35 protein-coding genes and 1 pseudogene are annotated in these 43,436 nt (G+C 42.4%); 22 read left to right on the forward strand and 14 right to left on the reverse strand.

Annotated elements, in window-relative coordinates:
• The first annotated feature begins 980 nt into the window (after nt 1-980).
• The 4 genes from EIP89_RS11755 to EIP89_RS10060 all read left to right on the forward strand — a co-directional run bounded on the left by EIP89_RS11755 (nt 981) and on the right by EIP89_RS10060 (nt 3,856).
• Entirely contained in the window at nt 981-1,172 is a 192-nt protein-coding gene (locus tag EIP89_RS11755; RefSeq protein WP_371851067.1) for a DEAD/DEAH box helicase family protein, read from the forward strand.
• A gap of 389 nt (nt 1,173-1,561) precedes the next feature.
• Entirely contained in the window at nt 1,562-1,747 is a 186-nt protein-coding gene (locus EIP89_RS10050) for a hypothetical protein (protein ID WP_124398552.1), read from the forward strand.
• 1,374 nt (nt 1,748-3,121) lie between these two features.
• A complete protein-coding gene (locus tag EIP89_RS10055; protein ID WP_124398553.1) occupies nt 3,122-3,442 on the forward strand; it encodes a hypothetical protein in 321 nt (106 codons plus the stop codon).
• A gap of 42 nt (nt 3,443-3,484) precedes the next feature.
• On the forward strand, nt 3,485-3,856 hold the full coding sequence (locus tag EIP89_RS10060) for a GxxExxY protein (protein ID WP_124398554.1): 372 nt from the start codon (nt 3,485-3,487) through the stop codon (nt 3,854-3,856).
• A 513-nt stretch (nt 3,857-4,369) separates the two neighbouring features.
• Here the strand turns inward: EIP89_RS10060 and EIP89_RS10065 are convergent.
• Nucleotides 4,370-5,056, reverse strand: a complete 687-nt coding sequence (locus tag EIP89_RS10065) for a M15 family metallopeptidase (protein WP_124398555.1) — start codon at nt 5,054-5,056, stop codon at nt 4,370-4,372.
• A gap of 86 nt (nt 5,057-5,142) precedes the next feature.
• Nucleotides 5,143-5,319, reverse strand: coding sequence for a Lacal_2735 family protein (locus EIP89_RS10070; RefSeq protein WP_124398556.1), 177 nt, complete (start codon nt 5,317-5,319; stop codon nt 5,143-5,145).
• 178 nt (nt 5,320-5,497) lie between these two features.
• On the opposite strand from EIP89_RS10070, the gene EIP89_RS10075 reads away from it, so the two are divergent.
• Genes EIP89_RS10075 through EIP89_RS10090 form a run of 4 tightly spaced genes read left to right on the forward strand, consistent with a single transcriptional unit; the run spans nt 5,498 to nt 11,278 of the window.
• Nucleotides 5,498-6,784 carry a methylmalonyl-CoA mutase family protein gene (locus EIP89_RS10075; RefSeq protein WP_124398557.1) on the forward strand — a complete coding sequence of 429 codons (1,287 nt, stop codon included), beginning with the start codon at nt 5,498-5,500 and terminating at the stop codon, nt 6,782-6,784.
• An 8-nt stretch (nt 6,785-6,792) separates the two neighbouring features.
• On the forward strand, nt 6,793-8,934 hold the full coding sequence (gene scpA / locus EIP89_RS10080; RefSeq protein ID WP_371851068.1) for a methylmalonyl-CoA mutase: 2,142 nt from the start codon (nt 6,793-6,795) through the stop codon (nt 8,932-8,934).
• A complete protein-coding gene (gene prmC / locus EIP89_RS10085) occupies nt 8,931-9,794 on the forward strand; it encodes a peptide chain release factor N(5)-glutamine methyltransferase (RefSeq protein ID WP_124398559.1) in 864 nt (287 codons plus the stop codon). The genes scpA and prmC overlap by 4 nt, the downstream gene beginning before the upstream one ends.
• A complete protein-coding gene (locus tag EIP89_RS10090) occupies nt 9,791-11,278 on the forward strand; it encodes a hypothetical protein (protein WP_124398560.1) in 1,488 nt (495 codons plus the stop codon). Before prmC ends, EIP89_RS10090 begins: the two co-directional genes overlap by 4 nt.
• Nucleotides 11,279-11,286: 8 nt before the next feature.
• Here the strand turns inward: EIP89_RS10090 and EIP89_RS10095 are convergent, their stop codons facing one another.
• The 8 genes from EIP89_RS10095 to EIP89_RS10130 form a co-directional block, all read right to left on the reverse strand.
• Complete coding sequence (locus EIP89_RS10095; protein ID WP_124398561.1) at nt 11,287-12,036, reverse strand: pyridoxine 5'-phosphate synthase; 750 nt, start codon at nt 12,034-12,036, stop codon at nt 11,287-11,289.
• Nucleotides 12,033-13,061 (reverse strand): quinone-dependent dihydroorotate dehydrogenase, encoded by a 1,029-nt coding sequence (locus tag EIP89_RS10100; protein ID WP_124398562.1) that lies wholly within the window; start codon nt 13,059-13,061, stop codon nt 12,033-12,035. The genes EIP89_RS10095 and EIP89_RS10100 overlap by 4 nt, the downstream gene beginning before the upstream one ends.
• Before the next feature lie 261 nt (nt 13,062-13,322).
• Nucleotides 13,323-13,526, reverse strand: a complete 204-nt coding sequence (locus EIP89_RS10105) for a hypothetical protein (RefSeq protein WP_124398563.1) — start codon at nt 13,524-13,526, stop codon at nt 13,323-13,325.
• A 94-nt stretch (nt 13,527-13,620) separates the two neighbouring features.
• On the reverse strand, nt 13,621-14,280 hold the full coding sequence (locus EIP89_RS10110) for a YggS family pyridoxal phosphate-dependent enzyme (protein WP_124398564.1): 660 nt from the start codon (nt 14,278-14,280) through the stop codon (nt 13,621-13,623).
• A complete protein-coding gene (locus EIP89_RS10115; RefSeq protein WP_124398565.1) occupies nt 14,277-15,632 on the reverse strand; it encodes an FAD-dependent oxidoreductase in 1,356 nt (451 codons plus the stop codon). Before EIP89_RS10115 ends, EIP89_RS10110 begins: the two co-directional genes overlap by 4 nt.
• Entirely contained in the window at nt 15,629-16,897 is a 1,269-nt protein-coding gene (kynU, locus tag EIP89_RS10120) for a kynureninase (protein WP_124398566.1), read from the reverse strand. The genes EIP89_RS10115 and kynU overlap by 4 nt, the downstream gene beginning before the upstream one ends.
• A gap of 81 nt (nt 16,898-16,978) precedes the next feature.
• Complete coding sequence (locus EIP89_RS10125) at nt 16,979-17,863, reverse strand: glucosaminidase domain-containing protein (protein WP_124398567.1); 885 nt, start codon at nt 17,861-17,863, stop codon at nt 16,979-16,981.
• On the reverse strand, nt 17,796-18,755 hold the full coding sequence (locus EIP89_RS10130; RefSeq protein ID WP_160160583.1) for a 1-aminocyclopropane-1-carboxylate deaminase/D-cysteine desulfhydrase: 960 nt from the start codon (nt 18,753-18,755) through the stop codon (nt 17,796-17,798). The genes EIP89_RS10125 and EIP89_RS10130 overlap by 68 nt, the downstream gene beginning before the upstream one ends.
• A gap of 51 nt (nt 18,756-18,806) precedes the next feature.
• On the opposite strand from EIP89_RS10130, the gene meaB reads away from it, so the two are divergent.
• From meaB to EIP89_RS10150, 4 genes are all read left to right on the forward strand, one after another.
• Nucleotides 18,807-19,814 (forward strand): methylmalonyl Co-A mutase-associated GTPase MeaB, encoded by a 1,008-nt coding sequence (gene meaB / locus EIP89_RS10135; RefSeq protein WP_245966143.1) that lies wholly within the window; start codon nt 18,807-18,809, stop codon nt 19,812-19,814.
• Between the two features lie 204 nt (nt 19,815-20,018).
• Nucleotides 20,019-22,961 (forward strand): DNA polymerase III subunit alpha, encoded by a 2,943-nt coding sequence (locus EIP89_RS10140; RefSeq protein WP_245966142.1) that lies wholly within the window; start codon nt 20,019-20,021, stop codon nt 22,959-22,961.
• Nucleotides 22,962-23,043: 82 nt separating this feature from the next.
• Nucleotides 23,044-24,513, forward strand: a complete 1,470-nt coding sequence (locus tag EIP89_RS10145; protein WP_124398570.1) for a hypothetical protein — start codon at nt 23,044-23,046, stop codon at nt 24,511-24,513.
• A gap of 9 nt (nt 24,514-24,522) precedes the next feature.
• Nucleotides 24,523-25,605: a hypothetical protein gene (locus tag EIP89_RS10150; protein ID WP_124398571.1), complete on the forward strand. Its 1,083-nt coding sequence runs from the start codon at nt 24,523-24,525 to the stop codon at nt 25,603-25,605.
• A 13-nt stretch (nt 25,606-25,618) separates the two neighbouring features.
• Here the strand turns inward: EIP89_RS10150 and EIP89_RS10155 are convergent, their stop codons facing one another.
• Nucleotides 25,619-26,146: a TetR/AcrR family transcriptional regulator gene (locus EIP89_RS10155; RefSeq protein ID WP_124398572.1), complete on the reverse strand. Its 528-nt coding sequence runs from the start codon at nt 26,144-26,146 to the stop codon at nt 25,619-25,621.
• An 89-nt stretch (nt 26,147-26,235) separates the two neighbouring features.
• On the opposite strand from EIP89_RS10155, the pseudogene EIP89_RS10160 reads away from it, so the two are divergent.
• Both EIP89_RS10160 and EIP89_RS10165 read left to right on the forward strand, forming a co-directional pair.
• Nucleotides 26,236-27,894 (forward strand): annotated as a pseudogene (locus EIP89_RS10160) (FAD-binding protein).
• On the forward strand, nt 27,891-28,682 hold the full coding sequence (locus tag EIP89_RS10165; RefSeq protein WP_124398573.1) for an SDR family NAD(P)-dependent oxidoreductase: 792 nt from the start codon (nt 27,891-27,893) through the stop codon (nt 28,680-28,682). The pseudogene EIP89_RS10160 and the gene EIP89_RS10165 overlap by 4 nt, the downstream one beginning before the upstream one ends.
• 30 nt (nt 28,683-28,712) lie before the next feature.
• Here EIP89_RS10165 and EIP89_RS10170 read toward each other — a convergent pair whose 3' ends face one another.
• The 3 genes from EIP89_RS10170 to EIP89_RS10180 all read right to left on the reverse strand — a co-directional run bounded on the left by EIP89_RS10170 (nt 28,713) and on the right by EIP89_RS10180 (nt 31,533).
• Nucleotides 28,713-30,014, reverse strand: a complete 1,302-nt coding sequence (locus EIP89_RS10170; protein ID WP_124398574.1) for an alpha/beta fold hydrolase — start codon at nt 30,012-30,014, stop codon at nt 28,713-28,715.
• A 128-nt stretch (nt 30,015-30,142) separates the two neighbouring features.
• Nucleotides 30,143-30,790 (reverse strand): response regulator transcription factor, encoded by a 648-nt coding sequence (locus EIP89_RS10175; RefSeq protein WP_124398575.1) that lies wholly within the window; start codon nt 30,788-30,790, stop codon nt 30,143-30,145.
• Nucleotides 30,791-30,978: 188 nt separating this feature from the next.
• Nucleotides 30,979-31,533: a hypothetical protein gene (locus tag EIP89_RS10180; protein WP_124398576.1), complete on the reverse strand. Its 555-nt coding sequence runs from the start codon at nt 31,531-31,533 to the stop codon at nt 30,979-30,981.
• Nucleotides 31,534-31,788: 255 nt separating this feature from the next.
• Between EIP89_RS10180 and EIP89_RS10185 the strand changes: the two genes are divergently transcribed.
• The 8 genes from EIP89_RS10185 (at nt 31,789) to pheT (ending at nt 43,273) form a co-directional block, all read left to right on the forward strand.
• On the forward strand, nt 31,789-32,472 hold the full coding sequence (locus EIP89_RS10185; RefSeq protein ID WP_124398577.1) for a succinate dehydrogenase cytochrome b subunit: 684 nt from the start codon (nt 31,789-31,791) through the stop codon (nt 32,470-32,472).
• An 11-nt stretch (nt 32,473-32,483) separates the two neighbouring features.
• Nucleotides 32,484-34,484 carry a fumarate reductase/succinate dehydrogenase flavoprotein subunit gene (locus tag EIP89_RS10190; protein WP_124398578.1) on the forward strand — a complete coding sequence of 667 codons (2,001 nt, stop codon included), beginning with the start codon at nt 32,484-32,486 and terminating at the stop codon, nt 34,482-34,484.
• 14 nt (nt 34,485-34,498) lie between these two features.
• Nucleotides 34,499-35,242 (forward strand): succinate dehydrogenase/fumarate reductase iron-sulfur subunit, encoded by a 744-nt coding sequence (locus EIP89_RS10195; protein WP_124398579.1) that lies wholly within the window; start codon nt 34,499-34,501, stop codon nt 35,240-35,242.
• Between the two features lie 158 nt (nt 35,243-35,400).
• Nucleotides 35,401-36,111, forward strand: a complete 711-nt coding sequence (locus EIP89_RS10200) for a head GIN domain-containing protein (RefSeq protein ID WP_124398580.1) — start codon at nt 35,401-35,403, stop codon at nt 36,109-36,111.
• Nucleotides 36,112-36,125: 14 nt separating this feature from the next.
• Nucleotides 36,126-37,838: a phospho-sugar mutase gene (locus EIP89_RS10205; protein WP_170157627.1), complete on the forward strand. Its 1,713-nt coding sequence runs from the start codon at nt 36,126-36,128 to the stop codon at nt 37,836-37,838.
• Nucleotides 37,839-37,850: 12 nt separating this feature from the next.
• Entirely contained in the window at nt 37,851-39,533 is a 1,683-nt protein-coding gene (locus EIP89_RS10210) for an ArnT family glycosyltransferase (RefSeq protein ID WP_124398582.1), read from the forward strand.
• Nucleotides 39,526-40,719 (forward strand): peroxiredoxin family protein, encoded by a 1,194-nt coding sequence (locus tag EIP89_RS10215; RefSeq protein WP_124398583.1) that lies wholly within the window; start codon nt 39,526-39,528, stop codon nt 40,717-40,719. Before EIP89_RS10210 ends, EIP89_RS10215 begins: the two co-directional genes overlap by 8 nt.
• Nucleotides 40,720-40,849: 130 nt before the next feature.
• Nucleotides 40,850-43,273 (forward strand): phenylalanine--tRNA ligase subunit beta, encoded by a 2,424-nt coding sequence (gene pheT / locus EIP89_RS10220; RefSeq protein ID WP_124398584.1) that lies wholly within the window; start codon nt 40,850-40,852, stop codon nt 43,271-43,273.
• The last annotated feature ends 163 nt before the right edge of the window (nt 43,274-43,436 follow it).

The raw sequence follows: 43,436 nt of genomic DNA on the forward strand, positions 1-43,436 counted from the left end.
TTATCAAATCGAAATCACTACACCCAAGACGAAAGAAACCATTAGCAAAGTAATCCTTTTAACAGAGGAGCAAAAAAAAGTAGCTTCAATCTTCAATTTTGGGTGTTAAAATGCGGAAGTCAGGAGAAAGTATTTTTATAAAAATCTCCTTAGTTAAAAAATTGTAAGTCTTGATCTTAAATGTTTTTTCTTTTGTGATTTTTCTTAAGTTAAGGATAAATTAAAAATGTTTAAGGTAATGCTTTTAGATAATTAAGACAAGACTCGATGAAAACGATTATTACAGTGTTTATGCGTTTATCAAATCCAACGTACAAAGAGGTTCATTGTATGTAGTAACAGGCTACTTTTCGATTAATGCACTTGCAGGATGTATTGTGAACTTAAAGATTTGGAGAATTTTAATTAAATTCTTAGGAATTTAATTTAAGACGAAAATGATGTGAATAAGATCATAGATCTTTTAGAAGGAAATGATGGCATCTCAAGTGGACTGTAATTAAGTCATTCGGTTAAAAATGCCGTGAATTTTCTTAACCAGCAAAAAGTTTAAGTTAAAAATATTCAGAAAAATTTTTGCCATGCGAAAATGTATATTTATTCAGATAAATAAAAAACTAAAAACTTTTTGATTTTAGGAAGTTCTAATTTAACTGATGCAGGGTTGGTTAAATAAGATAGTTTGAATATTTAATTAAATATCACAAAACTCGATTATGAAGATGAATTTAAAAATTAAATAAATTGGTTTAATGAACAATGGGATTAGATAACTATTGATACTATTCAACTAAAAGATAAATCAAAGAAAAAAGTTAAAATTATTATACCGATTTTAATATAAAATCTATAAAAAACACACTCCTCATGACTTATACTACAAAGTTCTGTATGAGATGTTTAAGGATGATCTTATTCATCATTCTATTGATATTGAATTTAAAAGAGAAATAGCTCATTTATAAGAAACTACTATTTTTATAACACTTTATTCCCATCAACAAAAGGGTGTTGTCAATTTAATTAAAATGCTTCAAAAATGTAATGGGATAATTTTAAATTGTATAGTGGGTTTAGGTAAAACTTGGACTGTCTGTTTTGTAATGAAATATTTTGAAGTAAAGGGCTATAAAGTTCTCTTATTATGTCTAAAACAATTTTCAAATAACTAGCAGTAGTAAAGAGTTGGTAATCGAAGCATATTTAATAGAGATGAAATAGACTATTACATACGTTAATATACCGATTTACAAAAAGGTGATTTGATCGATATAATGCTAAAAGTCTTCGTATCTTTCATTCTCTACCGAAATTTTTAATCGTAATTGATAAAAGTCATAATTTACGTAATGATAAAACTTCTCGTTATATGTTTTTAATTGAGAATTAACTATTACCAAGTGTTACAAGTAGATATGTTAATGTTTTACTTTTTTCGGCAAAATCTATCAATAATAAATTGATAGATATTCAAAATCAATTCAAACTTATTGCAAGAGGAAAAGGTGATGGGTTAAGAATACAGACCTAGAAGTTATTAGTCTCGAAAGTATTTTTAAAAATGTACATAAAGAATTTAACAAATGGGAAAAATAAAGATAAAATAATTGCTGGCTTTACTTCAAAAAAGTCAAAGAAATTCGTAAATTTAGCAGATTCACTTAATGTTGCAAGGACTCGAAAACTCATCGAAGGAGAATTTGGTCAATTAAATTTTCTAAAAAAGGAAGCACCTATTAATGAATAAGTTACACATGAAAATATAGGTAATTTAAAATTTTTTGTCGATATTCTAAATGAAATTAGTATTAATCTGACTGCATACAGACCAGCTGATTATATTTCTGATGAGGCATCTAAAAGTGTTTTGGAAGATAAGAAACAGCGCTAAATGTTCTTGTAAAAAGAATGTATATCCTTCTTATAAAAGTTTGGAGTCTAGTTAATTTGCTTTCGAAAGAACAGTTTAAAATATCTTGCAACATCATCAAAATAGACTGTAAAAGGTAAATATTTATCTTTAATATAAAAAAGACTTCGACTTGAGTGAGGACTTTTTTCGAGGAAGAAAAAGAAGAAATCGAAGAAACTGCTGCTGAAATCGATGAACCTGATAATGAGGAATAAAAATTTACTTTAGGAAAAAAAATGCCGATAAACTTATCTGAATTAAGCATTATTAATCTTATTAGAAATCATTTAGAAAAAGATATAAAATAATTAATAATTCATAAAGATATTCCTGGTCTTTATAAAAGTGATTTTAACTCTTGATTGATTACTGATCCAAAGTTAGAAAGGCTTATATTCTTTTAAAAATAAAAAAAAGACAATAAATAAAAACGTTTAAATCTTTACTGATTACATAGATACTTGAAAGTTTCTTTACAACGAATTATTATATTACGTGTTTAAAATATTGCATATATTTCTGGAACAATTACTGAAATATATAACGTATATTAAGGAGAGAATTTTGAACCATTCTTAGAACGATTTATTTCCTATACATAACTTTACAAAAAGAAAGAATGAACCGAGCTTTATGAAAAAACAGTTCACGTGATTTATTTGATGAACTTGGCAAGTGGTTTGATTCTTATTAAGAATGAAAAAATATCATTAAAGAAAATGATAAGAAAAACTGGCTAATAATAATGAATCCTATAAATGTTTTAGTTGCTTCTGATTGCTTAAGTGAAGGTCAAACTTTACAAGATTGAGATTATGTGATTATTTATAATATTCGTTAGAATCCAGTTCGTTTGAAATTAAAAATGGGATATATTGACTTCTTATCCTGTTCTATTAAAAGCGATTAAGGAATCCATTTATGGCCTTAAGAAAATATGAAGATTATTTAAATCAAAAATCTCGTGCTGAGTGCACAGGCATAAGAGTCACACTGAATCCACCCATTAATCACAAATAAAGATAAAATCAAAAAAATAGAAGCATTAATGGACAAGATTTTAGAAGCGAAGCAGCAGAAGACTGTAGCCCACACCACGGCATGGGTACGTGAGATTGACCGCTTAGTAAATGCCTTGTATGATTTGATGTAAGAGCAATAGGGGATTGTATAAAAAACTCATTAACTCTGTGTAACTCTGTGCCCTCAGTGGATGAAAAAAACCACCACGGAGAACTCAGAGTGCACGGAGAGGAAAATGAAAAAACTCTGTGTAACTCTGTGCCCTCAGTGGATGAAAAAAACCACCACGGAGAACTCAGAGTGCACGGAGAGGAAAATGAAAAAACTCTGTGTAACTCCGTGCCCACTGTGGTTAAAAAAAACCACGACAGAGAACTCAGAGTGCACGGAGAGGAAAATGAAAAAACTCTGTGTAACTCTGTGCCCACTGTGGTTAAAAAAAACCACGACAGAGAACTCAGAGTGCATAGAGGGAAAATTGAAAAAACTCCTTACTCAATTTGGTAAAAAAATAATACATTTGAATTATAAAACTAAAAATGGAAGTAAATGATAGAAAATGAAATCACAGATAAAATCATTGGATGTGCTTTAGAAGTACATAAGTTTTTAGGTCCTGGGTTGCTAGAGAGCGCATATGAAGAGTGCTTATATTATGAATTAAAAAGCTCAGGAATAGAAGTAAGAAAGCAGGTCGTTTTGCCAGTAGTTTATAAAGGAATCAAGCTCAATGCTGGATATCGAATTGATTTATTGGTAGAGAATAAAGTTATTGTTGAAATTAAATCTGTTGATGCCATTTTAGACATTCACAAAGCACAACTCATGACTTACATGAAATTGGCAAGTATTAAAGTTGGTTTGTTGATGAATTTTAATGTAAAGTTGTTAAAAGAAGGAGTAGTTCGTTGGATTATTTAGTAAAAATCAACATCGAAAAGTTCTTAGAGTATAAAGAAGGAAAATTAAAAAAATCCCTGAGCCCACTGTGGTTAAAAAAAAAACCACGACAGAGAACTCAGAGTGCACTGAGAGGAAAATGAAAAAACTCTGTTAACTCCGTGCCCATTGTGGTTAAAAAAAAACCATGACAGAGAACTCAGAGTGCACTGAGAGGAAAATGAAAAAACTCTGTTAACTCCGTGCCCATTGTGGTTAAAAAAAAACCATGACAGAGAACTCAGAGTGCACGTAGAGGAAAATGAAAAAAACTCTGTGTAACTCTGAGCCCACTGTGGTTGAAAAAAAACCATGACAGAGAACTCAGAGTGCACGTAGAGGAAAATGAAAAAACTCTGTGTAACTCTGTGCCCTCAGTGGTTAAAAAAAACCACCACGGAGAACTCAGAGTGCACGTAGAGGAAAATGAAAAAACTCTGTGTAACTCTGTGCCCACTGTGGTTTATAAAACACAGAAGAATAAAATTTCATTCATCACCTCTCTTCAGGTAGGATAGACAATACGTAATTGTCAATCACATTCAGCGATTTGGCTATTTCAGCGCCAGAAAATCCATAAATATCGTCATACGATACCATCAACCGATAAGCCCATAAAAAGAGGTCAGCCAAGGGCTTATACGACCAATGCCACTTTTCTTCGAAATAGCCGCTACTACGAGTGTCGTCAAAAGACGTGTAGGGCTGAAAAAAGCCATACTTCCAAGCATTTTCGCGTAGCCACTTGTACACGCGTTGTCCGGCAGGGGTATTGAAATATTCTGGATCCACGGAATTCAGATCGAAGTCAGTTCCCCAGTGGTGGCGCGATGTGCCGGGCATGCTCGAGTATTGCAAAATGCGATGAACGCGGTCGAATGGAGTACCAGCAAATTTGTGATATTTGTTCTCCCAGATCGTTTTTTGGCGCGCATAGTTTCGTGTGGAGGATACAATGGTCAGCGTAATCCCGTCCCTCTGCGCTGCTTGAGCCATTTTATAAAAAGCTTCGGCAACTTCCTTTCGCAAATAATGATTAGGATGATTGGCGTATTCTGTTTTGATTCGCACAAAATCTGAGTGTGTTTCTGGATCAAAGCGACCCAAGAGCTCTTCTTTAGTGTATTGGCTATGACCTAATGTTGTAATTATAAAGAAAAAAATGATGGCACAAACGCGCATAAAGTTGACTTTTTTTCAAAAGTCGAAATTTTTGCGTTGGTTACGTATTCAATGAAAAAAAATTATTTAGATGTCTTTGTTAATTGTCAATGAGTTGCTTTCATCTTGTCGATTTCGTCACTGATTTTTTTCGCCTCCTTTAAAAGTTCTTCACTTTTTGCTTTGTCGATTTTGCTTAAGCGATAGGCTTCAATTCTCAATTCTTCGTATTTTTCGTATAATTCTTCGAGTTTCGATTTTTTCTTGAGTAGGCGGAAAAGCATCAGTGGTAGAGTTTGTGCAAATATTCATTTTCAAATTTGGATCTGATTAAAGATTCTTAAGGAATTTCGAATTATTGGCAAAGATTTATAAATTCTTGATGTAAAATGGTGTTTACAACCACTGCATGGGTCGGGCGCGATATGGCGTAATTTAGCACGGTCAATTTATGATGAATCCATGGACTTTAATTTGCACTTTGACAATCAAACCTACAGCGACTGGTTAAAACTTTGGTTGAAAGAGTCTGGAGGCAAGCAGCCGGAGGAGTTTGTCAAAAAACTGGATCGAGGGGTTGAACTAAAGCCGTTTTATCACTATTCCGAAAATAAAAACCCTCAATACACGTCAGATACGCTTCATGAAATTGCTGTTTCAGAATGGGTGGACCTTCCGGAAGAAAAGGATGAATATGTAAACGCTTTTATTTTAAAGGCCTTAAATTCAGGTGCATCTGGTTTATACCTCAATGTGTACAAGCAGCCCAATTGGGAGCTTTTGCTCAAAGAAGTAGGATTGGAGTACATTCAAACAACCATTGACTTCAAAACAGATTTTCACAAGGGTTACCGCAGTTTAGAAGCCTTTTTATCACTCACGCGCAATGAAAATTCGGCGAAAAAAGTTTACGTAGTACTTCCCTGGCATGGCCATCAAGAGGTTTTTAGTGAGACACTGCAAGAAATTCAAACGGATTTTCACGGTTTGCTGGTCGACCTTGCTGAGCCTTTAGAAGCGGGTTTACCCCCGGGCCTGGTATTGGCACTCGGACTCGAAATCCTCAATGCTATCAGGCAAACCAAGCCACAAATGTTGCAGCACACAGGTTTTTTAACTGCCACTGTGGGAAATACTTATCAAGATTTGGTTTTTAATCGGGCTTTAAAAATATTGGTTAAGGCGTGGATCGAAAAAGCAAATATTCAGATTGACAATGTGTACATCCATACACGCACGGGTCGGATGGATATGGGCTCGGCCGACGTGTATAACAATTTGATTCGCAATTCGATTAAAACACTTTCTGCCATTATTAGTGGCACAAATTCGGTTACGGTACTTCCGTACAACTACTTTAAAACTTCTGCTGATTCTGATGCCTTGAGATGGGCGCGAAATCAAGCCTTGATAGCTATTTACGAATCAAAACTCACTTATTACAGCGATCCGGTTGCAGGCAGTTATGCACTGGAAAGTTTGACAGAACGTTTTATCGATGCGGCACTTGAATATCAAAACGAGATACAGCAGTTTAAGACTCTATCAGATCTTTTTGAATCAAGTTATTACAGCGATGCTCTTTCACAGGCGCGCCAAACCATCCTTGAGGAGTATAAGAATGGTAACAAAGTAATGGTAGGTATATCGAAGTACAGGCCTACCAATGAGCAAGTGGAAGAGCTAAAAAAAGCGTTCAGAGAGGGATCGCCTTTTGAGCCATTTGTAATCCAAAATCACTTGGCATGAAAATTTTAATTGACAAAAACGACATTTTACATGTGAAGCCAAACGGGAAGAGAAGTGCGCAAAACACAGTACGTCAATCTCCTGAAGGCATTGAAATCCCACACCTAGCTGAGCAGAAGTTGCTGGAGGGTGCGGTTCACTTGGGCTATGGCGCTGGTCAACCACCGTATTTGCGTGGTCCTTATGCCAGCATGTATGTAATAAGACCATGGACAATCCGCCAGTATGCCGGCTTTTCTACGGCTGAGGAATCCAATGCCTTCTATCGCCGAAATCTGGCAGCTGGTCAAAAGGGGCTTTCCGTGGCCTTCGACCTTGCTACACATAGAGGCTACGACAGCGATCATCCTCGCGTGGTGGGCGATGTGGGTAAGGCAGGTGTAGCTATAGACACTGTTGAGGATATGAAAATACTCTTCGATGGCATCCCGCTCGACCAGATGTCGGTAAGTATGACGATGAACGGTGCGGTGATTCCAATCATGGCTTTTTACATCGTTGCAGCTGAAGAGCAAGGGGTTAGCCCTGATAAACTCTCGGGTACGATTCAAAACGATATCCTCAAAGAATTTATGGTGCGCAATACGTATATCTATCCGCCGGGTCCGTCGATGCGCATCATTGGCGACATTTTTAAATATACGGCACGCCACATGCCGAAGTTTAACAGCATATCCATTTCAGGCTATCACATGCACGAGGCTGGCGCTACGGCCGATTTAGAACTGGCTTACACATTGGCCGATGGACTCGAATACTTACGCACGGGCATACATGCAGGGCTCGACATCGACGACTTCGCTCCTCGCTTGAGTTTCTTCTGGGCGATAGGTATGAATTTCTTTATGGAAATCGCCAAAATGCGCGCCGGTAGAGTGCTGTGGGCCAGTATTGTGCGAGAATTTAATCCTAAGAATCCGAAATCGCTTGCCTTGCGCACTCATTGCCAAACATCGGGTTACAGCCTTACAGAGCAAGATCCCTTTAACAACGTAACCCGTACAGCTATTGAAGCTCTCGCGGCAGGCTTTGGAGGTACGCAGAGTTTACATACCAATTCCCTTGATGAAGCTATAGCACTGCCCACAGATTTTTCGGCCCGCATAGCTCGCAACACTCAACTCTATTTGCAATACGAAAGTGGAATTTGCGCTACGGTCGATCCTTGGGCTGGTTCGTATCATGTAGAGTATTTGACTCACCAACTCATCCAGAAGGCTATTGGACACATTCGCGAGATCGAAGAACTCGGGGGCATGGCCAAGGCGATCGAAGCCGGATTGCCAAAGTTGAAAATCGAAGAGGCCGCTGCGCGCAGGCAAGCCATGATCGAGAGCGGCAGAGAGTGGATTATCGGCGTAAATGTGTATCAGCCTGAAAAAGAGACCGAAATAGAGATATTAGAGGTAGATAATCAAGCTGTACGCAATAAACAAATTGCGCGCATTAATGAAATTAAAGCTTCACGCGATACACAGGCAGTAGAGGCTGCTTTAAAGCGCATCACCGATATTGCTGCTAATCGCATAGAAGGCAATTTATTGGAGGCTGCGGTAGAGGCTGCACGCGCCAGAGCCACCCTTGGTGAGATATCGCTGGCTATGGAAAAGGTATTTGGACGCTACCAGGCTGTAGTAAAAACCATTTCAGGAGTCTATGCCCAACAAATGAAAGAAAATGAAGCCTTTAAAAAAGCTCGAAAATTGGTAGAGCAATTTATTGAGGTCGAAGGTCGTCGGCCGCGCATTATGGTGGCCAAAACAGGTCAAGATGGGCACGATCGTGGGGCTAAAGTGGTCGCTACTTCCTTCGCCGATCTTGGCTTTGATGTAGATGTGGGTCCGCTGTTTCAAACTCCGGAAGAAGTCGCCAAACAAGCCGCAGAAAACGACGTGCACATCCTGGGAATATCGAGTCTGGCCGCTGGTCACAAGACTTTGGTCCCCGCCGTAATCGAAGAACTTAAAAAGCTGGGACGCGAAGATATCATCGTGATAGCCGGTGGCGTGATACCCCGCCAGGATTACGACTTTTTGTTTGAAAAGGGCGTTGCCGGGGTTTTTGGTCCGGGTACGAATCTGGCTGAAGCTGCCATACAAATTCTGGAAATGATGTTAAAAGCCAAAAGGGAATTAAATAACCTTCAGTGAATGTAGCTGATTTTAAATCCAAGGCTTTAGGCATATTATCCACGATGTATGACCTCTCAGAAGCTGAAACATTAATTAGATATGTATTAGAAGATTTTGCGGGGGTAAAAAGATGGCAGCAGTGGAGTGATGAGACAGTACAATTGAGCCAAGACCAAATTTTCAAACTGCAAGAGGTACTCGACCGATTGTGCAAAGGCGAGCCTTATCAGTACATTTTGGGTAAGCAACTCTTTGCCGGTCAATGGTTTGAGGTAAATGGCAATGTGCTTATTCCACGTCCTGAAACAGAGGAGCTCTTCCAGCTGGTAGTTGAGTGGTGTAAAAAAAGATCTTTTGCGCCTGATACGATTATTGATCATTGTACTGGTAGCGGATGTTTGGCAGTTTCGCTGAAAAAAGCCTTTCCAAACGCTCGTGTGATGGGCACTGACGTTTCAGAAAAAGCACTTGATGTAGCTAAAAAGAACGCTAAGGCTCTGAATGCGCCAGTAGAATTCATACAAGTGGACTTGTTGAAACCCGATGTAGCACAACACTTGCCTGAAAGCGTTGATGTAATAGTCTCAAATCCTCCATATGTGTTGTTATCAGAAGCAAAAGCTATGCATGTGAACGTATTGAAATATGAGCCCCATATTGCACTTTTTGTGCCTTATGAGGATCCTTTAATATTCTATCGAAGGATTTTAGAAATATCTGTAAATACACTTAATCAAAAAGGTTTGATGGCATTTGAAATTAATCCATTGTATTACAGTGAATTAAAAGAATTGTTTTCTAAATTTTTTCTCGTTGAACTTTTGAAAGATCTATCCGGAAAAAACCGATTTTTATTCGCAACAAAACAGACTAAATGAAATTCTTGTATCTACATAAATTCCTGTTATTTGGATTTTTAGGTTTTGGACAATCAGAATTAAACACCTATTTGAGCGATTGGAGTAGAGCAGGATTAATTACTTCTGATTTTAAAACGGCGAAGGTTGTAAAGTTATCGCCCCATGCCGATACATCTGTACCAGTAAATGAAAGTTTTGAGAGTGCCTTTAAGGCATTGGGAGGAAAACCAGGAATTATTTTGTTAGCCGAAGGCAAATACTTGATTACAAAAACATTACAAGTACCATCAAATACACTCATCAAAGGAATGGGCCCAGGAAAAACGGTGGTGTATATCAACAACGGAGGCAATGGACATGGCTTTAGCGTAGAGGGAGGATTGGAAGGCGCTCGATATGCTATCGTTCCGCCGAAGAAAGGCGATCGCACCATCAAAGTACTGGAGCGCATTCCAGAAAACGTGCGCTGGATTCGTTGGATTCGCGAAGATCAAGATTTGTGTAAGGCCAATTGGTGCTATTCGATGACAGGGCAGTTTTTCCTCATTGAACGGCGGAAGGGCGAAGTTCTTTATTTACACGACGCCATTCGCGACAGTACGCGTCCTACGGCCAAACACGTAGTAGCAGTAGTGCAGCCGGCTGAAAATGTGTTCTTTGAAGATTTTACCCTTATACGGCTCGATCGCACCAGCAGCCAGTCGTCCAATTTTCACTTTAACTATGCTGTGAACTGTCGGGTTTCGGGTGTTGAGAGCTTTTACACCAACTATGCCCATGTAGAGGCGCGCAACAGTGCTCACATCGAAGTATCAGGCTGCTATTTTACCCTGTCACATGGCTATGGAGGGGGTGGTAGAGGTTATGGCACTATGATACACCTTGGGTCGGTCAATTGTCTTGTTTTAGACAATACTTTCGATGTATTGCGACATGCAATGATTACGCAAGCCGGAGCCAATGGGAATGTTTTTGCTTTTAATTATTCCATCAATCCACGCCAAACAACTACCCTGTTTGGAATCGACATTGAAAATGGCCTAACTGGCGATATGGTGTTACATGGCAATTACACCTATGCCAATCTCTTTGAAGGAAATCGGGCTGTGATGGCAATAGCTGATAACGCGCACGGATTTTCTGGGCCGAATAATGTTTTCTTTAAAAATCACATTGGTCGAAATGGATTTTCAGTGACAGAACCCAATACCCATCGCATCGCGCTTCTAAACAACCGCATTGATGGTCCGGTGCTTCTCTTTTTTGGACAAAATCACCTGGAATTCAATACGATTACTACATCTTCTATCCGCAGACCTGCGGATTTGGGCATAAAAAACCTCACATCAGCGCTGAGGCGCATGCCCAAAAACTTTCAGAAAGAATACCTCGACGCTACAAGTTTACATGCCATATCCTTGCCAGCAGAAGTGCGCTATCATACAACTTTAAGAGCTTCAGCCGAGTATTCCTTTAAAATTCCCAGGCTACGGTTGCGATGAGGATTGGATTACTGGCTTAATCCATTACCCTCAGCTGCTAAAGCAATTTGGCGGAGATACATCTGAATGGTATTTTCTAGGCCGTAGTACAGGGCATCAGAAATAAGGGCGTGTCCGATGCTCACCTCAAGCAGGTAGGGTACTTCAGCCACGAAGTAGCGGAGATTCTCCAGATTTAAGTCGTGGCCTGCATTTACGCCAAGTCCAAGGCTGTGAGCGATTTCTGCGCACACGGCATAGGGCGCTACAGCGTTTTCAGGGTTGCGTACAAAACCGCGAGCATATTCTTCGGTGTAGAGTTCTATGCGGTCAGAACCAGCTTCAGCGGCTCCTTTGATGTCTTCTTCGTTTGTTTCGACGAAAAGTGATACACGCGCACCTGTTTTTTTAATGCGCTCGATCACCTGTTTTAGGAAATCTAAATGGGCATAGGTGTCCCATCCGGCATTGGAGGTCAGCACACCTGGAGGGTCGGGCACAAGCGTCACTTGATGTGGCTTTACTTCTTCAATGAGAGACAAGAACTGCTCTGATGGATACCCTTCGATATTGAACTCAGTAGTGATAATTGGGGCTATTTCGCGTACATCGCTATAGCGAATGTGACGCTCATCTGGCCGTGGATGAACTGTGATGCCCTGAGCACCGAAGCGCTGGCAGTCGATGGCTGCCTGAAGTACGTTTGGTATGTTGCCCCCTCGTGCATTTCGAAGGGTAGCTATCTTGTTAATGTTTACGCTCAGTTTTGTCTGAATCATTTTTTCGAAAGATTTTTTACAATTCGTTGAACCATTTGGGGACCTTCATATACAAATCCAGTGTACACCTGTACGAGCCTTGCTCCCAGGTCGAGTTTGCGCCGAACATCCTCGGCCGTAAAAATGCCGCCGACGCCAATCAATAAGGTATCGGAAGAGATCTTTTTCGCAATTTTACCCAAAACTATATCTGAAATTTTTTGGATGGGTAAGCCTGAAAGGCCACCGGAACCCATGGATTCCACTTGATTTTTTGAAGTTTTAAGCCCTTCTCTCGAAATGGTAGTGTTGGTGGCTACGATGCCGTCAAGGCTTGTATTGGCACACACTTCGGCAATATCGTCGATTTGTTCGTCGGTGAGGTCTGGTGCAATTTTTAATAGAACAGGTCGATAGGTAGTTGATTGCATGGGATGCTTTCGCAAGTGCGTGATGATTTCTTCCAGCGGCTTTTTGTCCTGAAGGGAGCGCAGACCAGGGGTGTTGGGCGAACTGACATTTATCGTGAAGTAATCGACCTGAGCATGGAGTGCTTCGAAGCAAGCGATGTAATCACGCAGGGCTTCTTCGTTTGGAGTGATTTTGTTTTTACCAATATTTCCACCGATAATTAGGTTTCGGGGTTTTCCTTGTTTCAGCCGAGCAGCTAAGGATTGAGCGCCTTCGTTATTGAAGCCCATGCGATTGATCAAGGCCTTATCGGCAGGTAAGCGGAAGAGGCGCGGTTTGTCGTTTCCGGGTTGGGGCAGAGGAGTAACGGTACCGACTTCGATAAACGAAAATCCTAATGAGGCCAAAGGATACAGGTATTTTCCATCTTTGTCAAAGCCGGCTGCTAGGCCAACCGGATGCCGAAAGTTCAGACCTTTCCATTCAAAGGGTTGGAAATCAGAAGTTAAAAAGGTGGTTTTTAAGATAGTTTCGCCGAAAGGAAGTTTGTAAATCGTTTTGAGCGTTTCCATCGTAAAGTGATGTGCGCGCTCGGGTTCAAGAGCAAAGAGCAATCGGCGAAGAATGGAATACATGTTAAAAGAATTGCGGTGCAAATATCTGCTTAATGAGGTAATTAATTTGGACGAGAGCTTACCTTCTACACGAGTGGAGAATTAAGATTTAAAACTCTGAATAATATGCATCAAGAATGTTTTAGGGAGAGAACAGATTTTTAATGAGTAAACTGAAGATTTTCACGAAAATTTTCTTTGTAGAGTCTAGTAAATGAGGACTACACCCGCAGAAATCGCTTAAAAGTGTCGAGGGAGTTTTAGTTTTAGTAGAAGTTTTTATCAAAATCTGCAGTAGGGCACACTTGCTGGTGATAAGGTGGGCGCGCAAGTCCGATGTTCGAAGGTGAAGAGATGGCGCACCGAAGTGTAGGTGCAAAGTGTAACCTGATGAAATGTTTCTTTTGCGTCAGCATTTTTGAGCTCTTTTGAAAAGCTCAATCCATACGAAGTCAGCCAGGTATCTTTTAATCTATTCAAGACCATACGAAGGTGCATTTTAGGCCCCTTGTCTGGACAAGCATAAGTTGCTGCCTTTGAGAGAACATTCTAAACCATATGCTTAAAAAAGAAAGATTTTTTAACGGGCGCCAAAGATGGCGCTGCCCACGCGAATCATATTGCTGCCGCAGCGAAGGGCAATCGGATAATCACCGCTCATGCCCATCGAGAGGGTATCGATTGGCATAGTGGGAAAAGTGCTGCAGAGCTGGTCGTACACGCTCTTGAGGTGGCGAAATTCAGATTCGATTTTTGAGGCATCGTCGGTATTTGTGGCCATACCCATAAGGCCGCGCAGTCTCACGTTTGGGTAGAGGCCTTGGTGAATCTTTTCGGCCAGTTGCAGACATTCGTTATCGTCGAGACCAAATTTGGTGGGTTCGTCCGCAATGAAGACTTGCAAGAGGATGTCGATGGAGCGATTTGCGCGCAGGGCCTGCTTTTGAACTTCTGTGAGAAGCTTCTCGCTGTCGATGCTGTGAATGAGGTGGATAAAAGGGGTGATGTATTTAACCTTGTTGGTCTGTAGGTGGCCGATCATGTGCCATCGGATATCTTTTGGTAGTTTTTCGGCTTTTTCGACCAGTTCTTGCACGCGATTTTCGCCGAAGTCTCTATGGCCGGCGTGGTAGGCTTCCAGTATTTGTTCAGGTGATTTGAATTTAGACACGGCCACAAGGGTAACGTTTTGGCCTATTTCAGAGCGAATGCGTGCGAGATTCTCAGCTATGGCGCTCATAATACAGGTTGAATTTCGCGAAGTTTGGCAATAATAGCTGCTTCGACTTCAGGACTATCCCAGTTAGATTCGATGTCGGGACGACTCATGATGTCGGCCATAATTTGGTCGTGCACTTTGCCAAGGGCGAGTGCTTCAGAATAGCGCATATGGCTGAAGGTGACCATAGAGTAAAGGGGTGTCCAAAGTTCAGGATATTTCTGCTGGATACGGGCCTCGATTTTTTTCTGAAGCAGGAATTTGGGGTCAGCGGTGAGGTCGCGCATTTCAATAAAGTTACGCAGGGCGAGCTCTGCAATGGCGTCACCGTCGGGTTTGCGAAGTTTTTGGTACTGTTCAAGGGCTGCCGGCCAATCGGCGGTATGGTCGAGCAGTTGGAAGAGTACATCTACATCTTCGAAACCGCAATTCATTCCTTGGCCATAGAAGGGCACGATGGCATGGGCTGCATCACCGATCAGAGCGGTGTGATTGCGTACCCATGGATAGCAACGTATGATGCAAAGAGACGATACAGGATTCTGCTGCCATTGCTGGTCGAAGTCGGGCATGAGCTCAAGAGCATCAGGGAAGGTTTGCCGAAAAAATTCGCGTGCCTTCTTTACGGAATCAAGAGCTGAGAAGGAGTTGTTGCCTTCGAAGGGCAAGAACAGGGTGACGGTGAAGGATCCGTCGATGTTTGGCAATGCGATAAGCATAAACTCATGGCGTGGCCAGATGTGCAGGGCGTTGTTTTCAAGCAAAAAGCTGCCACCCTCTCCAGCAGGTATTGTAAGCTCTTTATAGCCGTGCGAGATATACTGCTGCTGGTAGTCAAACCGGTCAGTCTTCATCATTTCACCTCGAATGGCTGAGAATGCCCCATCGGCACCGAAGATGTAATCAGCTTTGACAACCACTTCATTTCCGGCTTCATCCAGAAATTTTACCTCGTTCGTTTCGAAGTCAACATCCACGCACTTGTGATTGAAGAAGAGTTCCACATTTTCATAGGCGTCGGCAGCATTGAGGAGCAAAATGTTAAGACCTCCGCGCGATACAGAATAAATAGCCTGTCCGGGTTGTCCGTAGGGCTGACGTACATAGCTGCCATCAGGCTGGTGGAGCCCTCTATGATACATGGGCAGCGCTATTTGGCGCACTTTTTCTTCAAGACCTACACCGCGAAGGGCCTTCCAGCCGCGGTCGCTGAGGGCCAAATTAATAGATCGACCGGCATAGATATTCGTCTTGCGGGCATCGGGACGGCGTTCGAAGAGGCGGACGCGATGACCTCTTTCAGCAAAATACACAGCTAGGAGTGAGCCTACTAGTCCGCCACCGGCAATTACAATGTTTTTTTTGGTGTTCATTTTTTGTGGATTAAAATACCTTTTTCTATGATTTCCAAGGTTTTAAAAATGTCTTCAAAAGAATTGTAAAGAGGTACAGGTGCCATGCGAATCACATCGGGATAGCGCCAATCGACTACCACGCCGTGTTGCGTGAGATGATCAAACATTGCTCTGCCATAGCCCTGGAAGATTACGCTGAGCTGGCAGCCCGATTTTTCATTTTCGTAGGGAGTAAGAATACTAATGTCAGCGTCGTAGGCATCTTGTAATTCGCATAAACCATTGGCTAGCAGCGTGGTAAGTGTCCGGCTTTTGGAGCGAAGGGCTTCCCAGCCGGCTTCAGCAAACATGGGCAATGAGGCCAGCAGGGGCGTCATTGACAGAATGGGAGGATTTGACAGCTGCCATGCCTCTGCCGTAGAAATAGGCTCAAAGTCGTGAGGCATCTGAAAGCGCGTAGCCTTCGAATGTCCCCACCAGCCTTCAAATCTTGGAAGCTCTTTGCCGTGATGTCGCTCGTGTACAAAAATACCGGCCACAGCTCCCGGACCGCCGTTCAAATACTTATAGCTGCACCAGGCTGCAAAGTCTACACCCCAGTCGTGTAATTTGAGGGGAACATTACCAACGGCATGGGCCAGGTCCCAACCTACCACAATGCCCCGCTCACGGGCGAAGTGGGTAACTTTCTCCATATCGAATACCTGACCGGTGTAATAATTCACCCCGCCCATCAGCAACAGAGCCGTATCGTCGGAATGTGCATCAATGAAGTCGAATAAAGTCGATTCAGATATAATTCCATGAGAATCTGTCGGAATTTCAACCACCGCATCTGGATAACCGTGAAAGCGCGCCTGGCTTTGAAGTGCATAGTAATCGCTCGGAAAAGCTTTTGTTTCGCATAGAATTTTATACCGCCATTTAGTAGGTCGATAAAAAGAGACCATCAGCAAGTGCAGATTGGCCGTCAGTGTATTCATAGCTACTACTTCAGTGGGCAGCGCACCTGCGATGTAAGCCAGGTATTCAGTCAGCAGTTCGTGATAGGGCATCCACTGACGGCGGGCGTGCGTATGGCCGTCTACCCCGAGCGTTGCCCAGTCGTCGAGCTCCTCGATCAGAAGCTCGCGCACAGCTTTCGGCTGAAGGCCGAGGGAGTTGCCGGTGAGATATACTTTTTCGTTACCTTTTGGAGTTGTGGGTATATAAAATTTGGAGCGGAAGTCCTTTAAAACATCGACCTCATCGGCCTTGTGAACGTCAAATGATTTCCATTGCATGTGGACAAAGGTATAAGGCTAGTTTTCATTTAAAATGCAATACAGGACTATTAAGTTTAAAAAAATAAAAAGCCACTGAGGTTAATCGTTTTTCTTATATCCCCTCAAGTAGAGCACGTCGCCGGGTTTAGGCTGTTCGCCGGCTTTCATATGGTTGCGTTTGTACAAATATTTGAGCTTGATGCCAAACTGTTGGCTGATTTTGTACATGTCGTCTTCGGGTTTTACGGTATAAGTCTTCACCTTGCGGGCACGGCAACGCTTCGGCTGTAAGAAGACAATGTCGCCCGGCTGCAGGGCATACGTATAGTTATGCTCGTTGTACTTTAAAAGGTATTCTACTTTGGTATCAAATTCTTCGGCGATCGACTCCCAGGTATCGCCTGCTACAGCTATTACGTATTTTATGCGGTTTTCGTGGTATTTCAAGCGTTTTTCTGAAACCACCAAAGAGCCAAGTGCTTCTTGGTCGATGATGTAGAGCTGATAATCTTCGATGATTTTTATGAGCAACTCGGGATAGCGCGGATTTGTTGCATATCCGGCATCTTTTAATCCATAAGCCCACGCTTTATAATCGTAGATGGGCAGGGAAAACAATTTGCGATAGCGCTGTCGCTCGCTTAGGAAGAGCGAATGGTCGCGGTATGACTCCTCTACAGATTTGTATTTACGGAAGCACTCATTTTTCTGGTCGTCGTCGTGGTATACGGTTGGACCATCCCATTCGCGGTGGCATTTAATGCCGAAGTGATTGTTGGCTTTTACAGCTAGGACGCTTGTTCCATCTGCTGATTCAAGAGCTGCCTGTGCAAGTTTGATGCTTGCTGGTATCTTGTAGGTCTTCATCTCTTCGATGGCCAGCAGTTTGTGCTTTTGAATGTACTCCAAACGGCGTTTATTCAGGTTTTGGCCCATTAATGGCCAGGTGAGTAGCAGAGAGATGAGCCACAAGAGGTGTTTCATAGGCCAAATGAAGCTTTTTCTTTTTAATTTGGGGCAATATACCTATCATTCCTTGCAGTCCACCGGTGTGAATCCACAATTTTCGTACACCCGACGGTGAATTACTGTGGTGAATAAACGCATATAATGACTTGGCCGTGTACACCAGGTCGGTCATAATTCCCGATTCCAGATAAAATTCATTGGCAAATTCGAGCAATTCTGCAGTCCATTTAGCGTAGCCTCCGAAGTGATAATCATCAGCAAAAGCCAGATTTTCAGGAACTTTTATACAGTAAAGTGACATAAAATCGCTTAAAAGTTCTATTCCATTAACTTTGAGTACCGGAACGGCAACTACGCGGGTATGTGGAGCAGCAAGTGCTACGCCTAAGGCTGTTGTTAGGGTACCTGCCGCTAGCCATATTTCGTCATACTTTTCAAAAGTGTTTTTATAGCTTAATCTCACACCCTCGACTCCAATTGGTCCCTTGCCGCCTTCTGGCACTGTAAGCCAATTAATGTTAGATGATTGACCTAAATTTTTACTTCTTCGGTAAGCATCGGAACTCATTTTCTGGAGCTGCATACCAAGCCGTTGACACATTTCAAGGGAGGGTGTATTTTGACACAATCCGCGCACATAAGCTCGACACGGAATTTTAAATGTATAAGCTGCAAACGCAGTGGCAATTAGGTGATTTGAAAACGGACCGCCAAAGGTTTCAATGCCCTTGTTATTCTTAAGAGCTTCTCTCAAATAAAGCCAAAGTTTGCGCAACTTATTCCCTGAAATGACAGGATGTATCAAATCGTCGCGAAGAACCTTAAAGTGCTTTCCCTGAAATTCAACATCCTGTATTTCAGTTTTTAGCCAACTTGAACGAAGGAAGTTCTCAAAAAAAGCATTCATTTCAGAACTTTCATCAGGCAAAGAACCGGTAAAGTTTGCATAGTTTTGGGCGTGCTTAATCCGAATTTTAAATACCATCCCAGCGAGCTGCCATCGGCAGATGAACTTTTTGAAGCTTTAAAAAATGGTGACAGGCTTGCTTTGGCAAGAGCCATTTCGCTTTTAGAAAGCACAAATCCGTCGCATCGAAAGTTGGCAGCAGAACTCATACGCCGAAGCGTGGAGGTAAAAACGGATACGCTGCGTATCGGAATCTCGGGCGTACCGGGCGTAGGAAAGAGCACATTTATCGAGGCATTCGGCAATTTTTTGATCGATGAATTTGGTTACCGAGTGGCTGTATTGGCCATTGATCCCAGCAGTCAAACGGGTGGCGGAAGCATTATGGGCGATAAAACGCGTATGGCTCGCTTAGCTTCAAGGCCAGAGGCCTTTATACGCCCTAGTCCATCTGGAAATCAACTGGGCGGTGTGAATCGCACCACGCGTGAGTCGTTGCTTCTGTGCGAAGCAGCAGGTTTCGACGTCATTTTGGTCGAAACAGTGGGTGTGGGACAAAGCGAAACTGCCGTTTATCATCTCACCGACTTTTTTATGGTTCTAATGCTGGCAAATGCCGGTGATGAACTCCAGGGCATCAAGCGCGGCATCATGGAACTCGCCCATTTGGTGGTGATTAACAAAGCTGATGGAGAAAACCTTACAGCCGCTCGAAGGGCAGCTGCAGAATATGCCCGAGCCCTGCACCTTCTGCAAGCCGGACAGTCGCAATGGAGCCCGCATGTTTGTACGGCAAGTGCTTTGACAGGCGCCGGAATGGCTCAGGTATACGACTTCATCGACCAGTATCGACGTCTGACACATGCCACCGGATACTGGAAGCAAAATCGCCTTTTGCAGCAGAGCTATTGGTATGAGCAAGCCATTGCCAGCGCATGGAGATATTTCTTGCAAAAGAATCCGGAGAAGTTTCAAATCTATCAGCACTTAAAATCCTTAGTGGAGTCTGGTGAGGTCGATCCTTTTTTAGCTGCTGAAGAACTCTTTGAGGATTTGTAAAATTTCGATTGAAGCAGTTTACTTACACTTCTGCGGTGCCCAAATTCCTTAGGCATTTTGACTTTAAAGCCACCGTTAAAATCAGCTTTTTAAAATACTTCACAGGCTAGTTAAAATTTCTTCACTCTAAAAAATTCAGTGATTGGATTGCATTATCTGATTATATTGTAGTCGAAAATATGATAAAATAATTATCAAATTATCATGAAAGCTACGCCGGTGGCCATGTCGTGGTATTCGCTCAGATATGGTGTGATACCTGACAATTGGTGGATAGAGTATGCTGTAGAGCAAGGCTTTCGCAGGTTGGTAGTGGCTGATATCAACAGCACATCAGCCGTATTTGACATGATGCGCCGGGGGCAGAAAGTGGGCGTGCAGGTGATACCAGCCATTGATGTGCGGCAAGGTGTAGAAAGGCGCTTTACCCTTGTGGCGCAGACCTGGGCCGGATTTGCCGCCATCAACGAATGGCTTACCGGCTATCTGCACTCCGGTGAGCCGATTCCGATGCGCGCGCCTGCTCTGGAAGGCGTATTTGCCGTATATCCGCTGCGCCGAGATTGGTTTTTTTCACCCGAGTCGCACGAGTACATTGGCATTCGTCCGCATGATCTTTCCTTATTAAGTGCATCGCCCTGGCGGTATCATGCCCAGCGGCTCATTGCGTGGCCTGTAATGGCCTTTCGTCATAAGCGCGACTACAACGCACATCGATTGCTGCGGGCCGTTGATCTGAATTGTCTGCTCAGCAAGCTTTCACCAGACCAACAGGCATCGCCGGAGGAGCGCGTGCTTACGGCTGATGAGCTTCGGCATGCGTATGATCAGCAGCCCCAGCTGGTCAGCCAGCAGGAGAGGCTTATGGATTCCTGTTGCTTTCACTATACCTTCGGACAGATGCAAAACAAGCGGGTCTTCGGTACATCGGCCGAAGACGATTGGCAGTTGCTCCAGCAGTTGGCTGAAGAGGGTCTCAGCCGACGATATGGAAGCGAAACACCCGAGCTGCGCGCGCGCCTTCAGAAGGAGTACGACATCATTGTACAAAAAGGATTCGTGAGCTACTACCTCATCGCTTGGGATGTAGTGCGCTATGCAGCTCACCGAGGCTTTTTTCACGTAGGGCGGGGGAGTGGGGCCAATAGCCTGGTGGCGTACTGCATGGGCATCACCGATGTGGACCCGGTGGAGCTCGATCTGTATTTTGAGCGCTTTATCAATCTCTACCGCGAGAACCCGCCCGATTTCGATCTCGACTTCAGCTGGCGCGACCGCGACGAGGTGCTAGCCTACCTCTTCGAACGCCACGGCAGACGCCACACCGCCCTCTTGGCAGCGGTCAATACCTTTCAGTACCGGGCTGTGGTGCGCGAACTGGGCAAGGTCTTTGGCCTGCCCAAGCCTGAAATTGACCGCCTGGCCGAAGGCGACCTCTCGGCGCACAACCTCGACGACATCAGCCGAATTATACTTCGGTATGCACAGTACCTGCACGACTACCCCAATCACCTGACCATACACGCAGGTGGGATACTCATATCCGACAAGCCTATGAGTTGGTACACGCCCACCTTTGTGCCACCCAAGGGTTTGCCCACCACTATGTTTGACATGTACATAGCTGAAGATGTAGGCCTATACAAATTCGACATCCTCAGCCAGCGCGGGCTCGGGCATATACGCGATGCTGTGGAGCTCGTGCGCGAAAACCGCGGGGAAACTATCGACATACACGATATCCCGCGTTTTAAGGCCGACCCGGCCATCAGCCGTATGCTCAGCGAAGGGCGCACCATGGGCGCCTTCTATGTAGAGTCACCGGCCATGCGCCAGTTGCTCAAAAAAATGGGTTGTACCGACTACATCAGTCTGGTAGCGGCCAGTAGCATCATACGACCGGGGGTGTCGCGCAGCGGCATGATGCGCGAGTACATTCGTCGCTACCGCTTCCCCGAGGCTCGGAAGGACGCACATCCCATCCTCTACGACATTATGCCGGAGACTTTCGGCGTAATGGTGTATCAAGAAGATGTCATCAAAGTGGCACACTACTATGCCGGTCTCACCCTTGCTGAGGCCGATGTGTTGCGCCGGGGCATGAGTGGCAAATACCGCTCGCGCGAAGAGTTTGAGCGAGTGAAAAGCCGCTTTTTCGAAAACTGCCGACAGAGGGGCTATCCCGACGACGAAGCCGCCGAAATCTGGCGGCAGATCGAGAGCTTTGCCGGGTACTCCTTTGCCAAGGGGCATTCGGCCAGCTTTGCTGTGGAGAGCTATCAAAGCCTTTACCTGCGGGCACACTATCCGCTGGAATTTATGTGTGCCGTGATCAACAACTTCGGAGGCTTCTACACCACCGAAATGTACATACACGAGGCCCGGATGCTCGGCGCCGACGTACAGCCCCCTTGCGTAAACCACAGCCGCGAACTCACCTGCATCACAGGCCGCACTCTATGGCTCGGCCTCGGTCTGATAAAATCTTTAGAAGCCCCGCTCATGGAGCGCCTACTGAACGAGCGCGAAACGAATGGCCCCTATACCGGCCTCGAAAACTTCTACCGCCGTGTGCGCCCCGGCCTCGAGCAGCTTAAAATCCTCATTAAAGCTGGTGCGTTTCGCTTTACTGGCCTTGACAAGAAAGAACTCTACTGGCAGGCACACTGGTTGCTGTCGGGCGAAAAGCCTAAATCCACTCAGCCGGAGCTCTTTTCAGAACCTACCGTTGACTTTACGCTCCCACATCTTGAAACGGATCCGATTGAGGAAGCATATGACCAAATGGAGTTGCTGGGTTTTCCGCTGTGTTCGCCCTTTGATTTGGCCGTAGGGTTGCCGGCTGATCTGCTTCGGTCACGCGACCTGCCAGATTTTGTAGGTCGAGAGGTGGACTTCTACGGCTATTTGGTCACCATCAAACCCACCCGCACAGTCAAGGGTGAGCGCATGTACTTCGGCACTTGGATCGACGTGGATGGCCATTGGGCCGACAGCGTCCATTTTCCTCAGGTAGCACTTCAATATCCCTTCCGGGGCAAGGGGGTGTATCACCTCCGCGGCCGGGTATGCGAAGAGTACGGAGTGTATTCCATCGAAGTCAGTTACATGGAGAAGCTTGGAATACGATCCAAAATAGAAGTGTAAGCAATTCTCCGTAACAGCCAAAATTCAAAATCATGCAAATGAGGTATTTTTTTAATCCTGAAAGAACTTTCAACTTTGAAATATGAGAAAAATACCCACAATCCTTGTAGTGCTCTTCGTCCTTTGGAATATTAAGTTATCTAACGCACAAATTTTTAGCTACAGTTACAATCCTCCAAGTCAATACAATTTTAAAAGCATTTTTTTTATTAATGATCATGAATTCATTGTTCGGAATAATGAAAAAGTTAGTAAATTCAATTTAAATTCTCCAAATCCTTTCATTGAAAAATATGCCTTCGATGGAACGCTGCTCAATAAACTCTTGCATCTAGATGAAAAGTACATCATCACGACTACTGCGATATACCAACACAACTACTTTAAAGACCTTAAAAAAGTAGCTGATTTAACAATAATATTAAGAACTAAAAAAGATAAAGATCCCTTTGAACATCAGAAGTTTTTATTTCACAAATCAAAAAATGTATTTATTGTATCCGACAGTAAAGACCGAATAATATACATAGTCAATCCTGACGACGGAACTACCGAGATAATAAAACTTCCAATCGAAAAAGGCGATGAAGTATTTCCACTTACTCACGAATATGTATATGTGAAGAAAAAATACAACAAAAAGAAGGGAGGAAGATCGTATATTATCTTAAATTATCGAACAAATGAAGCAATCAATACCGTGAATTTTACACCTCTTCTCACTGTCTCTGATACACTCGCATTTGTAAGTAAAGAAAGATATTATTTCATAAATATTAAAACAGGTGAACTTCTGGATTGGGTCAGTACTTTTACAAATCCAAATATTCCATGTTGTGATCATCATTTGAGCCAAAACGGTCAATATATCATTAGCCGGGGAGGAACACTCACGTACTCTGTTTATGATATTAAAAAGAAGAAAATATTGACTTCATCTGAATTCAATTCCCGCACTGAATATTTGAATGTTTATGATAGTAGAATGCGAAATATCATCTATGATGATATGTACTATCCATTTGATGATATTGAGGTATCGCCTGACGGTAAAAAATATATCTATTCTGAACAAAATGGCTGGGTACTTGTAGCATCTACTGACGATTATTCCAAAATTTTTCAGTACGGTAAATATTACCCAAATTCAAATCTTAAAAGAAAACAACAAGCTTCCGGAAGTCAAAATCAGGGACGATCTTCGGCTTCAGTTCCATCGGGAGTTAGAGAACTGAACTTAAATTTCCAATCAGAGTACCAATATCAATGGTTTAATAATACGGGTACATATAAAGAAATGCAAGTAAAAATCGTGGTAACACCTACAACAATTCAGGAATATATCTGGGGAAAAGGAGCGTATGTAGAGTGGGGTGGGCCATGCACAATTGTTCACAGTAAAAATGAAACAATTGCAAATAAAACTGGTCTATTGTATGTGTGCTCAAGTGGTAAAAAATACTTCTTTTACTCAGACAAGGGAATAAATGCAGTACGCGTGGAAACATCACAAAATAATGTCTTCGATTATCTCCATGATTTACCGAAATAAATCTTAACAATGATTCATCGCAAAAATCTTATCAAAATTTCCTTTTTTTTGATATTTTGTTGTTTTTATTTTATTTCATATTTAAATGGTCAGTCTATATTGTATCTCGAATTTCCTGAATATGGATTTAAACATAAATTTCCTTCCGGATATTCAACATTTTCTTCTTCCAAACTTGGGTCTACATTTCCTTTTGTGAAAGGATATTCTTACTATAGACAGAGTGGTCAAAGCGGAGTAGATATTATAATGGAAATTTATAAAGGTGATTGTTTAGATCCGAATCTAGTCTTACAGCAATTTGAAAAAAATTTGAGGAATTCAGGAAATTCAAATATCACTTTCTCAGACGTTAAATCCGAAATGTACATTTCACCATTTGGCTGGCTGATATTGAAAGGTACTGCACGCAGTTTTGGCAGCAATAATTATTATCACTTTTACAATTTGTATATTAGTAAAGATTATATCGTCGCAGTACATTCCTATGTAAAAAATGACGGATATTGGGATGAAGGATATGGAACCCTGGCTGACAAATCTGATGGCTCTGCATTTGTACCATTACCTGTAAAAAGAAATCTCAGTGCATTGGGTATGTCACTTCGAATGCAAGGTTTTTTTGTGTTATTGCCCATCAGTGGCGATTTGACAGGTTATGAATTTATTCGCTGCTCCGATAATCTGACAGCGGATCCCCTGTTTAGAATTTTTCTCTATGAAGGCAATGTAAAAAAGCGACATGAAGCAAGAGTTTTCGAACTTCTGGCTGCTAAAAGTCAGTTGCTTGCATTCGGGACTGACAGCATCTCATGGAACGCTGAGGGTAAGAGAAAATTCTCCCGCGGAAGCCGAAGTTATTACAAGTATATGAATACCTTTTCCGATGGAAAATCCCTCCCTCTCTTTGAAGTGTATTACACATTCACTTTCAAAGGAAAACCTTATCTCGTGCAGATGATTCTTCCGTTGAAAAAGGAATTGCTATTAAGAGGATATCAGGAATCAAATTTTGATTTGGAATATGTAGGTCGTGAAACACTGCATTGGTACGAACAAGGCCTAATTGAGATCCTGGAGACGATAGAATAATTTTAGATTTTTTTTATCGGCGAATGCCTTCTAATAGAATCTGATAGGCTCTTTGTAGATCTTTTTCTTTCTCATTGTCTGAAGAAAAGACAATTGCACCTGAAATCATCATGATCAGCAGGGTCAGATCTTTATCGACATTAAAATCACTTCGGATTTTTTTGCTTTTTAAGGTACATTCGGCTAAGGGTTTGAAAATAGCTAACAAGCGAAGGAGAAATGTTTTTCCAGGGTCATGGAGATAGAGTGATAATTCGTGAAAGTACATGTGCATATTGGCAGTTACCAAAAGCAGCTTTTCAAAACCCCGTTCATCACACTCAAGTCTTTTTGCATACCATGTTAACATATCGAGGTTTCGTTCGAAGATTCCATGAATCAAATCTGTTTTACTTGAAAAGTGCCGGTAGAAAGTAATGCGTGAAAGCCCAGAATGTTTGATTATGTCACTTAGCGTCACCTGCGGTCCTTCTTTCATAAAAAGCTTTCTGGCTATGCGAATGATGGTGTGTCGGCTGTGTTCTGCATCGGATCGCTTCATGAGAAAGTTTTTTTAAAAACTGATAAATGTTACAATATGTTTCATTTATCAATTTTTTTTTTACATCGGAAAACAAAAAAACAAACATCATGAAAAATACTCAATGGGACAAAACCTACGACGTAGTCGTAGTAGGCAGCGGTGCAGGAGCTCTTACTGCTGCTCTCACTGCAATTCATCAGGGATTACGTGTTGTAATTCTTGAAAAAACTGCCTAATGGGGCGGATCCTCCGCTTATTCTGGCGGTGGACTCTGGATACCCGCTAATTTTCTGATGAAAAAAGCCGGGGCACTTGACTCACCCGAAGAGGCTCTGGAGTACATGAATGCCGTAATAGGGGAAGTAGGCCCTGCTAGTACAGAGGAAAAGCGCAAAATCTTTCTCAAGTTCGGCCCGGAAATGGTCGATTGGCTCACTTCACTTGGATTTAAATGGGTACGGGCACACTTGTATCCGGATTATTATCCAAATGTGAAAGGTGCCAAAACAGGTCGTGTAATCGAAGGAGCTGTATTTGACGGTAAAAAGCTTGGCCCTCTGGCGAAGAGTCTGAACAAAGCGCCCGGTATGCCTGACATTGCTCTCAAATCCGGCGATGCATACCTGCTGCCGATGGTGACTCGTAGCTGGAAAGGATTTAGTACCATGATGCGTATCTTGGGTCAAACTTTGCAGTGGAAACTTACCGGAAAACAGCCGCTTACCCTTGGTCGGTCTTTATGTGGACAACTGATGTACCTCATTCAGAAAAAACAGCCTACAGAAGTATGGCTCAATTCACCTCTTAAGGAAATCATCAGCGATGGAGATTCTGTAGTGGGTGTAGTAGTTGAACGCGACGGTAAGGCCACAAAAATCAAGGCAGAAAAAGCAATCATCTTGGCTGCAGGAGGTTTTCCGCACAATAAAGAAATGCGCAAAAAATACCACGGTCTGGATCAAGAGTGGTCATCAGCTACTCCCGGAAATACAGGTGATGCCATTACCGCAGCTGAGTCGATAGGGGCTGCTACCGATCTGATGGACGACGCATGGTGGGGTGCAAGTTTTATTCTCGATGGCAAAATCAACTTTTCCGTAACTGAGCGTTCGATGCCCGGTTGTATCCTGGTAGATCAGGATGGATTTCGCTTTGCCAATGAGTCTACATCTTATGTCGATCTTGGACATAGGATTTTAGAACACCACCGCAATACTGGTAAAGCCATTCCCTGCTGGCTCATTATGGATGGGTTATACCGAAAGAGATATCTTTTTGGCATGATGCCGCCAGGTCTTACTCCGAAGAAATTTATTAGAAATGGCGAAATCATTAAAGCCGATTCGCTGGAATCTTTGGCTAGACAATGCAATATACCGTATGATAATTTGAAAGCTACCTTGGTGAGATTTAACAGTTTTGCTCTGCATGGCAAGGATGAAGACTTCGGTCGTGGTCAGGATATATATGACAGATATTATTCCGACGACTTTATCCGACCAAACAGCAATTTGGCACCCATCACAACCCCCCCCTTTTATGCCATCCGATTCTACCCAGGCGATTTAGGTACTAAGGGAGGCTTGCTAACAGATGAATTTGCAAGGGTGCTCAGAAAAGATGGAACAGCAATAAAAAATCTCTATGCGACAGGAAATACCACAGCTTCAGTGATGGGTCGCACCTACCCCGGTCCAGGTTCTACATTAGGTCCGGCCTGTACCTTCGGATACATTGCTGTAAAACACCTAACAAATACATTATGAAAATCTCCGGTAAAGTCTGGGCTGTAACCGGTGCCGCCAGTGGCATCGGTTTAGCATTGAGCCGCGAAATTTTATCTCGTGGTGGAAAAGTGGCCTTGATCGATATTGCGGACGAAGCCTTGCGGCAAGCAGAGAAAACGTTAAATGTTCCCTCAAGTATCAGTATTCACAAAGCTGATGTGTCAGACATCGATCGCATTCGAGAACTTCCCAGTGAAATCATTCAAAAACACGGTCAAATTGACGGGCTGGTAAACAATGCTGGTATCATTCAGCCGTTCGTGGACTTTGTTGAATTACCAGATGAGAAAATTTTAAAAATTCTACAGGTCAATTTAATAAGTGTTGTGCATTTGACTCGCATCTTTTATCCACACATAAAAGCTCGACCCGAGGCTCACCTTGTAAATGTGAGCAGTATGGGGGGGGTATTTCCCTTTCCGGGACAAACGTGGTATGGAGCAACGAAATCCGCAGTAAAACTTCTGACCGAAGGCATGTACGCCGAGCTGTTGAATTCATCAATCAAGGTGACACTGGTAATACCCGGAGCAGTGAAAACCAACATCGTGCAAAACTCCGGCGTGAGCATGTCTACACCACAACCAGCTAAAAATCAAAAAACACTAACCGCCGAAGAAGCTGCTTTGAAAATATGTAATGCCATTGAGAAAAATCAATTCAGACTACTACTCGGCAGAGAAGCTAAAATGCTTGATGTTTTATATCGACTGATGCCGGAAAGATCCATTGGAATAATTGCCCGCCGAATGAAGAAAATTTTTTAAAAAGAATAGTATGTATGAGTCTAAAACCAATCAATCAAACACAGCTATTGTAATACCACTGGCCGAAGGTTTGTTTTCAACATTGAGTGTTCTGCCGTTGAGTTTACAGCTGATGGTTCCTCGAGGTGAAGTAGGAAAATACACATCAGCACCCACCAAAAAAGGAAATTGTGAAAACAATCCTACCGGTGTCAATTCTGACTGTCCATTGTTGTTACCGTCATAAAGGAAAAAGGCGATGGCATTTTTACCTGGAGGAGCCAGAGAAGATGTAGATACATGTAAATTATTGACAAGAAGTGAATCTCTACCTGCCGAAACACCTTGACTGGCAGCAAATATGGTTAAAAGTGACTGATCGGCACTATTTGGCAGCCCACTGAATAAAAGACCTACGAAAGAATTGGCCGGTGGCAAAGTGCGAAGATAGACCAAGGGGTTGCTTCTTTTAAAAGGTTCCCGATAGTAGTACACCACCCGATCTCCTGAGATCCTGGTATTTACTTCAAACTCATAATACGTTTGTTTATTTAATTCAACTGGACCCCATTGACCCCGCGCATCAGAAGTAAGCGTATGTAGAGGAGTCGTTGTCTTCCGAAATCCGGTGGTGGCATCTATTTCATATATTTTAACATCAGCTCCGGCTCTTGGCTGATTTTCGCCGAGCGTAAGTACTTTTCCACTGATACTCAAGGTATTTTCAGGAAGAATATCGAGATTTTTTGGCTTTTTGCCAGAAGTAAAAAATTCATACATGGCTTCAAATGCTTCTTTACAGGTAGCTACTTCGTAATGGTCCTTTCCATCGAGACGCACATTGGTAGCTCCGTTGATATTTCCGCCTTGTACTATGAGGTCTTGTGGCGACCATATATTGAGCGTTGGTACGGAACCATTTCCTGCTGGACCGCTCTGCACATTGCTGCCGATGTGTACATACTGCGCCACTTTAGCAGCGCGCTGATTGTTAGACAAATACGTGTATCCCAGTCCACCGCCAGCAGAATGCCCTACAAGGTTGACTTTTGAGGCTTTGGTAATCTGCAATACTGAATCAATAAAGCGATCGAGTAGAGATGCATTATCTGCTCCCTGAGATAGGGTGTTCCAATCGAAGGCATAGAGTCGATCGGCACAATATCCATTTGAAGTAAATCTCATCACCTGACCGGCCCAAGTGTCACCCGATGCTAAAAAACCGTGGATAAAAACGATGGGTGTGTACTGATTGCAAGGATTGAGATTATTATTATTTGCAGAGTTTTTATCCTTCCGACAAGCCATTAAAGCAAGCCAAAGTAAAGTGCTTATAAGTAGAATTTTTTTCATGGTATTTTAAATAATGGAAAATATTTTTTCAGTAAAAATAATTAATTTCATTGAAACTTTTGAATGGAGATTAATAAAATAAAAAAGTCGCCTTTATGGCGACTTTTTGCTGAAATTTTATCGAAATTTTACAGCAATACCTTACCTTCAGGCAAATCCTCGCCTTGAACATAATATTTAGCGAAATTAACCAAATCAACAAGGCTTTTTGCCTTTAATTTTTTAAGCAAACGAAGTTTATAGGTACTTACGGTTTTATCTGAAATATTGAGTTCGTCAGCGACTTCTTTATTGGATTTTCCTGCAGCTAATAGGCTTAGCACTTCACTCTCTCTTTTTGAGAGTTTTACTACAGGTCGTCCGGGAGCTTTGGCTCTTGCTCGGGCCAGGATGTCGCGGTCGAAATACTCTTGGCCAGCCATTATTTTTCTAACAGCTTTAAGGATCATTCTGGGTTCAGTACTTTTTGTTATATATCCATCGGCACCCAGTTTTCTGGCGGCCAGTCCGTAAAGTTCCTCAGGATACATAGTCACCATCAGAACTTTAATGTTAGGTTTTATTTTCTTGATATCTCTCAGAGCAGCCATTCCATTTTTAACCGGCATTTCGATGTCGAGAAATATCATATCTGCATCAATGTTAGGAAGCATGTTTAGTAATTCCTCTCCATTTGATGCTTCTCCGACAACCTCTACTTCTTTATCGCGATTGAGGTATAATATCATGCCCTTTCGGAACATGATATGGTCATCACAAATAATTACCTTTGTCATTATGGTTTGTTTTAGTCAGGCTTACACATGTCAAATGTACGAAAAAATAAATAAATCAAATTTTTTTCATACATTTATTTTCATATATATAAAATTTTTTGTAACAAGTACGTTTTACTAACGCTCATTTAATTTCCTTAAAAAAATGAAAAAATGAAATTTTTATTTTTGATAAAATTCTATTTATTTTATTTAGGTAATAAAGTTAAGTATTCTGCAGCCTCTGAAAGAAGTTCCTCACCATCACTTTCTCGAATGGTAAATTCTTTCTCGTCTGATAAATTAACCTCTTTTAAGACTGCATCATTATTAAAATAGTACATTTTATCAATTCCTTTATTGCGATCTTCTGAATCTTCTACTCCTGAATCTCTGATTATTGCTAAAATCAGTTTTCCATCATAAAAATAAAATTCTTCAGTGCGTTTTGAAATATTTTCATAAGGATAAGTTTTGATACGGATTACAGAATTACCATCTAAATAGTAATGAATTTTTTGCCATTTTTGCTTGATTTTTTCTCTTAGATTTTCGGTCAAAAGTTCGATTCGGTTGTCTTTTTTATCTTCTGCAAGTGCTCTTTTAGAATCTATAAATTCAATGAGCGAATCAATTTGCTCCTTGGATAATCTCACCTCCGATTCTTCTTCAGCTGTATTTGCTACGTTTTCATCTGCAGTGGGAGTTGTGGTGCAGGAATACATTACAATTAAAAGCAAACCTGATAAAATAAGTGACTTCATTGGTTTTAATTTTAAATCAAATGTATACATATCGCCACAAATGAGATACTTACATTGGGTAACAAAACACAATTTTTTTTGTAAATTACATATTTTAATAAATAATTTACTAAAATTAATTCATGACCAAAAGATGTAAACTGTGATGGAAGTCAATGTGTTTACTATTTGTGGTCAAGTACCTTAATTTTTTTTTAATTAAGATATGGTGCATACACCTGTTATCTATTTTTGCCAAATTAAGAATTAAATGGTATGGAAGTGAAAAGCGCTTTGTTAGGTTCTTCAATTGTTAAAAAGTACTGGATGGCCCTTACGGGTCTCTTTCTGTGTACGTTTCTCGTGGTGCATTTAGGTGGCAACCTGGTGCTATTGCGCGGGGAGGAGGCTAGGTTAGATTTCAATGCTTATGCAAAGTTTATGACCACCTTCCCTGTTATTAAAGCAATTTCTTATTTGTTGTATTTCAGCATTTTATTTCACTCGTTTGACGGTATATTGCTTACGATTCAAAACAGAGCAGCCCGTCCTGTTAAATATTATTACAACAAACCTGAAGCTAATAGCACCTGGCAATCCAGAAATATGGCATTGCTAGGAACCATCATTTTGGCATTTATAGTAACGCACATGGCCAACTTTTGGTACAAAATGCACTTTGGCGATATTCCTTTAGATGCAAATGGAAATAAAGATTTATATGAAGTGGTAGTAACGTTTTTTAAAGATCCGAGCATGGGAATCGTTTATGTATCTCTCTACGTGGTAAGTATGATTGCTTTAGGATTTCACTTGCTGCATGGTTTCGCTTCAGCATTCCAAACATTGGGTCTTTACCACAAAAAATACAATCCAATAATTAAAAATGTAGGTGTGCTTTTCAGCGTCTTTGTTTCGATCCTTTTTGCAATTATTCCTATTTTCATTTATTTACAATAAATATTGAACACATGAAGTTGGATTCAAAAATTCCAGGAGGTCCATTAGAAGAAAAATGGACTCGCTACAAGGGTTCGGTAAACCTTGTAAGCCCTGCTAATAAGCGCAAGTTAGACATTATCGTTGTTGGTACCGGTTTAGCTGGCGCATCGGCTGCTGCATCACTGGCTGAGCTCGGTTATAATGTAAAAGCCTTCTGCTTTCAAGATTCGCCTCGAAGAGCCCACTCCATAGCTGCACAAGGTGGTATAAATGCTGCGAAAAATTACCAAAACGACGGTGACAGCGTTTACAGGCTTTTTTACGATACCATAAAAGGTGGCGACTACCGTTCACGCGAGGCCAATGTGTATCGATTGGCTGAAGTTTCAGCTAACATCATAGACCAGTGCGTGGCTCAGGGTGTACCTTTTGCACGCGATTACGGCGGATTGCTCGACAACCGTTCATTCGGGGGAACTCAAGTTAGCCGAACTTTTTATGCCAAGGGTCAGACTGGTCAGCAACTTTTATTAGGAGCTTATTCAGCTTTGAGCCGCCAGATTGCCAAAGGTACCGTGAAGATGTACGCTCGCCATGAGATGCTCGATGTAGTGGTGATCGATGGTAAAGCCAGAGGTATAATCGCACGTAATCTGGTAACTGGTGAAATCGAGCGCCACGGAGCTCACGCTGTGATTTTGGCTACAGGTGGTTATGGCAATGTGTATTACCTCTCTACAAATGCGATGGGCAGCAATGGATCAGCGGCATGGAAAGCGCATAAAAAGGGAGCACTCTTTGCCAATCCGTGCTTTACGCAAATTCACCCCACTTGCATTCCGCAATCTGGCGAGTACCAGAGCAAGCTTACGCTCATGTCCGAATCTCTGCGAAATGACGGTCGTATTTGGGTGCCAAAAGACCGAAAAGATGCTGAACTTCTTAGACAAGGCAAATTAAAACCCACTGACATTCCTGAGGAAAAAAGAGACTACTACCTTGAGAGAAGATACCCTGCCTTTGGTAACCTGGTACCACGCGATGTGGCGAGTCGTGCAGCCAAGGAGCGTTGCGATGAAGGCTATGGTGTCAATCCTACGGGTAAGGCAGTGTATCTTGACTTTGAAAGCGCTATAATGCGCTATGGGCAGATCGAGGCCAATCTACAAGGTATTAAAAATCCATCTCCGGAAAAAATTCGTCAGTTAGGTGAAAAAATCATCGAAGCCAAATACGGCAATCTTTTCCAGATGTATGAAAAGATTACCGACATCAATCCATACAAGAGTCCAATGATGATTTACCCTGCTGTGCACTACACTATGGGAGGCATCTGGGTAGATTACGAGCTGATGACTACCATTCCTGGTCTCTTTGCGTTAGGTGAAGCAAACTTCTCAGACCATGGAGCTAACAGATTGGGAGCTTCTGCACTAATGCAAGGCCTTGCCGATGGATATTTCATCATACCTTATACAATTGGAAACTACCTCTCTGGTGAGATTAGAAGTGGAAAGGTGGATACAAATGCCCCAGAGTTCGAAACTGCTGAAAAAGCCGCTCGCGAGCGAATCTCGCACTTCCTTGGCAATAACGGTAAGACATCCGTCGATACCTTCCACCGCGAGTTGGGCAAAATCATGTGGGATAAGTGCGGTATGAGCCGCAATGCGCAGGGACTTCAAGAGGCTATTCGTGAAATTCAAGCTCTTCGCGAGGAGTTCTGGAAAGATGTGAAGGTACCAGGCAGAGCCGATATGTACAATCCGGAGCTCGACAAAGCTGGAAGAGTGGCTGACTTCCTCGAGCTTGGAGAGCTTATGTGTCTCGACGCTCTGCATAGAAATGAAAGTTGTGGTGGCCACTTCAGAGAAGAATATCAGACCGAAGATGGCGAAGCCCTGAGAAACGATGCGGAATACGCCTATGTAGCAGCATGGGAGTACACCGGTAAACCATCTGAAGCTGTTTTGCACAAAGAACAACTTGTATTCGAAAATGTTGAATTAAAGACTCGCAGTTACAAATAAAAAATCCGGATCGTATGAACTTGACATTGAAAATATGGAGACAAGCTGGTCCTAACGACAAGGGGCGCATGGAAACTTATAAGGTTTCGAATGTAAACCCCGACATGTCGTTTCTTGAAATGCTGGATGTATTGAACGAAGATCTCATTGCTAAAGGCGAAGACCCGGTAGCATTTGATCACGATTGCAGAGAAGGCATTTGCGGAATGTGTTCGCTCTACATAAATGGTGAGGCACATGGTCCAGGTCGTGGTATTACAACGTGTCAGCTGCACATGCGTTCTTTCAAAGATGGAGATACTATTACTATCGAGCCGTGGAGAGCTAAAGCCTTTCCGGTGATCAAAGATTTGGTAACAGATCGCTCAGCCTTCGACCGCATCATTCAAGCAGGTGGCTACATCAGCGTAAACACAAGTGGTAATACCATTGATGCCAATGCGATTCCCATTCCAAAAGAAGATGCTGATAAAGCCTTTGACGCTGCTACATGTATCGGTTGTGGTGCTTGTGTGGCTACATGTAAAAACTCCTCAGCCATGCTCTTTGTGGCAGCCAAGGTGAGTCAGTTTGCTCTCTTGCCACAGGGTAGAGTAGAAGCTAAAGAACGTGTGCTAAAAATGGTACACCAAATGGACCTCGAAGGCTTTGGCAATTGTACCAATACTGGTGCTTGCGAAGTGGAGTGCCCTAAAGGCATCAGCCTCGAAAACATCGCCAGAATGAACAGAGAATATCTTAAGGCTACATTGTCGTAATTAAGATTTTTCTTTAATAAGTTAAAACCCGGTTTGGCCGGGTTTTTTTATTGGCATATTTAACTTTTGAACAAGCTGAAAGCGATGTGTATATTTCATTTATTCTTGTGTCGAATAATTAAAATGCTTAAATATTTTAGCCCTGAAATTTGAATTTCATGAGAATTTACCTTGTTGCGACTATCGCATTTGCTTTGACCTTTTTGACATCGTGCTCCATGCGTACAGTGGATGCTTCTGGAATTCAAATAGAAAAGTCAGCAGCACTCGAAGACTTTTCTCAAATCACCCTTGCCGGTAATTTTACATTTAAGCTAAAGCCCGGTGAAAACACAGCTATACTTCTGAAAGGTGACAGTGCATTTTTAGAATACATCTCTTATTCTGTAAAAAGAAAAAAATTGATCATTGAGACAAAACGCGATTGGAAGGGAGGTGAACCACCTGTGATTGAGGTTACTACGAATGCGCCAATTACTCATATGGAACTGGCCGGAGCTGTTAAAGTGATTAGCAATCGACGCATAGCGGTCGATAAGTTTCAGATAGATATGGCGGGAGCTTCTTATGCCGACCTGAGTTTGCGTGCAAACGAGGCATTTATCAATCAAAGTGGCGCTGCTCAATTGAAAATAGCAGGTGCAGTCGAAAATTTAATTCTCAATACCACGGGAGCATCTTATACAGACGCTAAAACCTTACCCGCTCGTAATGTAAAAACGACTGTAAATGGAGCTTCAAAAGCGGAAGTTTTTGCTATCGATCGTTTAAACGTAACCCTTTCAGGTGCCTCATCGCTAAAGTATCTGGGGAGTCCGGCCATCAAATCCAGTATATCGGGCAATGCAACTTTATCAGTTATCGAATAAAATTCTTTTTGACCATGGAAACACACATCATCGAAAGCGCAAAAGTATGGACGCAACTCCCTTTTGACGAACAAACACGCAAAGAGGCCCAACAGCTCATAGATGCTGGAGGGAAAGAATTAATCGATGCCTTTTACACAGATCTCGACTTTGGTACCGGTGGCTTGAGGGGCATCATGGGTTGTGGAACCAATCGCATCAACAAATACACCATAGGCCAGGCTACTCAGGGATTGGCGAACTATTTAAAAAAGCAATTTCCCTATCAATCCATTTCAGTAGCTATAGCTCACGATACTCGAAATGGCAGCCGACAGCTTTCGGAGTTAACAGCGGAAGTCCTAAGTGCTAATGGAATACATGTTTTTCTATCAGAAAGTTTTCGCCCAACCCCTTGGCTGAGTTTTACCATACGCGAGCTGGGATGCTTGTCGGGAATTGTGCTTACCGCTTCGCACAATCCACCGGAATACAACGGTTACAAAGTCTATTGGAGCGATGGAGGGCAGCTCGTTCCCCCTCACGACAAGGCTGTGATTCAGGAAGTGCGCGCAGTGCGATTTGAAGACATCCGCTTTGACAAGAAACCTGAGCTCATTAAGCTCGTCGGCAAAGAAATCGATGAAAAATACGTTGCCCGCATTAAAGGCCTGTCGCTCAATCAGGCAGGAAAAGATCGCTTGAAAATTGTGTTCACACCTCTGCATGGCACTTCGGTAGAGCTTCTGCCAGCTGCACTTCGAGCTTCGGGATTCACAAATATTCAAATCGTCGAAAAGCAAAAAACACCGGATGGCAATTTTCCAACTGTTAAATCGCCTAATCCTGAGGAAGCAGAAGCCCTGAGCATGGCCTTACAAATGGCTCAGGACGAAGATGCTGACTTAATCATTGGTACTGATCCCGATGCCGATCGAGTGGGTATTGGGGTGAAAAACTTAGAAAATCAATGGATTTTGCTGAACGGCAATCAGACTGGTGCTGTATTGATTTGGTATATACTTGACCAATACAAACAGGCAGGGCGCTTGCGAACTAACAGTTTTATTGCTAAATCTATCGTAACAACCGACTTGATCAACGAAATAGCCCGTGCCTACAACGTGGAATGTATGGAATGCCTTACCGGCTTCAAATGGATTGCTGATTTCATCCGTCGATTCGAAGGCGTGAAAGAATTTATCACCGGTTGCGAAGAAAGCTATGGCTATCTGGTAGGTGACTTTGTGCGAGATAAGGATGCAATCGGTTCGGCTGTAATGATTGCCGAAGCTGCTGCCTGGGCAAAAAGCCAGGGATCGTCGTTTTACAAACTGCTTACAGACATCTGGCTGAAATTTGGTTATTACGGTGAAAAACTCATTTCCATCACTAAAAAGGGTAAAGAAGGCTTAGAAGAAATCGACCGCATGATGGAAAATCTTCGCCGTCAGCCTCCGAAGGAATTGGGTGGAGAGCAAGTTGTTCGGATGTTGGATTACAAATCGCTTAAAGACACCAATACGCTGACAGGTGATGTTACTGCGATTGAACTTCCGACTTCGAATGTTTTACAATTCTATACTCAATCTGGAGCACGGATTACAGCACGACCCAGTGGCACAGAGCCGAAGATCAAGTTTTATTTCAGTGTTAAAATCCCTGTGCACTCCTATGACGACATTCCTCAGGCAGCGCTTACAGTTGAAAAAAAGATCAACAGCTACATGACTTCCCTCGGACTGTAAAATCCTGACAGGATGACGCGTTGGAAGTTTGAAAATACCCTTTGGCTCTTCTTTTACATCACGGTAAGCCTCGTGTATTTGCGAGGCCTTTTTCTCGGCATTATGGATGTAGATAGCGCTCAGTACGCCTCCATAAGCAGAGAAATGTATGAAACGGGAAATTACCTTCAAGTGTACCATCAAGGACGTGACTATCTCGATAAACCGCCTTTTTTGTTTTGGACATCGGCGCTTGGATACAGAATTTTTGGTGTCAATGAATTCGGATTTCGATTTTTCTCTTTTCTGTTCAGCATTTTAGGCGTTTATTCCACATACAGATTGGGAAGGCTGCTATACAACGTATGGGTGGGAAAAGTGTCTGCTTTGATTCTGGCTACCAGTCAGGCCTGGTTTCTTTTTAATCACGATGTGCGAACGGATACAATTCTGACTGGGTCAGCAACCTTTGCAGCTTGGCAGCTTTTGTATTATTTAAAAGGCAAGAAGTTATGGCCTTTTATAGGTGGTTTTACGGGAATTGCCATAGCTATGATGAGTAAAGGGCCCATTGGATTGGTAATACCAGCCATAGCAGTGGGTACGTATCTTTTAAGTTTAGGTAAGTGGAAAAAAGTCTTCCACTGGCGTTGGCTGGTTGGATTGGCTTGGACGCTTCTCTTGCTTTTGCCAATGCTCTATGGTTTATATACTCAGTACGATGCCCTGCCCGAAAAGGAAGTGGAATTAATCACCAGTTCAGGTCCTCAGAGGTACAAAGGTTTGTCGGGAATAAAATTTTTCTTCTGGACACAAAGTTTCGGACGAATCACCGGAGAGAGCGATTGGAAAGACGAAAGCTCTCCGTTTTATTTCGTTCACAACTTTTTGTGGTCATTTGCGCCTTGGAGCCTTCTAGCTTTTCTGGCGCTGTATTCACGACTTAAGAACAACCTCGCCTCTGACAATCGCTACAAAGAATGGGTTTCACCGGTTACTTTCTTGGCAGCCTTTTTTGCTTTTTCAGCTTCTCGATTTAAGCTGCCGCATTACTTGTTTATCGCCTTTCCATATGCTGCCCTCTTTACGGCTTACTTCGTAGTAATGCGCTTGCCGAAACTTAAAGGATGGGTGAAAACAATGGCTGTTGTTCAACAGTATGTTTTTGCCCTGGTTAGTGTAGTAGTGGCTGTATTGCTTATGGCAGTGGTTTTTCCAGAAAAAGAATATACATCAGTAATTATTTGGTTAACGGGTGTTGTGGCTATTATCATCTCATTGCTCAAATTGCCTTATACCCGCGCGATACTGGCTGCAGGTGCTTTTACAGGAGTGATGTTTAACGGAGTTTTAAACTTCCGTTTTTATCCCGAACTCATGGAATATCAACCAGGTTACTATTTGGCTAAAAAAATTCATCAGTCCCATATTTCGCCGTCAGAGGTTTGTATTTCATTTGTGCGCTCTATTCACGCATTAGAGTTTTACAGCCAACATATTTTTTGCAAAAACGCTGATATAGATCCAGATAAAAGCAAATTTTGGATTTGCTCGAGTGACCAGCTCAAATCCATTGAAGCGAAAAAACTCAAGTTTCAAATTCTCTATGAAAGACCAGCTTTTCACATCACCTTGCTCAATGCTGCTTTTTTGAATCCTGCCACGCGTGAAAGCCAGCTCGAAAAGGTGTATTTAATTGAAATAAAGGATGAATAAACTCTTTTCTCTACTCTTTACGGCATTATCTTTTTCTGCGTCCGCTCAATTGATATACATCGGAGAATTGGAAATGAATGGTGAGACACCTCTTCGCTTTAATGCCATCATCAAACCTTTTAAGAATTCAGTCGAATTAAACATTATTAATTCCCAAGACACCATAAAATTGGTAGGAAAACCGATACCCGGTACTCAAACATGGAGATTTGATTTTCCTGTCTTTAACACTCATATCCGACTGCGCCGACTATTGAAGCATTGGGTTGGTACTTTTATCGATGACGATAAGGGCGATACAATTCCTGTAGTATTTAAACCCGCTTCAAAGGAAACACCTCGCTACAATTTATCAAATATGCAAGCAGTTGAAAACAGATTTCAAATCACCTTCGAACCAGGTACTTCTAACGAACGTGTAGCGGTTTTGGAGTATTTTCCTTATACAAAAAGTGAAATTCGAGGTTCAATACTTACTACAGCGGGCGATTACCGTTTTTTACAAGGTAGTGTTTCCTCAGATTCATTGATAATGAGCACTTTTGACGGAAAATTTGCCTATGTATTTGTCGCCCGCTTACAAGGCGATAGCATTTTTGGTTATCAATTTTACACCAAAGCAAATCCCCGCCAATTTAAAGGAGTAAAAAGTAATGCTGCAAGACTGCCTGATCCAAAGGCTCTGACTCAAGTTAAGAACGACGCCGGAAAAATTCGCTTTTCATTACCTGACACAGAGGGCAAAATAGTGGAATTCAACGCAAACGATCCTGGAGCAAAGCTTACTTTCATCACCATAGGTGGTTCGTGGTGCCCAAACTGCATGGATGAAGCTCGCTTTTTAAATCAATTGTACCAGAAATACAATGATAGAGGAGTAAAAATAATCGGAGTCTATTTTGAATACACTGATAAAGAATCAGTTGCACTACCAATTTTAAAACGCATGGCGACGCAGCTAAAACTCGAGTTTCCCATCCTTTACGGAGGTAGTGTTCGTCAACAAGCCGCTGCCCGCGTTTTTCCGCAAATTCAAAAGGTATTGGCATATCCCACCCTGATTGCACTTGATGCTCAGGGAAATATCTTAAAAACCTACACCGGCTTTTATGGTCCTGGCACAAGCCTTTTCGCCGATTATGAGCGTGAAATGATCGAGTGGATTGAGCAAGTGGTGGGAGATTAAATAAACACTGTATCTCCTAAGTTCCTATTTTTCAATTTCTACTTGTGTTTTTGGGATTTTTAAAAGAATGGTTTAGCATAAACACGCGTAAAGAACCAGTATTTTTGCCCAACTTTTAGAAACCTGACAAATGAAAATTTCCTATAATTGGCTTAAAGAATACATTGATTTAAAGGGTTTAAGTGCAAATGAAGTTGGTGAAATACTTACAGAAATAGGCTTAGAGTGTGAGGCGGTTACTCCGTTGGGAGGAGGGCCGGAGATCGACGAAAGGGTGGTGGTCGGATTTGTTGTTTCTGCTCAGAAGCATCCTAATGCTGATAAACTCACTCTATGTCAGGTAGATACTGGCGATGGACAACTGCTGCAGATCGTTTGTGGAGCTCCGAATGTGGCCGCAGGTCAAAAAGTACCTGTAGCATTACATGGTGCTACGCTGCGCCCCTACGGTGGTGAGGTGATAAAGATAAAAAAAGGAAAAATACGCGGTGAAGTAAGTGAAGGAATGATTTGTGCTGAGGATGAATTAGGCATCAGCGCTGATCACTCGGGAATTATGGTTCTCGACAATGCATTTGAACTGGGCGCTTCATTGGCCAGCTACATCCAATCAGATGCTGATTACATTCTCGAAATAGGCCTCACCCCTAATCGAGCTGATGCGATGAGCCACTACGGGGTAGCGCGCGATTTATATGCAGCTCTTGCCCACAGAAAGAAAAAAGTGGAATTAAGCCTGCCTTCTGTTTCGGGCTTTAAAGTAAGCAATACACAGTTGACCATCGACATTGAAATCGCAGACCGTAAAGCCTGTAAGCGCTATGCAGGCGTAAGCATTATGGGTGTAAAAGTCGGACCGTCGCCCGAATGGCTACAAAAAAGATTAACATCCATAGGATTAAATCCCATAAACAACGTGGTGGATGTTACTAATTTCGTTTTGCACGAGTGTGGGCATCCGCTACATGCCTTCGACGCCGATCGAATTGCCGGGCGTAAAATCGTTGTGCGAAAGGCCGAGGAAGGAGAAAAGTTCGTTACCCTCGACGGTGTAGAGAGAACCCTATCAGCCGAAGATCTCATGATTTGCGATGCCGAAAAACCGCTGGTTTTAGCCGGAATTTATGGAGGTCTGTATTCTGGTGTTAATGATCAAACGACGAATGTATTTCTGGAATCAGCGGTGTTCGATACTGTTCACATCCGTCGTTCGGCGCGCAGACACGGTTTGCAGACCGATGCCTCTTACCGCTATGAGAGAGGAGTGGATCCCGAGATGACCATCTATGCCCTAAAACGCGCGGCTAATCTCATTCGCGAAGTGGCAGGGGGTGAGATTTCAATGAATATTCACGACGAATACCCATCTCCTATTGCTCCGCACATGGTAGATGCCAACTTGCAGCGCATTCGAAAGTTCATTGGCAAGAAAGACATTAGCAACGGTGACATCAAATCTATTCTTGCTTCATTGGAAATCAAAATCTTAGCAGAAATTGAGGACACCCTACGACTTGAAGTACCTGCATACCGCGTAGATGTACAGCGCGAGGCCGATGTAGTGGAAGAAATCTTGCGCATTTACGGACTCGATGCTGTGGAGCCTCCGCGTAAAATCAAGTTTGCATGGCATCAGCCTGGCCATGACCACATAAAAGTCTCTAAAAAGGCTGATATTTCAAAACTATTGGTGGCTAGGGGGTACAATGAAACGATGAACAATTCCTTGACCTCAGCCGAGTCTTACAATGAAGAAAACAAAACACAGCTTGTAGAACTCATAAATCCGCTGAGCAATGAATTAGCTGTACTGCGCGGCACTATGTTGTATGGATTGCTCGAAAACATTCGCTTCAATATTTATCGTCAAGTACCCAATCTGAGACTTTTTGAATTTGGCAAAACCTACAAAAGGCTGAATGGACACTATGCCGAAGAGGAATTTTTAGCTTTAGTTCTTACTGGCTCTTATTGGACGGATACTTGGCTTGAGGCAGAGAAAAATTCTACGTTTTATCATTTGCTCAACGATGTAGAGGCCATTTTACAACACTTTAAACTTTATAACGTAAATAAAAGCTACTCTCAATCTAACAAAGGTGAGGGGATAACAATACAACATGATGGTGAACATCTTCTTACACTTCTGTCTATTTCCGGTTTGATTTTGAAAAAATTTGACATAGGGCAACCTGTTTATTACGCGGAAATCAACTGGAATGCTCTGCTCAGAGCTGCTGGACAAGTAAAAACAACTTTCACGCCTTTGCCTAAGTTTCCAGAGGTGGTTCGAGATTTGGCTCTTGTAATCGATCGAACAACCACATATCAAGCCTTAGAACAGGCAGTTTTAAAACTTAACATCAAAGAATTGCGCAATATTACCCTTTTTGATGTGTACGAAGGTAAAAATTTACCCGAAGGCAAGAAGTCATACGCTATGCGTTTTACCTTGCGTCACGAGGAAAAGACGCTTCACGACCAAGAAATTGATCAGATCATGCAACGCATTCTAACTTCGCTACAAACAGAGTGCGAAGCAATGTTAAGATAAGCAAACGATAAGATTTGTTTAAATAAAAGACAAGACAAAAAAGAAGGTGTCCAAAAAGTAAAGGACGCCTTCTTTTTTATTTTGATAAAACCCTTAATTGAAGTAAATTAGAGCCATCATAGACATTTTAAGTGAGGCGAGTAGTCTTTAAACAGCAACCCGG

The sequence above is a fragment of the Thermaurantimonas aggregans genome (assembly GCF_003851885.1).
In the GTDB taxonomy this organism is placed as follows: Bacteria; Bacteroidota; Bacteroidia; order Flavobacteriales; family Schleiferiaceae; genus Thermaurantimonas; species Thermaurantimonas aggregans.

Coding starts and splice junctions, on each gene's coding strand:
- EIP89_RS10050 (WP_124398552.1), top strand. CDS start 1,562: ATGTACATAAAGAATTTAACAAATGGGAAAAATAAAGATAAAATAATT.
- EIP89_RS10060 (WP_124398554.1), top strand. CDS start 3,485: ATGATAGAAAATGAAATCACAGATAAAATCATTGGATGTGCTTTAGAA.
- EIP89_RS10065 (WP_124398555.1), bottom strand. CDS start 5,056: ATGCGCGTTTGTGCCATCATTTTTTTCTTTATAATTACAACATTAGGT.
- EIP89_RS10070 (WP_124398556.1), bottom strand. CDS start 5,319: ATGCTTTTCCGCCTACTCAAGAAAAAATCGAAACTCGAAGAATTATAC.
- EIP89_RS10075 (WP_124398557.1), top strand. CDS start 5,498: ATGGACTTTAATTTGCACTTTGACAATCAAACCTACAGCGACTGGTTA.
- EIP89_RS10090 (WP_124398560.1), top strand. CDS start 9,791: ATGAAATTCTTGTATCTACATAAATTCCTGTTATTTGGATTTTTAGGT.
- EIP89_RS10095 (WP_124398561.1), bottom strand. CDS start 12,036: ATGATTCAGACAAAACTGAGCGTAAACATTAACAAGATAGCTACCCTT.
- EIP89_RS10100 (WP_124398562.1), bottom strand. CDS start 13,061: ATGTATTCCATTCTTCGCCGATTGCTCTTTGCTCTTGAACCCGAGCGC.
- EIP89_RS10105 (WP_124398563.1), bottom strand. CDS start 13,526: ATGGTCTTGAATAGATTAAAAGATACCTGGCTGACTTCGTATGGATTG.
- EIP89_RS10110 (WP_124398564.1), bottom strand. CDS start 14,280: ATGAGCGCCATAGCTGAGAATCTCGCACGCATTCGCTCTGAAATAGGC.
- EIP89_RS10115 (WP_124398565.1), bottom strand. CDS start 15,632: ATGAACACCAAAAAAAACATTGTAATTGCCGGTGGCGGACTAGTAGGC.
- kynU (WP_124398566.1), bottom strand. CDS start 16,897: ATGCAATGGAAATCATTTGACGTTCACAAGGCCGATGAGGTCGATGTT.
- EIP89_RS10125 (WP_124398567.1), bottom strand. CDS start 17,863: ATGAAACACCTCTTGTGGCTCATCTCTCTGCTACTCACCTGGCCATTA.
- EIP89_RS10130 (WP_160160583.1), bottom strand. CDS start 18,755: ATGAATGCTTTTTTTGAGAACTTCCTTCGTTCAAGTTGGCTAAAAACT.
- EIP89_RS10140 (WP_245966142.1), top strand. CDS start 20,019: ATGAAAGCTACGCCGGTGGCCATGTCGTGGTATTCGCTCAGATATGGT.
- EIP89_RS10145 (WP_124398570.1), top strand. CDS start 23,044: ATGAGAAAAATACCCACAATCCTTGTAGTGCTCTTCGTCCTTTGGAAT.
- EIP89_RS10150 (WP_124398571.1), top strand. CDS start 24,523: ATGATTCATCGCAAAAATCTTATCAAAATTTCCTTTTTTTTGATATTT.
- EIP89_RS10155 (WP_124398572.1), bottom strand. CDS start 26,146: ATGAAGCGATCCGATGCAGAACACAGCCGACACACCATCATTCGCATA.
- EIP89_RS10165 (WP_124398573.1), top strand. CDS start 27,891: ATGAAAATCTCCGGTAAAGTCTGGGCTGTAACCGGTGCCGCCAGTGGC.
- EIP89_RS10170 (WP_124398574.1), bottom strand. CDS start 30,014: ATGAAAAAAATTCTACTTATAAGCACTTTACTTTGGCTTGCTTTAATG.
- EIP89_RS10175 (WP_124398575.1), bottom strand. CDS start 30,790: ATGACAAAGGTAATTATTTGTGATGACCATATCATGTTCCGAAAGGGC.
- EIP89_RS10180 (WP_124398576.1), bottom strand. CDS start 31,533: ATGAAGTCACTTATTTTATCAGGTTTGCTTTTAATTGTAATGTATTCC.
- EIP89_RS10185 (WP_124398577.1), top strand. CDS start 31,789: ATGGAAGTGAAAAGCGCTTTGTTAGGTTCTTCAATTGTTAAAAAGTAC.
- EIP89_RS10190 (WP_124398578.1), top strand. CDS start 32,484: ATGAAGTTGGATTCAAAAATTCCAGGAGGTCCATTAGAAGAAAAATGG.
- EIP89_RS10195 (WP_124398579.1), top strand. CDS start 34,499: ATGAACTTGACATTGAAAATATGGAGACAAGCTGGTCCTAACGACAAG.
- EIP89_RS10200 (WP_124398580.1), top strand. CDS start 35,401: ATGAGAATTTACCTTGTTGCGACTATCGCATTTGCTTTGACCTTTTTG.
- EIP89_RS10205 (WP_170157627.1), top strand. CDS start 36,126: ATGGAAACACACATCATCGAAAGCGCAAAAGTATGGACGCAACTCCCT.
- EIP89_RS10210 (WP_124398582.1), top strand. CDS start 37,851: ATGACGCGTTGGAAGTTTGAAAATACCCTTTGGCTCTTCTTTTACATC.
- EIP89_RS10215 (WP_124398583.1), top strand. CDS start 39,526: ATGAATAAACTCTTTTCTCTACTCTTTACGGCATTATCTTTTTCTGCG.
- pheT (WP_124398584.1), top strand. CDS start 40,850: ATGAAAATTTCCTATAATTGGCTTAAAGAATACATTGATTTAAAGGGT.